The organism is Cellulosimicrobium sp. I38E (genome assembly GCF_001647255.1).
In the GTDB taxonomy this organism is placed as follows: Bacteria; Actinomycetota; Actinomycetes; order Actinomycetales; family Cellulomonadaceae; genus Cellulosimicrobium; species Cellulosimicrobium cellulans_E.
The window spans coordinates 57,672-104,562 of record NZ_LUAZ01000009.1; the positions used below are offsets into that span (position 1 = coordinate 57,672).

Sequence of the window (46,891 nt, forward strand, 5' to 3'; positions counted from 1 at the left end):
GGCCGAAGTTCACCGCGGGGACGCCCAGCTCGGCGAAGCGCGCGACGTCGGTCCAGCCGTACTTCGGCGCCGGCGCGCCGCCCGTGACGCCCAGCACCGCGGCGGCGAAGTCCGCGGCGAGCGGGTCGTCGAGCCCCGGTCGCGCGCCCGCTGCGACGTCGGTGAGGACGACCTCGAAGCCGGCGAAGAGCTCGCGCACGTGCTGCTCCGCCTCGACGACCGTGCGCGAGGGCGCGAACCGGAAGTTCACCGTGACGACGCACTCGTCCGGCACGACGTTGCCCGCGATCCCCCCGGCGATGCCGACCGCGTTCATGCCCTCGCGGTAGACCAGACCGTCGACCTCGATCTGCTGCGGGACGTACGCGGCCAGGCGGTCGAGCACCTCGTGCGCCGCGTGGATCGCGTTGGCGCCCGTCCAGGAGCGCGCGGAGTGCGCCGCGACCCCGGGGACGCGCACGTCGACCCGCAGCGTGCCGTTGCACCCGCCCTCGAGACCGGCGGACGTCGGCTCGCCGAGGACCGCGAAGTCGGCCGCGAGCAGGTCGGGACGGTTGCGCGCGAGGCGCCCGAGCCCGTTGAGGTCGGACGCGACCTCCTCGTTGTCGTAGAACACCCACGTCACGTCCTGCGCCGGGGCGTCGAGCTCGGCCGCGAGCGCGAGCGCGACCGCGACGCCGCCCTTCATGTCGACCGTCCCACGGCCCCAGACCTCGGCGTGCGCACCCTCCCCCACGACTCGCGTGGGCAGGTTCGGCGGGTCCGTGAGGGGCACCGTGTCCAGGTGGCCCGCGACCACGACGCGCCGCTCCCGGCCGAGCGACGTGCGCGCGACCACCGTGTCGCCGTCGCGCACCACCTCCAGGTGCCGGTACGCACGCAGCGCCGTCTCGACCGCGTCCGCGAGCGTCCGCTCGTCGCCGCTCACCGACGGCGTGTCGCACACGGCGCGGAAGAGCGCGACGAGGTCGCCGCGGAGGTCGAGCACGGGCAGGGCGGCAGCGGTGGGAGAGGTCACGCCAGCACCCTACCGGCGGCGGATAGGGTGGGGCGCATGACTTCTGCGACCCCCGCGACCGCCCCCTCGGCGGCCGCGTCCGAGCCGCGTACGGCGTGGGGCTACGGCCTGGCGACCGTCACCGACGACGGCACGACCCTCGACGTCTGGTACCCGGCCCCGGCGCTCGGCGCCGCGCCGGCGGACACGACCGTGCCCGCCTCGCTCGACGCGCTCGCCGAGCGCGACGAGCTGCGGGGCGTGGACGTCGTCGTGGTCCGGACCGAGATCGACCTCGACGCCGCCCCCGCCGACACCGCCGACGCGTACCTGCGCCTCCACCTGCTCTCCCACCGCCTCGTCGCCCCGCACGGGCAGAACCTCGACGGGCTCTTCGGCGTGCTGACGAACGTCGTCTGGACCAACCACGGCGCGTGCGCGGTCGACGGCTTCGAGGAGACGCGACTGCGCCTGCGCGCGACCGGGCAGACCGTGACGGTGTACGGCGTGGACAAGTTCCCGCGCATGGTGGACTACGTCGTCCCCTCGGGCGTCCGCGTCGCCGACGCCGACCGGGTCCGGCTCGGGGCCCACCTCGCTCCCGGCACGACCGTCATGCACGAGGGCTTCGTCAACTTCAACGCCGGGACGCTCGGCACGTCGATGGTCGAGGGCCGCATCTCGGCCGGCGTCGTCGTCGGCGACGGCTCGGACGTCGGCGGCGGCGCGTCGATCATGGGCACCCTCTCCGGGGGCGGCCGCGAGGTCATCTCCGTCGGGCAGCGCTCGCTCCTCGGCGCCAACGCGGGCCTGGGCATCCCCCTGGGCGACGACTGCGTCGTCGAGTCCGGCCTGTACGTCACCGCCGGGACCAAGGTGACCGTCGTCGGTCAGACGGACGCCGCGGGCGGGCCCCTCGTCGTCAAGGCGCGCGAGCTCTCCGGCCGCTCCGGCATCCTGTTCCGGCGCAACTCGCTCACCGGCGGCGTCGAGGCCGTGTCCCGCACCGGCGCCGGCGTCGAGCTCAACGCCGCGCTGCACGCGAACTGACCCACCACCGACGAGCCCGACGGCGTCCCGCATGACCACGACCCGAGCCTCCCGTCCCCGGGACCTGCCGGACGTCGGCCGTGCGCGCTCCCGGCGCCGCCCGCTCCGCACCGTCGTCACCCTCCTCACGGTGGCCGCGGTCGGGGTGGGCGGCGTCGTCGTCGCGCTCAACCGGCTCGACGACGAGACGCCCGTCGCCGAGCGCTGCGCCGCGACCGCCGACGGCCGCACCTGGTACCTGTCCGTGACCCAGGCGGACAACGCGGCGCTCGTCGCGGGCACGGCCGTACGCCGCGGACTGCCCGCCCGCGCCGCGACGATCGGGCTCGCGACCGCGCTCCAGGAGTCCCGGCTCGTCAACATCGACTACGGCGACCGCGACTCCGTCGGCCTGTTCCAGCAGCGCCCGTCCCAGGGCTGGGGCAGCGTCGAGCAGATCATGGACCCCGTGTACTCGGCCAACGCGTTCTACGACGTGCTCGAGACCGTCGAGGGCTACGAGGGCATGGAGGTCACGGTCGCGGCGCAGACCGTCCAGCGCTCCGCGTTCCCCGACGCGTACGCGCAGCACGAGCCCCGGTCGCGCGCCTGGGCGTCCGCGCTCACGGGCTGGTCGCCCGCCTCGCTGACGTGCGACCTCGCCCCCGTGGCCGCGACCGAGGTTCCCTCCGACGGCGACCCTGCGCAGCCGTTCCGAGACCGCCTGGCCCGCGACCTCGGCGACGGGGCCCAGGTGTCCCCGTCCGACGGCGGAGACGGGGGCACCGTGCAGGTCGACGCCTCGGGCCTGCCCGCCGCGGGCGAGGACGGCGGTCCGGACCGCGCCGCGTGGGCCGTCGCCCAGTGGGCCGTCGCCACCGCGAACGCGGCGAACGTCGTCACCGTCGAGGTCGGTGACCGCCGCTGGTCCCGCGAGGACTCGACGTGGAGCCCGATCGACCCCGACGAGCTCGCCCCGCTCGACGCGGGCCTCCTCCGCGTCCACGTCGCCGTCCCCGACGAGGCGTGACCGGCGGCTACCGGAGACGACGGACGCCGCGCCACTCACCCCGTGGGGTGAGTGACGCGGCGTCCGGAGGAGCGGGCGTCAGCGGTCGGAGACCGGGACGTAGTCGCGCTCGGTCTCGCCGACGTAGACCTGGCGCGGGCGGCCGATCTTGGTCTGCGGGTCCTTCATCATCTCGCGCCACTGCGCGATCCAGCCGGGCATGCGGCCGAGCGCGAAGAGCGGCGTGAACATCGCGGGCGAGAAGCCCATGGCCTTGTAGATGAGGCCCGTGTAGAAGTCGACGTTCGGGTAGAGCTTGCGCTCGATGAAGTAGTCGTCGTTGAGCGCGATCTCCTCGAGGCCCATGGCGATGTCGAGGAGCTGGTCCTTCTTGCCGAGGGTCGAGAGCACGGCGTCGGCGGACTTCTTGACGATCGCCGCGCGCGGGTCGTAGTTCTTGTAGACCCGGTGGCCGAAGCCCATGAGGCGGACGCCGTCCTCCTTGTTCTTCACCTTCTTCATGAAGGTGTCGACGTCGTACTCTGCGCCGGCGATCTTGTCGAGCATCGTCAGCACGGACTCGTTGGCGCCACCGTGCAGCGGGCCGGAGAGCGCGTTGACGCCCGCCGCGACGGAGGCGTAGAGGTTGGCGTGCGACGAGCCGACGACGCGGACGGTCGACGTCGAGCAGTTCTGCTCGTGGTCGGCGTGCAGGATGAGCAGCTTGTCGAGCGCGTCGACGACGACCGGGTCGGCCTCGTACTGCTGGTACGGCGTCGCGAACGTCATGCGCAGGAAGTCGTCGACGTAGCCGCGCGAGTAGTCGGGGTACAGCAGCGGCTCACCGACGCGGCGGCGGTGCAGGTAGGAGGTGATGGTGCGCGACTTCGCGAGGAGCAGGACCGTCGCGAGCTCGACCGTCTCGTCGTCGAACGGGTCGAGCGACTCGGGGTAGAACGTCGACAGCGCGTTGATCGCGGACGAGAGCACGGCCATCGGGTGGGCGCCCCGCGGGAACGTCCCCATGAAGGTGCGGAAGTCCTCGTGCACCAGCGTGTGGCGGTTGACGCGCTCGACGAAGGCCTCGAGCGTCGCGGTGTCGGGCAGCTCGCCGTGGATGAGGAGGTACGCGACCTCGAGGAAGCTCGACTGCTCCGCGAGCTGCTCGATGGGGTACCCGCGGTACCGCAGGATGCCGGCGTCACCGTCGATGTAGGTGATGCTCGACTCGCACGACGCCGTGTTCATGAAGCCCGGGTCGACGGTCACGAGACCGGTCGACTTGAGCAAGGAGGACACGACGATGCCGTCGTTGCCGTCGGTCGCCGCGACCACGGGCAGGTCCTGCGCCTGGTCGTCGACGAGGAGGCGGACCTTCGCCTGCTGAGTGGTGGTCATGGTTCCCTTCCTGCTGCTGCTCGCGCCGTTGCCGCGCGGTCGACCGTACCCCGCTTCACCCGCACGTGACCAATCCTGAACCGTCACGAGAACACCACACCTCTGTGAGGCAGGTCACGTCAGCGATCAGGCTCCGGAGAGTCGAGCCGCGGCCTCGTGGACGCGCTCGTCGGTCGCGGTGAGCGCGACCCTGACGTGCCCCGCGCCCTCCGGTCCGTAGAACGCCCCCGGCCCCACCAGTATGCCGAGGTCGGCCAGGTCGGACACGGTCCGCCAGCAGTCGCCGCCGTCGTCCCCCGCCGGTCGTGACCACAGGTAGAGGCCCGCCTCGGAGTGGTCGACCTGGAGCCCGGCGTCGCCGAGCGCCGCGACGAGCACCTCGCGCCGGCGCGCGTACACGGCGCGCTGCGCGGCGACGTGCGCGTCGTCGGACAGGGCGGCGACCATCGCCGCCTGGACGGGCGCGGGCACGATCATGCCGAGGTGCTTGCGGGTCGCGAGCAGGTCGGCGACGAAGGCCGGGTCGCCGGCGACGAACGCGGCCCGGTAGCCGGCCATGCTCGACTGCTTCGAGAGGGAGTAGGTGACGAGGAGCCCGTCGTGCGACCCGCCGGAGACGGCCGGGTCGAGGAGGCTCGGCACGCCCTGCGACGCGTACGGCTCCGCCCACGCGAGCTCCGCGTAGCACTCGTCGCTCGCGACGACCGCGCCGATCTCGCGCGCCGCGGCGACGACCCGCGCGAGGTGGGCCGCGTCGAGCACGCGGCCGGTCGGGTTGCTCGGGGAGTTCACCCAGACGAGGCGCGCGTCCGCCCGCCCCGCCCACTCGTCGACGTCGTCGGTCGCGAGCGGCGTCGCGCCGGCGAGGCGCGCGCCGACGTCGTACGTCGGGTAGGCGGTGCGCGGGTGCACGACGACGTCGCCTGGCCCGAGGCGCAGGAGCGACGGCAGCAGCCCGACGAGCTCCTTGCTGCCGACGGTCGGCAGGACGGCGTCGGGGTCAAGGGCCGGGACGCCGCGCCGGCGGGCGAACCAGCCGGAGACGGCTTCGCGCAGCGCCGGGGTCCCGTGCGTGGTCGGGTAGCCGTGCGCGTCGGACGCCGCGGCGAGCGCGTCGCGCACGACGGCGGGCGTCGGGTCGACGGGCGTCCCGATCGAGAGGTCGACGACGCCGCGCGGGTGCGCGCGGGCGCGCTCCGCGTACGGGGTCAGCGTGTCCCAGGGATAGGCGAGACCGGAGAGGTCGGCGAGCCCCACGTGCGGCGGTGCGTGGTGCTCAGGCCTGCGGCGGCAGGGCGGCGATCATCGGGTCGTCCTTCTCGATGAGACCCATCTTCGCGGCGCCGCCGGGCGAGCCGAGGTCGTCGAAGAACTCGACGTTGGCGCGGTAGTAGTCGCTCCACTCCGTCGGGACGTCGTCCTCGTAGTAGATGGCCTCGACCGGGCAGACCGGCTCGCACGCACCGCAGTCGACGCACTCGTCGGGGTGGATGTAGAGCGACCGCTTGCCCTCGTAGATGCAGTCGACAGGACACTCCTCGATGCACGCCTTGTCCTTGACGTCCACGCACGGCTGGGCGATCACGTAAGTCACGACCGAGTACCTTTCTGGATTCGTCCGGACCCCGACCCGGCGAGGGGCGAGGTCACGACAGGGAGACGCAGGACTAGTATCGCTCAGGTCGGGCGGTGCCCGACCCTCCCTGACCAGCCCGTGGACGAACGTCACAGACCCGAGGAGCGCCTGCCGTGCCCGACGCGCCCTGGACCGCGTGGGCCCCGGGCACCCGGGTGGTCGTCCGCCGTCGCCTCACCGCGGACGAGGCGGCCGCCGCGGGGAAGCCCCTCACGGACGTCATCGGGGTCGTCGTGCGGACGACCGCCACCGAGCTCGTGCTGCGCGAGGACGCGGGCGGGAGCGCCGCCCCGCCGCACCGCGGCCACGGCGCGCACGACGCCGTCCCGCCCCTCGTCGTCGTCCCGCTCGACGCGATCGTGGCCGGCAAGCCCGTCCCGCCGCGCCCGCCACGTCGACCCGCCTGACCCGGCGGCCGGGAGCGAGTCAGGCGACGACGACCGCGTCGTCCTCGACGGCCACGACGACGGCTCCGCGGGCCCCCGCCGCGGTGACCTCCGCGCGCCAGGCCCCCGCGTCGTCGAGGACGACGCGCAGCCGCTCTCCGGTCCCCGGCGCGTCGGCCGGGCCGCGCACCGGGTCGGGCCGGTCGAAGAACTCCCCGACGGGCGCGTTCGACTCGAGCGCCGCGACGAGCTGCTCGAGGTCGCGCACGACCACGCGCAGCGCCGACGCCACCCAGGCGGCGTTGTCGGTGACCATCGCCTCGGTGCGCCGCGGGTCGGTGCGCCCCACCCGCGTCGCGTCCCGGAAGCTGCCCGCCGCCAGCCCGCGCGCGACGTCGCGCACCGGGGCGTCCGCGACGACGCCGAGGAGCTCGGTGGCGAGCACGTGCGGGACGTGGCTGACGAGCGCCGTCGACTCGTCGTGCACGTCGTCGGTGAGGACGTGCACCGTCCCGCCGAGCGGTCCGGTCACGAGCCGCAGCACCGTGACGAACGCCTCGCGGCGCGTCGTCCCGTCGACCGTGACGGCCCAGCGTGCGCCGTCGAGCATCGACGGGTCGGACGCGTCGAACCCCGAGTGCTCGGTGCCCGCCATGGGGTGCGCCCCGACGTAGCGCGCGTCGAGCCCCGCCGACCGGACGGCGTCGCGCACCGCGCCCTTCACGCTGCCGACGTCGGTGACGACGGTCGTGCCGCGCACGTGGCGCGCGACCTCGGTCGCGACCGCCCGCATGGCCCGCAGCGGGACCGCGAGCACGAGGACGTCGGGCTCGGCCGCGCACACGTCGGCCACGTCGCCGACGACCCGCAGGCCCGCGGCGCGCGCGGCGGCACGTGTGGAGGCGGTCGCGTCGTGGGCGGTCACCTCGACGCCCTGCTCGTGCAGGAGCCGCGCGACCGAGCCGCCGACCAGCCCGAGCCCGACGACCCCGACCCGCGGCTCCGTCCCCGCGGCCGGCGCGGCGTCGGGCGTCACCACAGCAGCCCCGTCGCGAGCGCGGCCGGGTCCGCCGAGGAGTCGACGCTGCCCACCGGGACGTGCGCGACGTCCACGTCGGCGTGCACCGACTCGTCCAGCTCGCCGCGCGCGGGCACGACCCCGAGGGTCTTGAGCGAGTCGCCCGCCCGGACCAGGTCGTCGAGCACGGCACGGACCGGGGCGTCCCACGGGGCACCGTCGACGGTCAGGACGAACACGTACGTGCCGGCCACCGCCTTGAGCGGGCGCGTGATGAGGCTCGACAGGTTGACGCCGCGCTCGCCGAAGGACCGCGTGATGCGGGCGAGCACGCCCGGCCCCGTGACGACGGGGGTCACCGCGAGCATCGTGCGCCACGGGCCGTCGCCCCGGGCCCGCGCCGCCTCCAGGGCCGTCGTCGCCTCAGTCCGCGGCGCGAGGACGAGGAACCGCGTCCGGGCGCCGGCGAAGTCCTCGACGGCGCGCTCGAACGTCTCGAGGCCGTAGAGCTCGCCGCAGATCGTCGGCCCCAGCGCGACCTGGTGCGGACCGGCGTCCCGGCACGCCGCCGCGTTCGACGACGCGGCGAGCGGGGCGAGACCGGTCCGGCGGACGAACTCCTGGCACTGCGCGAGGCCGTGCGGGTGGGCGGTGACCTCCGTCAGCTCGCCATGGCCCGGCCGCACGAACGCGTCGAACGAGATGTCGAGCACGACCTCGTCGACCGCGACGACCGTCGCGCTCCCGACGATCGCGTCGAGCGACGGCACCACGTAGCCCTCGACCGTGTTCTCGATCGCGACGACGCCGCGCGCGAGCTCTCCGGCGGCGACCCCGGCGAACACGTCCGCCACCGTCGTGCGCGCGGCGAGGTCGGCGGACCGGTCGGCCCGGCCGTCCGCGTGGTCGGCGCACCACACGGCTGCCGCCTGGTGCGTGAACGACCCCTCCGGGCCGAGGTAGCCGACGACGCTCACGCGCGCACGGGGTCCGGCGCCGACGCCCAGCGCGGCGCGAGCGCGTCCGGGCCGGGCACGAACTCCTGCCCGGGGAGGACGGCCAGCAGGCGGTGCGCGACACCCCGCTCCGCGAAGCCTGCGAGGAGACCGTCGAGCGTCCCCGCGTCGGGGCAGGAGAACGCGCAGAAGAAGATGTGGGGTCCGGCCTGGGAGCGGTGGCTGCGCAGGTGCTGGAGGTCGATGCCGGCCTGGGCCACGAGCGCGAGCGTCTCCTGGAGCGAGCCGCGGTGGTCGTCCCGCGGCCCGAACGCGAGCCAGACCTGGGCGACGCCCTCGGCCCGCGGTACGGCGCCCCGGCTCTCCAGGAGGCCGTACCAGACGGGCGCGCCGTCGCCGAGGACCTCGCTCCCGGCGAGCTCGGCGTACCCGAGCGCGGCGAGCGGTCCCGCGGCGACGGAACGCTCGACGACGAGGCTGCCGTCGGGGCCGGCGAGCGCGATGCGCTCCTCCAGGCTCGTCCGCGTCGGGACGAGGGACGGGCTCACGCCCATCGTGCGCAGCACGTGGCGGCGGTCGCGCATGCCCGCCTCGTCCACGACGACGTGCCCCGTCAGGTCCCGCGCGGCGCCTGAGCGCCCGACCCAGACCCACTGCGCCGGCACGGCCGACGCCCCCGTGAGCACGAGCGAGGGCGGCGCGGCGAGCAGCGCCCGCTCCAGCTCGTGCGACGGCTGCGCCGGGTGCCCCAGGTGCACGACGGCGGACAGGCCGTCGATGCTCGCGACGGTCGACAGCGTCGCGGTCGTCGACCCGAGGTCGAGCAGCGCGTCCGCCTCGGCGGGGTCGCCCTCGACCCAGCCCGCCGCCGTGGCCGCGAGGAGCGCCTGCGCGCCCGACTCCCGTTCGCTCCGTCCGAGCATGGGACCTCCGTGTGTGTGGTGGACCGGTCGCCTACTCGCAGACGACCGCGTTGTCCGGCTTGTACGTCCACCGGTAGGACTCGTCCTTGACGAGCTCGCCCTCGTGGTAGACCTTGCGGTAGTTGGTGATGGAGAAGCCCGGGCTGCCCGCGGGGGTGGGGGCGCAGTCGGCGCCCGAGTGCGTGACCGTCGTCGGCTGGACCACGTTCGACTTGCCGCTCGACGACGTCTCCACGTCGTAGTACTTGGTGCTCCAGATCGCGACGTGCAGCTCGCCCCCGCCGACCCAGGACTGCATGAGGACGCCGTACGGGGTGTCGTTCTTGAACTTCATGTCGATCGACCCGACGAAGATCGTCGCCTCGCGCCCCGCGGGGTACCGCTCGAACCAGTAGCTGTGGGGCCGGTGCTCGACGTCCTCGAGGCCGGCGAAGAACCCGGCGTTGTACGTGGTCGTCGCCATCTGCGACAGACCGCCGCCGACGCCCTCCGTGTGCCGCCCGCTCTCGACGATGCCCGCCGCGAAGTAACCGCCCTCGAGCGTGATGGGCGACAGCGTGTCGACGAGCGAGAACGTCTCGCCCGGCTTCACGAGGGTCCCCGTCACCTTCTCCGCGCCGCGGCGCAGGTTCGCGGTGCGGACCGGGACGTTCGGCACGGGGGTGGAGAACTCCGAGACCTTCTCCTTGATCCCGAGCGCCTCGAGCGCCGCGACCGACTGCTCGGGGTCCGACTCGACGAGCTCGACCGTCGCGGTCCGCTCGTCGCCCGACGCCGCCGTCGTGACGGCCGCCGCGATGGCCGCCGGGTCGATCGTCGTACCGGGTTCCCCGCCCTCGATCACCGGGGCGCCGTCCTGGAAGACGAAGTGCGCGTCGTCGGCGGCGGTGAGCAGGTCGCTCGTCCGGTCGACCACCGAGTCCACGAGCGTCGCGCCGTCGAAGGTGAGGGTGAGCACCCCGTCCGTCGCCGGGAACGACGCGGCCGCCGCGAGGGCCTCCGGCGGGAGCTCGGGGTTCTGCCCCCCGACCGACACGACGACGGGCGCGGACACGACCTTCTCCGCCTGCGCGAGCGCGGCGTCCGTCTCCTCCTGCGTGATCGCGGGCTCCACGGGCTCGGTCGGCAGCGCGACCGGGCCGTCCGTGACGAGCCAGCTCGACGTGATGGCCGCCGGGACCTCGTCCGTCACGAGGGCCGAGCCGTCGGCCGCCGGCGTGCTCGTCGGGGCACCGTCCACGAACTGCACCGTGCCGTCGACCGGCTCGATCTCGAGGCTCCCACGCAGCGCCTCGACCTGGGCGTCGAGCGCCGCGTCGTCCACGGAGACCACCGGGGCCTCGTCCTCGCCGCCGAACAGGTGCTGCCACAGCCGGGCCGGGCTCATGGAGAACGCCGTGAGCTCTTCCGCGGTGGCCGCGGCGTCGAAGGTCAGGCCCGCGGCCGCCGGGTCGAGCGTCGTGCTCGCCTCGCCCGCCGTGAGCGCCACCGGCTCGGCCGCACGCGGGCCGAGCTCGGACTCGAGCCTGTCCTGCGCCGCCGTCCGGGTGAGTCCCCCGACGTCCACGCCGGCGACGCTCGTCCCGCTCGGCACCTTGTCGGAGAAGAACCACTGCGCGCCCGTGTAGAGGCCGCCGAGGACGAGGACGCCGATGCCCGTCCACATCAGCCCGCGCACCCAGCCGCGCCGGGGCGCGTCCTCCTCGAAACCGTCGAAGGGCGACGCCTGCCGGGACTCGTCGGGCGGGACCGGGCCGAAGGCGCTTCCCAGGCCCGCCGCCGCCGGTGCGGCCGCGGGCGTCGCGCCCGGGGTCGCCGTCGGGTCCGCCGCGGGGGTCGTGGCCGGAGCACCCGGTCGGACGGAGGTCCGGACGACCGGGGCGGGGCGGGACCACGGGTCGACGGGCGGGATGACCTGGGTGGCGTCCGCGGCCGGCGCGGGGGTCGGGTCCGCAGCCGCGGGGTCCGGGGCGGTCGGCGACGGCGCGGGTGCCTGCGGCGGCACCACGGGCACGACGGCGGTCCGCTCGGCCTCGGGCTCCTCCACCGTGGGCGTCACGGCGGTCTGCTCGGCCGGAGGGTCGTCCACCGCGACGTCCGGACCGTCCGAGGGCGTCGCCGCCTGCTCCTCGGTCCCGGGCGCCGGGACGAGCACGGCCGGGACGCTGGGGTCGAACGCGAAGACGCGGGGCACGTACGGCTCCTCCTCGTCCTCCTCGCCTTCGTCCTCCGCGTCCGGGGACGACGGCGGGTCGACCGTCCCGGCGGGCGCGGTCGACGACGGATCGGTCTCCGCCACGGGGGCCGAGCCGGCGGACCGCGCCTCGGGCGCGGGTGCGGCGCTCGACGCCTCGTCCGCGGCCGGAGCCTCCACGGCACCGTCCGCGACCGGGTCCGTCGTGGCGCCTGCCGCCTCCGTCGCGGCCGCGTCCGGTGCGGAGCCGTCCTCGGTCCCGACGGCCGTCCCGGCCGCAGCCGCCGCGGGCTCGCCGGGCGGCGCCGGTACCTGCGCCGCGTCGTCGGGAGCGTCGTCCGCGGCGGTCGAGGCGGCGTCGGCCGCCTGAGCGCTCGGGACGGCGTCGGCCTGCGGCACGACGCCCTCCGAGCCCTCCGACAGGTCCGGCCGGGCCTCGGCCACCTCGATGACCGCCGTCTCGTCCGGATCGACCGGGGCGTCGGCCCGCTCGTGCGGGGCTGCCGGCTCGGCAGCCGCGACCGGCTCGGCGGCCGCCACCGGCTCGGCGGGCGTCGCCGGCTCAGCAGGCGCCGCCGGCTCGGCGGGCGCCGTCGGCTCGGCGGGCGCCTCCGGCTCGGCCGCCCCGCTGCCGGCGGCCGGGGTGTCCTGGTCGACCGGCGTCACGGGCTCGCTGACCTCGTCCGCAGCGGCGACCTCGGCCGTGCCGACCCGTGGTGCGTCGTCGTCCACCGCGGGCGCGGAGTCGGCGGGGACACGGGCCTCGTCGGCGACGTCACCGTCGTCCGTGCCGGGCCGCTCGGAGACGTCGGCCGTCCCGGACGCCTCGGCGCTCTCGTCGACGGGGGCGGGCTCGGGGCGGGGACCGGGGGTCCCGGTCCCGGGGACGGCGTCCTGAGGGGAGTCGAGATCGGCGTCTCGGTCGGTCGGCTGACCCATCCACTGTCTCCGTGACGAAAGGCGCGCGGCTGTCCGCGCGACGACGAGGGGTGTGCGGGGATCCGCACCGCGAATTCTAGCGGGACGCGAGGGTGTCCTCAGGTCCGTCGTGCCTGGTGGGACGGCCGTGGAGCGCCGGGCGGACGGGCCGGTCGCTGAACCACGAGCGCGGCAGGAACGCGACCGCCGCGACGACGAGCAGGCCCCCGTAGATCCAGACGTACCCGACGGGCTCGCTGGGCACCAGGACGTCGCCGCCGGGGCCCTCGAGCGAGAGCAGCTGGACCACCACGACCCATCCGATGCCGTAGCCGAGCAGGCCGGCCATGCCGCCCCAGGCGCGCGCGAGGGTGCCGGCCGCGAAGACGGTCACGAGTGCGAGCACGATGCCCAGCCCGACGCCTCCGGGGAGGTCGACACCGAGCAGGTGCGCCCGGTGCGCGACGGTGCCGACGAGCCCGACGATCGCACCGACGAGCGCGCACGCCACCCCGCGGCCGACGAGCCGCCCCATACCGGTCTCCACGGGCCCCAGGTTAACGTGTGGGCCCGGGCCGGACCTGGTCGCCGAGGAGAGCGCCGCCGGAGGGAGCGTAGAACTCGTGTGAAGGGACGGGGGCCAGCACGTCGTTGCTGAGCGCGTACCAGCCCAGCACGCCCTCGGGGCCCTCCCCCGTGACCGAGCCCGCTTCGGCGACCGCGGCGGTGACGCGCTGGACCTGCGTCGCGTGCTCCCGCATCGCGGCGAGGAGCTCGTCGAGGACGGGCGCCACCGGCACGGTCACGAGCGGGGGCAGCGACGCGTCGGGGCGTGCGAACGGCGGCAGGTCCTCGTCCGGGTCGGGCAGGACGAGGTCGGCGTCGTCCGCGAGGAGGGCTCGGACCGCGGGATGCGCCGCGAGGGCGCGCCGCGCGGCGCGCACGGTGCTCGCGGGGGCCACCGCCAGCCAGAGCGCGGGCACGGGCTCGCCCGCGGCGTCGAGCAGCTCGAGCGCCCGGACGGTCACGTCGTGCGCGCGCACGTGGTCGGGGTGCCCGTAGCCGCCCCCGGGCTCGTACGTCGCGACGACCGCGGGGCCGCGGTCGCGCACGACCGCGGCCAGCAGCGCGGCGGCCTCGTCGAGCGGGACGCCGACGAACGCCCGGGGCGGGAGGTCCGCCGCGGCGCTCGCGACGCCCGGGGCGACCCAGGCCATGCCGGAGTCCTCGAACCGGGGTGGCGCACCGCCGTCGGGCATCGCGCCCGGCCCGGGGAGCGCGACCGCGTCGAGGAAGACGTGGTCCGCGACGCCGAGGGCGGCGAGCGCGCGAGCGAGCTCGCCCTCGCGGTGCGTGGCGAGGGCGGGACCGTCGCCCTCGAGGTGCCCGACGCCCGTCGGGTGCGCGGGCGTGTCGATCACCTCGCCGCGCTCGCCGCGCGTGCACGTCACGACGGTGACGCGCTTCCCCGACCCGGCCCACGTCGCGAGGAGCGCGCCCGTGGCGAGCGTCTCGTCGTCGGGGTGGGCGTGCACGGCCAGCAGGCCGCCGTCGGGCACGACGGCGGCCTGCCGGGAGGTCGGGACGGTCACCCGTGAGGCGACGTCAGGCGCGCTTGGCGCGCGAGACCGCGCGGGCGCGCTCGGTCTGGTCGAGCAGCACCTTGCGGATCCGCACGACCTCGGGCGTGACCTCGACGCACTCGTCCTCGCGGGCGAACTCGAGCGACTCCTCGAGCGTGAGGTGGCGCGGCGGGATGAGGTTCTCGAAGTTGTCGGCCGTCGAGGACCGCATGTTCGTGAGCTTCTTCTCCTTGGTGATGTTCACGTCCATGTCCTCGTTGCGCGAGTTCTCGCCCACGATCATGCCCTCGTAGACCTCCTGGGTGGGGTCGACGAAGAACGAGCCGCGCTCCTGGAGGTTGATCATCGCGAACGGCGTCACCTTGCCGGCACGGTCGGCCACGAGCGAGCCCGTCGTGCGGGTCTCGATGTGCCCGGCCCACGGCTCGTAGCCCTCGGAGATCGAGGCCGCGATGCCCGTGCCGCGCGTCTCCGTGAGGAAGCGCGTGCGGAAGCCGATGAGCCCACGCGCCGGGACCATGAACTCCATGCGGATCCAGCCGGTGCCGTGGTTGGACATGGTCTCCATGCGGCCCTTGCGCTGCGCGAGGAGCTGCGTGACGTTGCCGAGGTACTCCTCGGGGACGTCGATGGTCATGCGCTCCATCGGCTCGTGCGTCTTGCCGTCGATCGTGCGCGTGACGACCTGCGGCTTGCCGACCGTGAGCTCGAAGCCCTCGCGGCGCATCTGCTCGACGAGGATCGCGAGGGCGAGCTCCCCGCGGCCCTGGACCTCCCACGCGTCGGGGCGCTCGGTCGGGAGCACGCGCAGCGACACGTTGCCGACGAGCTCGGAGTCGAGGCGGTCCTTGACCTGGCGCGCCGTGACCTTGTGGCCCTTGCCGCCCTTGCCCGCGAGCGGGGACGTGTTGATCCCGATGGTCATGGAGATCGCCGGGTCGTCGACCGTGATGAGCGGGAGGGGACGCGGGTCCTCGGGGTCGGTGAGCGTCTCGCCGATCGTGATGTCCGCGATGCCCGCGACGGCGACGATGTCGCCGGGCGCGGCCGACTCCGTGGGGACGCGGTCGAGCGCCTTGGTCTCGAGGAGCTCGGTGATCTTGACGTTCTGGAGCGTGCCGTCGTGCCGGGCCCACGCGACGACCTGGCCCTTGCGGAGCTCGCCGTTGAAGATGCGCAGCAGCGCGAGGCGACCGAGGAACGGCGACGCGTCGAGGTTCGTGACGTGCGCCTGGAGCGGCGCGCCCTCGTCGTACGTCGGCGCGGGGATCTTCTCGAGGATGGTCGTGAAGAGCGGCTCGAGGTCCTCGTTCGAGGGGAGCTGGCCGTCCACGGGCTGGTCGAGCGACGCGCGACCGGCCTTGGCCGACGCGTAGACGACCGGGACGTCGAGGATGGCGTCGAGGTCGAGGTCGGGCACCTCGTCCGCGAGGTCGGAGGCGAGACCCAGCAGCAGGTCCGTCGCCTCGGCGACGACCTCGGTGATGCGCGAGTCCGGACGGTCGACCTTGTTGACGACGATGATGACCGGGAGCTTCGCGGCGAGCGCCTTGCGCAGCACGAACCGGGTCTGCGGGAGCGGGCCCTCGCTCGCGTCGACGAGGAGGACGACGCCGTCGACCATCGACAGGCCGCGCTCGACCTCGCCGCCGAAGTCGGCGTGGCCGGGGGTGTCGATCACGTTGATCGTGATGCCGTCGGGCTCCCCCACCGCGGCGGCGGCCGGGCCGGCGTAGCGGACCGCGGTGTTCTTCGCGAGGATGGTGATGCCCTTCTCGCGCTCGAGGTCGCCGGAGTCCATGACGCGGTCGTCCACGTGCTGGTGCGCGGAGAAGGCGCCGGACTGGCGCAGCATCGCGTCGACGAGCGTGGTCTTGCCGTGGTCGACGTGGGCGACGATCGCCACGTTGCGCAGGTCGGAGCGCACAGACATCTACGGTTCTCATTTCGTGGGGTTCGAGGGGCGACGACGGCCGGCCACCTCTGCGCGCACGGCGCGGGAGCAGCCCGCCGCGGCATCACGGAGCACGGGCCGTCACCCGGGCGCGGCTATCCTACCGGGTCGCGCTTCCCGCCACCATGACCCGCGTCACTCCCCCGCCGCGCTCGCCGCACCCGGCCCCCGCGTCGGTCCCGCCGCGGCGCCGACGACGTCAGGTCGGCGAGCCCTTGCGCGGGCGCCGGGCCAGCGCGCGCCACCGGTCCGGGCGGTCCGGGTAGAGCTCCTCCCACTGCTCCGAGATGCTCTCCGACACGCGGGTCGTCACGTGCTCCGTCAGCGCCGTGCGCGCAGCCCTGCGCTCGGCGCGCAGGATCGCGGCATGCTCCGCGCGCAGGGCGCGCACGGTGGAGACGGCCATCCCGATCATGACGACGGAGAACGGCAGCGCGATGAGGATCGCCGCGGTCTGGAGCGCCTGGAGCCCGCCGGCGAGCAGGAGCGCGATCGCGAGCAGCCCCGACACGCCCGCCCAGAAGATGCGGCTCCACGTAGGCGGGTTCGGGTTGCCCCCGCTCGCGAGCATGTCCACGACGAGCGAGCCCGAGTCCGACGACGTCACGAAGAACACGACGATCAGCAGGATCCCCACGACCGAGAGGACGTTGCCGAGCGGCAGGCCGTCGAAGAGCTGGAACAGCGTCGTGTCGGTGTCGACCGCTCCGTCGACGAGCATGCTCCCCGGCTCGGTCAGCTCGCGGTAGAGGGCCGACCCGCCGAAGACCGAGAACCACAGGGTCGTGACGACCGTCGGGACGAGGAGCGTCCCGAGGACGAACTCGCGCACCGTGCGCCCGCGCGAGATCCGCGCGATGAAGACGCCGACGAAGGGCGCCCAGGAGATCCACCAGCCCCAGTAGAAGATCGTCCACGACGACTGCCACTCGAGCCCGGCCTCGCCCTGGAACGCGGTCGTGTCGAAGGACAGCCGCACGATGTTCTGGACGTAGTACCCGAGCGACTGGACCCACTCCCGCAGGAGGAAGAGAGTCGGTCCCAGGGCCAGCACGAGGACCAGGACGACCCCGGCCAGGATCATGTTGCCGTTGGACAGCCACTTGATCCCCTTGCCCAGCCCCGACACGACCGAGATCGTCGCGAGCGCGGAGATCGCCGCGATGAGCCCGATCTCGAGGGCCGTGCTCGGCTGCACCACGTCGAGGTAGCCGAGGCCCGCGGCGATCTGGAGGACGCCGAAGCCGAGCGACGTCGCCACCCCGAACACCGTGCCGATGATCGCGACGACGTCGATGACGTCCCCGAGCCGGCCCCGGACCCGGTCCCCGAACAGCGGCTCGAGCGCCCACCGGATCGACACCGGCCGGCCCTTGCGGTGGATCGCGTAGGCGAGCGCGAGACCCGCGACGACGTAGATCGCCCACGCGTGGACGCCCCAGTGGAGGTAGCTCTGCCCCATCGCGGCCTGGGCGAGCGCCGGGTCGCTCCCCTCGACGCCCGGCTTGGGGCTCACGTAGTGCGACAGCGGCTCCGCCACGCCCCAGTACACGAGCCCGATCCCCATGCCCGTCGCGAAGAGCATCGCGAACCAGACGGGCAGCCGGAACAGCGGCTCGTCCTCGTCCTTGCCGAGCACGATGTCGCCGAAGCGGCTCAGGCCCATCCACAGGGAGAAGACCACGAACCCTGCCACGACGATCACGTAGTACCAGCCGAAGACGCCGATGACGTCCCGCTGGAGCGTGTCCATGAGCGCCGTCACCGTGTCGGTGAAGAAGATGGTCGCGAGCACGAAGAGCAGGATGATCCCGGCCGCCGGGTAGAAGACCCGAGGGTCCGGGCGTCCGGTGCGAGGGCTGTCGAGGTCGTCGGCTGCCGTGGTCCCGCGGGCGGGAGGGCCCGCGTCCGCCGACCCGGCATGGTCCGGGCCGGGCTTCCCCGGCACGTCGTCCTCGGCTCGTGTCATGCCTCCCAGGCTTGCCGCGCAGCCGATCTCCGGCAACCGGAACGCCCCGGCGGGGGCCACGATCGTGGCCCCCGCCGGGGCGTCAGGTCAAGGGCCGAGGGCGGTACCCGCCCTCCCCGGTGGGGTCCCGGGACTCAGAACCCCGCGCCCGCCGTGGGAGGCGCGCTCCGCTCGTGGTCGATGTCGTCGCGCTGCTCCGCGAGCGAGCGCTCCTCGTCCACGAGCGACGACAGCTCGTCGTTCGCGATGTCGCGCGCCGCGGCCTCGAGCAGCGCGTCGCGCGCGGCACGGCGCTCGCGCTGCGCCGCCGGGTCCGGCACCGGCACCGCGGCGAGGAGACGCTGCGTGTACGGGTGCTGGGGGGCGTGCACGATCTGCGACGTCGCGCCCACCTCGACCAGCTTGCCTTTGTGCATCACGGCGATGCGGTCGGACAACATCTCGACGACCGCGAGGTCGTGGGAGATGAACAGGCACGCGAAACCGTGCTCGCGCTGGAGGTCCGTGAACAGGTCGAGGACCTTGGCCTGCACGGACACGTCGAGCGCCGACGTCGGTTCGTCCGCCACGAGCAGCTTGGGCTCGAGCGAGAGCGCACGGGCGATGCCGACGCGCTGGCGCTGGCCACCCGAGAGCTCGTGCGGGTAGCGGTTGCGCATCGCGCGCGGCAGCTCGACCTGGTCGAGCAGGCGCTCGACCTCGCGGCTGAGCTCCTTGCCCTTCACGCCCTTGTGCAGCATGAGCGGCTCGCCGATGGACTCGCCGATCGGCAGGCGCGGGTTGAGCGACGACCCCGGGTCCTGGAACACGATGCCCACCTCGGTGCGCAGCGGCTTGAGGTCCTTGACCGTGGCGCCCACCATGTTCCTGCCGACGATCTCGAGCGAGCCCCCGGTGACCGGCAGGAGGCCGACGGCCGCGCGGCCGATCGTCGTCTTGCCCGATCCCGACTCGCCGACGAGCCCGAGGACCTCGCCCTGGCGGATCTGCATCGACACCTCGTCGACGGCGCGGAACGCGGCCTGGCGGCGCCGACCCGGGTACTCGATGACCATGTCCTGCGCGTCGAGCACGAGCGGGCGCTCCTGCGCCGCAGCCGCCGGGACGCGGTCCGTGGTCGTGGTCGCCTCGCGCGTGGAGCCGAGGTGCGGCACCGCCTCGAGCAGGCGGACCGTGTACGGGTGCTTCGGCGCGCCGAAGATCTCGGCCGACGTGCCGCGCTCGACGACCTGGCCGTCCTTCATGACCATGATCGAGTCGGCCATGTCGGCCACCACGCCCATGTCGTGCGTGATGAGGATGATCGCCGCGTCGACCCGGTAGCGCAGGTCGCGGAGCAGCTTGAGGATCTCGGCCTGGACCGTGACGTCGAGCGCCGTGGTCGGCTCGTCGGCGACGAGGAGCTTGGGGTCGCACGCGAGGGCCTGGGCGATCATGGCGCGCTGGCGCTGACCGCCGGAGAGCTGGTGCGGGTACGCGTCGAAGCGGCGCTCCGGCTCCGGGATCTCGACGAGCCGCAGGAGCTCGATCGCGCGCTTCTTCGCGTCGGCGGGACCGACGTTGAAGTGCGTCCGGATGGTCTCGACGATCTGGAAGCCCACCGTGTACACGGGGTTCAGCGCCGTCATCGGCTCCTGGAAGATCATGGAGATCTCCTTGCCGCGGACGTGCCGCAGCGAGCCGTGCGACATGCCGATGAGCTCGCGGTCGCCGAGCTTGGCGGAGCCGCGCGCACGACCGTTCGGCGGGAGCAGGCCCAGCAGCGCGAGCGACGACTGGGACTTGCCCGAGCCGGACTCGCCGACGATCGCGAGGACCTCACCGGAGTGGAGGTCGTAGCTCACGTCCGTGGCCGCGGGGTACCAGGCCTTGTCGACGTAGAAGTCCACGCCGAGGTTGCGCACGGTCAGCACGGGGCTGCCCTGGCGCGCGGCCGGGGCCGCGGGAGACGTCTCGATGGCCACGCTGATCAGTGTCCTTCCTGCTGGAGCCGGCGCTCGTGGCGCCTCGACTCTGCGAGCATGGGCGCATGGGTCCCACGCTGGTCTTCCGTTCGACGTACGGCCGAGTCCTCACGGTGGCGACGGGCGCCGTCGCCGTCGCCCTGGTCGTGGTCACGGCCGTGACGGGGGACGTCGTCGCGGTCCTGGGGGCTCTGCTCCCCGCCGCGCTCGTGACGTACCTCGTCTGGATGCTGTTCTGGCGTCCCGCCGTCGAGGTGTCCGACGGCGGGATCGAGGTCCGCAACGTCGCCCGCACCGTCCACGTGCCGTGGACCGTGTACGAGGGCGTCGAGACCCGGTACTCGCTCGAGGTGCGCTACCAGGGCGGCAGAGTGACCGCCTGGGCGGCGCCCCGGTCGAGCGGATCGGCTCGCTGGCTGCGCAGCTCCCGCAGGAACCCCGTCGACCGCGAGCGCGTGGTGAACGGCGCGAACGCCGAGGCCGTCGCCGAGGCCGTCACGCAGCGGCACGGCCTGCTCGCGGCCGCCGGCCACCTCGATCGTGCGGTTCCGGGGGCTCCCGGTGCCCGCACGACGTGGCACGTCGTGCAGCTCGCCGTGCTGGGCGCGCTCGTCGTGGGGACGGTCGTAGCGCTCACCGCCTGACCTCGTCGGCGCACCGCGCCGCCCGAGAGGTCCACGACCTCCCGGGCGGGCGGCGACGACGGCGGTCATCAGCTCGCCCCGGCCTCACCGGTGGCGCCGGGCGTGGCGGCGGCCGTGGGACGCGCGACGCGCTGAGCGCGCGCCATCTTGCGCTCCGACGGGATCCGCTTCTGGCGCGGGTCGAACGCGTCGCGCAGGCCGTCACCGATGAAGTTGACGCACAGCGCGATCGCGACGATGAACAGACCCGGCCACCAGAACAGCCACGGACGCGTCGCGAACGCCTCCTGGTAGTCGCTGATGAGCTTGCCGAGCGAGGTCGCCGGCGCCTGGATCCCGACGCCGAGGTAGCTCAGCGCCGTCTCGAGCAGGATCGCCGAGCTCATGAGCAGCGTGACGTTGACGATGATCACGCCCACCGCGTTGGGCAGCATGTGCTTGAAGATGATCCGCCGGTCGCTCGCGCCGGCGACGCGGGCGGCGTCGACGAACTCCCGCTCGCGCAGCGAGAGGAACTCACCGCGCACGAGGCGCGCGAGCGGCGGCCACAGGACGAGCCCGAGGAACGCACCCAGGATGAGCGCGTTGCTGCCACCGGAAAGGAGCGCGAGCACCGCGCCGATGACGATGACCGGCATCGTGATGACGAGGTCCGTGAAGCGCATGAGCCACGAGTCGACCCGACCGCGGTAGTACCCGGACAGCGCGCCGAAGAGGACGCCGGCCACCGTCGCGATGACGCCGACGGACAGCACCACGAGGAGCGAGGTCTGCGTGCCCTGCATGACGCGCGCGAACACGTCGCGGCCGGCCTCGTCCTGACCGAAGATGTGCTCGGGCGAGGGCGCTCCCCCGTTGACGAGCGGGTAGGTCGAGCCCTGACCGGACGCCTTGTAGGCGTACCAGCCGTCCCAGCCGCCGATCCCGATGGACGTGATCGCGAGCGCGACGATGCCCACGAGGAAGACGAGCGCGACGACCGCGCCCTTGTGGTGGAAGAAGCGCCGTCGGACGATCTGCCCCTGGGACAGTCCTTCGACCTCGAGGAGCTCGATCTGGTTCTCGGTCGCGCCGCTCTGCGACGCGTCGTTCGGTGTGTTGCTCATGCGTTCACCCGGATCCGCGGGTCGAGGGCTGCGTAGATGAGGTCAGCCACGATGTTGGCGATGATGGCGAGGGCCGCGACGATGACGAGGTACGCCATGACGGGGTCGATCTCGCCTCGTTGCAGCGAGTTGAGGAAGAGCAGGCCCATGCCTGGTCGGGCGAAGACCTTCTCGGTGATGATGGCGCCGCCCAGGAGGGTGATGACGTCGATGGGGACGATCGTCGCGAGCGGGATCAGCGTGTTGCGGAAGCCGTGGCGCATGACGACGGTCCGCTCCGGCAGGCCTTTGGCGCGCGCCGTGCGGATGTAGTCCTGGCTCATCACCTCGAGCATGCTGGCGCGCGAGTAGCGCGTGTATCCGGCGAACTGGATGAGCACGAGCGCGATGGTCGGCAGGAGCAGGTGCGTGTACTGGTCGAGGACCTGCACCCAGAAGTTTCCGCCGAGGTTCGGCGTGCTGTTGCCGATCGTCGGGATGGGCCGGCCGTTGATCGCCGTCGCGTTGAAGTACGCGGGCCAGACGCCCATCACCTTGTCGACGAAGATCATCGAGGCCACGAGGAACGCCGTGATGCCGGAGGCGCGCGCGGACACGCCCTTGTCGGGGCCGCCCCACGCGTACCCGATCCCGATGCCGACGCCGACGGCGACGACCCCGAGGACGAGCACGAGCCACCAGTTGTCCACCTGCTTGAGGACGGACTGGATGGGGAAGTAGATGACGACGCCGACCAGGACCGTGGTCAGGGACGCGTAGAGCGCGCGGCGGTTCTTCAGCCCGGACACCAGCGCGGTGATAGCGAAGGCGAGGGCCGTGCCCGTGACGATGATGATGACCGGACCGAGGTTCGGCTCGGCCCACCACCCGGAGAGCTGGAGGTACAGCAGCGCGAGCACGCTGGCGGCGAAGCCCATCGCGAACACGGTGAGCCGGCGCCTGAGCGTCCCGCCGAAGGCGAGCGACCAGAACAGGCCGATCACGACGCCGACCACGGCGATCACGAGGATCGAGAGGTTCGGGTCCCGGAGGAAGTCGTTGAAGCCGATCGCGCCCCACTGCTTGAGCAGGACGGCGACCCAGAAGGCCGGGAGCGAGTAGAGCACGAACGAGACGAAGATCGTCAGGTAGTCGAAGGTGCTGTACTGGCGCAGCGCGCTGACGATGCCGACCATGACGCCGAAGACGACGGCGAGGACGGTCGCCGCGGCGACGAGCTGGATGGTCGAGATCACCGCGCCCTGGAGCAGGGTGGTGACGGACTGGCCACTCTGCCAGGCCGTCCCGAGGTCACCGGTGACGAAGTCGCCGAGCCACTTGAAGTAGCGGATCACCGAGGGCGTGTCGAGATCGAGCTCGGCGGTGCGCTGGGCGATGAGCTGCGCCTTGTTGGGCTTCGTGCTCGACTCGAGATCCATGAAGATGTACGGCCGGATCGCGGCGTCGACGAGCAGGAACATCGCGAACGTGGACACGAGGAGGGTCGCCAACCCTGCCAGCACACGCCGCGAGATGAAGGAGAACATCGGAGGTCTTACCTCGCTGGTCGGTAGGGACCCCGGGTCTGGGGCCGGTCGATTCTACGCGCGGGTCTCGCGCGATCGTGAACCGAGGGGCACGGGACGCCGTGGTGAGGACGTCGGGGTTCGGGAGCACGCGAGGACCGGGGGTCCCGACGGACGGGCCGTCGGAGACCCCCGGTCTCCTGCGTCCGGACAGGCCCGCCGCCGTCCTCGCGGACGGCGACGGGCCTCGTCAGGCGGTGTTCAGGACTCTCAGCCCTCGAACGTCCAGTTCCAGAAACCGTGGAAGATCGTCGGGCTGATCGTGATCGACTCGACACCCTTCAGGTTCTCGTCCCAGCCCTGGATGGCCGGGAACTGGAAGATCGTCACACCGAAGCCGTCCGCCCACAGGTTCTTCTCGACCTCGAGCTGGAGCTGGAACTGCTCCTCGGGGTCGGTCGAGACCTGGAGCTTGTCCAGCGCGGCGTCGACGGCCGGGTTGTTGTACTGGCCGTAGTTGTTGACACCGGGGTTCGGCGTCCAGCGGAAGTTCGCGTCCGACTCGGTGACCGCGGTCGACGTGGACTGCCAGCCGAAGAGCGAGGCGTCGTACTGGTCCTGGCCGGTGGCGAGCAGGGTGCCCCACTCGGCGGCCGGGCGGCCCGTGTCGACGATCTCGAAGCCGGCCTGCGAGGCGGTGTCCGTGATGAGCGCGAGCTCGTTCACGCGGCGCGTGTTCTCGTTGTTGTACGCGAAGCGCACCTTGACCGGCGTGGCGACCCCGGCGTCGGCGAGCAGCTGCTTCGCCTTCTCGATGTTCTCGGCGGCCTTCGACGGGTCGTAGAAGTCCGAGCCGTTCTCGGCGACCATCTGGTCGTAGTTCGGCGAGCCCGGGATGAGGATGTTCGAGTTACGCACCTCGGCGTCCGGGTTGAGCGGCTTGATGAGGTTGTCGACGATCGTCTGGCGCGGGATCGTCAGCAGGAACGCCTGGCGGACGGCCTTGGCCTTCTCCGCGTCGCCGCCGTAGGTCTGCGGGTCGAACGGACCCTTGTTCTGGAAGACCAGGTCGACGTGCTCGTACGTGCCCTCGATGCCCGAGTGGGTCTCGACGCCGTCGAGCGCCTCGAGCGCGGTACGGACGTCGGCCGAGGCCTGCGGGCCGATGAGGTCGACCTCACCGTTCTCGAGAGCCTGGACCTGGGCCATCGGGTCCTCGATGTAGCGGACCGTGATGGTGTCGACCGCGCCCTTGTTCTTGCCCTTGAAGTCAGGGTTGGCCTTCAGGGTGAGGTACTGGTTCTCCTTGTAGTCCTCGAGCGTGTAGGCACCGTTCGAGACGTACAGCGCGGGGTCCTCGGGGAGCGAGGTGAACTGGAAGCCCTCGTTCCAGAACTTCGAGATCTTCGACAGCGCGGCGGTGTCGTTGTTGAGGATCGCGTCGCGGACGGCGGCCTTGGCCTCCTCCGCGTCCTCGATGCCGAGCGCCTTCTGGCCGACGACGTGGGCGGGGACGAACTCGTTCGTCCAGCTCAGCTCCCAGTCACCGAACGGCTTGTCGTAGACGACCGTGATGGACTTGTTGTCCTCGGAGATCTCAGGGTTCTGCGAGATCAGGGCGATGCCGGGGTCCGAGCCGTCGAAGTAGACACCGGCGTCCACCTCGGCCTGGTTCGTGACCTCGCCGGTCTCCGGGTCCGTCTCGGCCTCGACCGTGTTGAACTTGCCGGACTGGCCGGCCCAGTCGAGCAGCAGCTCCGTCGCGTCGACGGGCGTGCCGTCCGACCACTTGGTGTCGTCACCGAACGTGTACTTGATGGTCAGCGGGTCGTCCGAGACCTTCTCGTACGTACCGAACGACTCGTCCTGGACGAGGTTCAGGTCGGCGTCGTAGTAGCTGAAGCCGGAGTTCAGCACGTAGTTGATGATCGCGTTCTGCGTCGCGTTGCCGTTCGACGAGCTGAGGTTCAGCTCGTTGAGGGGGGCCTCCCACGCGACCGTGACGGCCGACTCGGTGTTGATGCCCGCGTCGTCGGTCTCGGTCTCGCCGTCACCCGACGTGCCGCTGCACGCGGAGAACAGCAGTGCCCCCGTGACCGTCACGGCGAGGGCGGCACTGGTGCGCCTGATCTTCAATGTTCCTCCTCCAAGGGATGGTGAGCGCGTACGAGGGAGCGTCGTTAGCCCCCCGGCCGCCCCGTCACCCGCGCGTCCGGATGGTGTCGGCGCGCGTGGACGGGTATGCCCACCACGGTTTGAGGCAACGCTACCCAGCAAGTTGCGTGGCTTCTCCCCCTTGCCCGGTTGCTGCGGTCGATCGTTACCGAGTTGATACTGGCCGGTACGGGTGCGTTTCCACCTCGCGACGGCAGCGAAACACGCGCGAAACGCCGCTGCCCCGACACGACAGCGCCCGCCGCATCTCACGATGCGGCGGGCCCCGTGCCTATGACCTGGACTCAGACGTTGAAGCGGAACTCCACGACGTCGCCGTCGGCCATGACGTAGTCCTTCCCCTCGACGCGCGCCTTGCCCGCGGCGCGCGCGGCCGCGACGGACCCCGTCGCGACGAGGTCCTCGAAGGAGACGACCTCGGCCTTGATGAAGCCGCGCTCGAAGTCGGTGTGGATGACCCCCGCGGCCTGCGGCGCGGTCCAGCCCTTGCGGATGGTCCAGGCGCGCGCCTCCTTGGGACCCGCGGTGAGGTAGGTCTGGAGCCCGAGGGTGTCGAACCCGACGCGCGCGAGCTGGTCCAGCCCGGCCTCGTCCTGCCCCGACTCGGCGAGCATCTCCTTCGCCTCGTCCGGCTCGAGCTCGACGAGCTCGGACTCGAACTTCGCGTCGAGGAAGATCGCCTGGGCCGGGGCGACGAGGGCGCGCAGTCGGTCCTGGAGGTCGTCGTCCACGAGGCCGGCGTCGTCGGTGTTGAACACGTAGATGAAGGGCTTGGCCGTGAGGAGCTGGAGGCTCGCGACGTCAGCGAGGTCGAGCCCGGCGGCGGCCGCGCCCTGGAAGAGCGTCGTCCCGGCCTCGAGGATCGCCTGCGCCTTCTGGGCGGCGTCGAGGAGGGCGGCGTCGCCCTTCTTGATCTTCACCTCCTTCTCGAGGCGAGGGACCGTCTTCTCGAGCGTCTGGAGGTCGGCGAGGATCAGCTCGGTGCTGATGGTCTCGATGTCGCCCTCGGCGTCCGTCGAGCCCTCGACGCGGACGACGTCCGGGTCGGCGAACGCGCGGGTCACCTGGCAGATCGCGTCGGCCTCGCGGATGTTCGCGAGGAACTTGTTGCCGAGCCCCTCCCCCTCGCTCGCGCCCTTGACGATCCCGGCGATGTCGACGAACGACACGGTCGCGGGCAGGATGCGCTGGCTGCCGAAGATCTCGGCGAGCTTGTCGAGCCGCGGGTCGGGGAGCGAGACGACGCCGACGTTCGGGTCGATCGTCGCGAACGGGTAGTTCGCCGCGAGGACCTGGTTGCGCGTCAGGGCGTTGAACAGGGTGGACTTGCCGACGTTGGGCAGGCCGACGATGCCGATAGTGAGTGCCACGTCGCCCGAGTCTACGGGCCGGGGCCGCGGTGCACGGACCCCGGCCCGGGGCTCAGGCCGCGGACATCACCTTCTGGAGCAGCTCGGGCGCACGCCGGTCGTACGCGCGGGCGCCCCAGCGGACGCCGAGGAGCAGGACGACCACCCCGACGGCGACACCGACGACCAGCGTCACCCAGCCCACGACCGGCAGGTCGGCCAGGATCGCGACGAGCCCGGGCACGAGGAACGGGAGCGACAGCGCGAGGACGAGCAGCATCGCGACCGACTGCGCGACGAGAGTCGCCATCGCGGCGCCCTGCGGCTGCTTGAACGGGCTGTCGCCGGGCTTGGGCACCGGGTACAGCAGCCGCGCCGACGTCGCGCTCGAGACGCCGGTCGCGACCAGGAGCGTCCCGACGGTCAGGCCGAGCAGCGCCGGCAGCGCGTCCCAGCGTCCCGCCACGGCGACGGAGACCACCGCGAAGACGAGCGTCACGACGCCCCCGGCGACCAGCACCGGGAGGGCGCGGCCCCACCGGTCCGCGCGCCCGGAGACCCCCGTCGACACGTGCAGCGCGAACGCCGTGTGGTCGTACGCGATGTCGGCCGAGATCGAGAACCCGAGGATCCACGCGGTGAACGGCGCGAGCGCGAGGAAGATCTCGGAGCCCGAACCGCCGCCCACCACGAGCAGCACGACCGGGATGAGCGGGACGACGGCGATGGACCCCGAGTAGCGCGGGTCGCGGAGCCAGTAGGTCGCGGTGCGCGCGGCGACCGCCCCGGTCGGCGTCGCCGGGAACCGGGAGAAGAAGCCCAGGCCCTTGGCCCGGCCCCCGGAGCCCGCCGCGGGCGGCGTCACGAGCGCGCGGGCGAGCGCCTTGTCCCACACGACCCACGCCAGCGCGAGGGTGACCAGCGCGACGACGAGCCGCGCGAGCGCGAGGCCCCACGCGCCGTCGTGCACCGCGGCGCCCAGGCCCCAGGGGGCTCCGAACGGGGTCCAGGCCGCGATCTCGGCGAGACGCGCCACCATGCCCCGCACCGCGTCACCGTCGACCGGGCCTTGGCCGAGCTGCGAGCCGACCCACGCGAAGGCCGGGCCGACCAGGACGAGCGGCACGAACGCGGCGATCGTCACGACCTCGCGGTAGCGGCGCGACTCGAGCAGCGGGGCGAGGGCCGTCGTCGTCGCCCGGGAGCCGACGACGCAGAGCGCCACCGCGAGGACCGCGCCGACGAGCGCGGCGAGCACCGCGAGGGGCGTGCGCCACCACGCGAAGGAGGCGCCGAGCGCGGCCAGCGCGGTGACGATCCCGGGGACCGACACGACGCCCGCGACGGCGAGCCCGGCGAGGAGTCGGCGCTGGGGGATGCCGAACAGGACGAAGCGCTGCGGGTCGAGGGTGGCGTCGACGCCGAACGCGAAGAGCGGGATCACCCACCACCCAAGCACGGCGAGCGCCCCGACGAGGATCATGATCGACCCCGCGAGCGCAGGGTCGTCCGTGCCGAGCACGACCATGCCGACGACGAGCATCCCGACGACGAAGAGCCCGTAGAGCGCCCCGACGAGGAACCCGATGGTCTGCCACACGCTCCGCCGGAACGTGTTGCCCATCAGGGTGAGCTTGAGCCTTACGAACTGCGCAACCACGCCAGGCCCTCCGTGCTCTGCCGGCCACCGACGAGGTCGACGAACCGGTCCTCCAGGCTCTGGTCGCCGCGCACCGCGTCGACCGTGCCCGCCGCGAGCACGTGCCCGCCCGCGACGACGGCGACGTGATCGCACATGCGCTGCACCAGGTCCATGACGTGCGAGGACACGACGACCGTGCCGCCGCTCGCCACGTAGCCCGCGAGGATGTCGCGGATGTTGGCGGCCGAGACCGGGTCGACGGCCTCGAACGGCTCGTCGAGGACGAGCGTGCGCGGGGCGTGGATGAGCGCGGTCGCGAGCGCGATCTTCTTGGTCATGCCCGCCGAGTAGTCGACGACGAACGTGTTCGCGTCCTTGGCGAGGTCGAGCGCCGCGAGCAGCTCTGCCGTGCGCTCGGCCACGGTGTCCCGGTCCATGCCGCGCAGCAGGCCCGCGTACGTGACGAGCTGCGCGCCGGTCAGCCGGTCGAACAGCCGGACGCCGTCGGGCAGGACGCCGAGCTGCCGCTTCCCCGTGACGGGGTCGGCCCAGAGGTCGGTGCCGTGCACGTGCGCGGAGCCCGCGTCGGGTCGCAGCAGCCCGGTCGCCATGGACAGGGTCGTCGTCTTGCCCGCGCCGTTGGGCCCGACGAGCCCGTAGAACGAGCCCGCCGGGACGTCCAGGTCGATGCCGGCGACGGCGATCTTCTCGCCGAACCGCTTCCACAGACCGCGCAGCGAGAGCGCGGCGGCGGGGTCGGGCGGCGTCGGGAGGCCGGGCTGCGTGCCGGGGAGCGGCTCTGGTGCGGCGCCGTGCGCCAGGCCCGGCGCAGGGGCGGGCGCGCCGGCCGGCGCGGCGGGTGGTACGGGGGTGGGATCGACCATGCGGCCAACGTAGCCGAGCCCTCCGACCTCGGCCGGTGCCTTTTGTCACGACCTGTCCACCAGGGCGCGCGCGACGTGTCGGGGGCCGTCGTGTCGGTCCCCCGTGGGAGGGTGCCGCCATGGACACCTCGGGATGGTTGCTCTTCGCGGTCGGCCTCGTGCTGGGGCTCGTCGGCGGTGCCGCGCTCGTCCTCACCGTACGGCGCGCGTCGCCCGACGCCGCCGCGGCGGAGGTCCGCCGGCTCACCCAGCTCCTGGGGCAGGCGCAGCAGGAGGCGGCGCGCGGCGCCGGTCTGGCCGAGCGGCTGGAGGCCGAGCGCGAGGGCTTCGTGCGCCAGCTCGGCGCGGCGCAGCGCAGCGCGGACGAGCGCCTCGACCTCGCGCGGGCGACGCACGAGCAGCAGCTCGCCGAGCTGCGGGCGGCGGCCGAGCGCCGCGTCGAGGAGGTCCAGGGCGACCACCGCCGGCTCGAGGCGCAGTTCGAGGCGCTCTCGCGCAAGGTGCTGGCCGCGGGCACGGAGCAGTTCCTCGTCCAGGCGGAGGAGCGTCTGCGCCGCAGCCAGGAGCAGGGCGCGGCGGAGCTCGAGCGCCGCGAGGAGGCGGTGCGCCACCTCGTGGAGCCGCTCGCGGGCGCGCTCGAGAAGGTGCGCGCCGAGGTCGCCGAGGCCGAGCGCGCGCGGCTCGCGGCACACGGCAGCCTCGCCGAGCAGGTGCGCGGGGTCCGCGACGCGTCGGAGCTGCTGCGCGCCGAGACGTCGCAGCTCGTCACCGCGTTGCGGTCGTCGCAGGTGCGCGGCGCGTGGGGCGAGCTCCAGCTCCGCCGCGTGGTCGAGGCGGCCGGGATGCTCCCCCACGTCGACTTCGTGGAGCAGGACCAGGTCGCGACGGACGACGGCGCGCTGCGCCCCGACATGGTGGTCCGCCTCGCCGGGGGCAAGCAGGTCGTCGTCGACGCCAAGGTCGCCTTCCTCGGCTATCTCGACGCGCAGGGTGCGACCGACCCCGCTGTGCGCGCCGACCGGCTCGCCGCGCACGCGCGCCACATGCGCAAGCACGTCGACGACCTCGGCGCCAAGCGGTACTGGGACCAGTTCGGGCCGGCGCCCGAGTTCGTCGTCATGTTCGTCCCGGCGGAGTCGTTCCTCTCGGCCGCCGTCGAGCAGGACCCGTCGCTGCTCGAGCACGCGGTGTCCAAGAACGTCGTCATCGCGACGCCCATGACGATGGTCGCGATGCTGCGGACGATCGCCTACGCGTGGCGGCAGGACGCCCTGGCCACGAACGCGCAGCAGGTGCTCACGCTCGGCAAGGAGCTGCACGGTCGCCTCGCGGTCATGGGCTCGCACCTCGCAAAGCTCGGTCGCCAGCTCCAGAGCGCCGCGGACTCCTACAACCGGACGGTCGGCTCGCTCGAGACGCGCGTGCTCGTCAGCGCGCGCCGGTTCGCGGACCTGCACGTCGTGGACGACGACCTCACGACGCCGCCGACGGTGAACCCGCAGCTCAGCGCCGTGAGCGCGCCCGAGCTGCTCGCGTCCGTGAACGAGTCCGTGGTCGCGATCGACGAGCGCCCCGAGGACCGTGAGGACTCCCGTCGGGAGCCGTCGGCCGGCGGGGCGAGCGCCTGACGGCCCGCCCGGAGCCGGCGGCTGCGGGCGACCCCGACCGTCAGACGGGCTGGACGGAGAGCGAGGTGCGGCCCCCGCGCGCCGGGCGACCGCCGTCGGACCCGGACGACTTGAGGTCCGCGCGCAGCTCGCGCGGCAGCGAGAACATGAGGTCCTCCGTCGCGGTGCGCACCTCCTCGACCTCGCCGAACCCGCGCTCCGCGAGGTAGGCGATCACGTCGTCCACGAGGATCTCGGGCACCGACGCGCCCGACGTCACCCCGACGGTCGTCGCGCCGTCGAGCCAGGCCGGGTCGATCTCCTTCGCGCGGTCGACCCGGTACGACGCCCCGGCACCCGCCTGGAGCGCGACCTCGACGAGGCGCACCGAGTTCGACGAGTTCGCCGAGCCGACGACGATGACGACGTCCGCGTCGGGCGCGAGCTTCTTCACCGCGACCTGGCGGTTCTGCGTCGCGTAGCAGATGTCGTCGCTCGGCGGGTCCTGGAGCGTCGGGAACTTCTCCCGCAGCCGACGGACGGTCTCCATGGTCTCGTCGACGGAGAGCGTGGTCTGCGAGATCCACACGACCTTGTCGGGGTCGCGGACCACGACGTCGTCGACGTGGTCGGGCGAGTCGACGACCTGGACGTGGTCGGGCGCCTCGCCCGCCGTGCCCTCGACCTCCTCGTGCCCCGTGTGGCCGATGAGGAGGATGTCGTAGTCGTCCTTCGCGAAGCGCACGGCCTCCTTGTGCACCTTGGTCACGAGCGGGCACGTGGCGTCGATCGTGTCGAGGTTGCGGGCGGCCGCGGCGGCCTTCACCGCGGGCGAGACGCCGTGCGCCGAGAACACGACGCGCGCGCCCTCCGGCACCTCGTCGGTCTCGTCGACGAACACCGCGCCGCGCTCGCTCAACGTCTCGACGACGAACTTGTTGTGGACGATCTCCTTGCGCACGTACACCGGCGCGCCGTAGTGCTCGAGCGCCTTCTCGACCGCGACGACGGCCCGGTCCACGCCCGCGCAGTAGCCGCGCGGCGCGGCCAGCAGGACGCGCTTGCGGGGTGCCGCGTTCTGCGGGGCCGCCTCCGACGGGACGGCGGGGCGGTCGGACGGGTGCGCGGACGAGCCGGCGGGGAGGTCGCTCACGCCACCGAGTCTAGGCGAGCGCCCGCGCGCCGACCCCGGTGAGGCCCGTCACCGCCGGCCGCACCCGTGCCCCTCCCGCCCTCCTCACAGCACCGACGCCGGTGCTCCACCGTCCCTCCGCGACTCGCTCGCACGAGGGGCACGGGCGGCCGACCGGGAGACGGATCTCACCCCGGCGGGACCGCGCCCCGGGTCGCCGGACGTCCGACCGCCCCGGAGGATCGAGTGATGGCCGACGACCTCGACCCGACCCACCCCGAGACCCCTGACGCGTCCGACCGGCACCCGTCCGGGGGGCCCGCCGACCCCGCCGAGCCGACACGACCACGGCGCCGCGTGTGGCCGTGGCTCGTGCCCGGGGTCGCCGTCGTGGTGGCGGGGGCGCTGGTCCTCACGGCGTCCGTGGAGCACGACCGGTGGGTCGGGTCCGTCGAGCGGTACCACGCCGACGTCACGGAGGCCGAGCGCGACGCCGTGACCGCCCGTGCCGAGGCGGAGGCGGCATACCTGCCCCGCCTCGCGACGCTCGCCGCGGCGGAGGTGGTCGGTGGCGCCGTGCTGGCGCAGAGCGAGGGCCAGGTCGAGGACCCCGCCGTGCGCGACCCGCTGGCAGCGGCGCTGCCGGAGGCCGCGACGCTCGTCGGCGCGCCCGTCGAGTACCCGGTCGAGGACCGCACGGTCGACGCGCTCACGCGCCCGAACCCCTTCTTCCCTCGCTCCCTGCCGGAGCGCCGGTTCGAGGTCGTCACGGGGTCCACGCCGTCGCCCGAGGCGCTCGACGACGCGACGGCGGCGGTCGTCGGGGCGACGCAGGACGTCGCGTCGGCGTGGCAGCAGTGGGCGTACGACGGGCTCGAGGACGCCGTCGCGGAGGGCCGCCCGGTGCTCACCGAGTCGGCGGGGCTCGTCTCCGACGAGGGGCACCGCACGTCGCTCGACGCCGCGCTCGCCGCCGCCGACCCCTCTCTCGACGCCGGCGTGGGGGGCGCCCCCGTTGCCGAGGTGGTCGCGCAGCGGGACGCCGTGCTCGGCGCCACCGAGGCGGTGTGGACCGACCGGCTGGAGCTGACGCTCCAGCAGCGCCGCGAGCTGGGGCGGGCGCAGGGGGTGGACTGCACGGTCGACCGGTGCGTCGCCCTGACGTTCGACGACGGGCCGGGCGCGGACACCGAGCGCCTGCTGAAGACGCTCGCGGAGAAGCACGTCACCGCGACGTTCTTCCTCGTCGGGACCAACGTCGAGAAGCGCCCCGACGTGGTGCGGGACACCGCCGCCGGGGGCCACCTGCTCGCGAACCACACGTGGGACCACCCGCAGCTCACGACGCTCGACGACGACGAGGTGCGCGCCGAGCTCGAGCGCACGCAGGAGGCGATCACGGAGGCCTCCGGCGAGACACCCACGTTCCTCCGTCCCCCGTACGGCGACGTCGACGACCGCGTCCGGTCGGTCGCGACGCGCACGGGGCTCCAGGTGATCCTGTGGAACCTCGACACGCTCGACTGGAAGACCAAGGACGCCGCGGAGACCCGACGGCGCGCCGTCGAGGGTGCCCGACCGGGCAGCGTCGTCCTCATGCACGACATCCACGCCACGACGGTCGACGCCGTTCCCGGCATCATCGACGACCTGCGCGCCGAGGGGTACACGCTCGTGACGGTCGACCTGCTCGCACCGTGAGCGGGCGCCCAGCGACGGCGGCGCCCGCTCCGCGCGGTGGGCGCGCCGGGTGGGCGTGGGTGGGGTGCGGCAGGCTGGTCCCGTGACCGCCTCGCTCCCCCTGCCCGACGACGTCCCCGGGCCGGCCACGCCGTCCGCGCGGCCTCCTCGGCCCGGGGACCGCGGCCCGCTGCCGACACGCGCGCTCGAGACGAGCGCGGACCACCCGTGGCCCGTGCGGCTCCTCGCCCGCAAGATCGAGCAGTACGTGGACCGGATGGCGCCGGTGTGGGTCGAGGGCCAGGTCGTCCAGCTCAACCGCCGCCCGGGCACGTCGACCGCGTTCCTCACGCTGCGCGACACCGACCTGGACATGTCCCTGCCCGTCTCCGCGGCCACGCGCGTGCTCGACGGCACGCCGCTGACGGAGGGCGCGCACGTCGTCGTGCACGCCAAGCCGGTCTTCTGGACGCGACGCGGCACGCTCCAGCTCCAGGCGCGCGAGATCCGGCCGGTGGGCGTGGGCGACCTGCTCGCGCGCATCGAGCACCTCAAGCGCGTGCTCGCGGCCGAGGGGCTGTTCGACGCCGCCCGCAAGCACCCGCTCCCGTTCCTGCCGAAGGTCGTCGGGCTCGTGTGCGGACGGGAGTCCAAGGCCGAGCACGACGTGGTGGTCAACGCACGCGCCCGCTGGCCCCAGGTGCGGTTCGAGATCCGGGAGGTCGCGGTCCAGGGCGCGCACGCGGTCCAGCAGGTCGGCGACGCGATCCGGGCGCTCGACGCCGACCCGGACGTCGAGGTGATCGTGGTCGCGCGCGGCGGCGGCGCGGTGGAGGACCTGCTGCCCTTCTCGAACGAGGCCCTCGTCCGGGTCGCGGCGGCGTGCCGCACCCCGCTCGTGAGCGCGATCGGGCACGAGACGGACAGCCCGCTCCTCGACCTCGTGGCGGACTACCGCGCCTCGACCCCGACGGCCGCGGCGAAGCGCGTCGTTCCGGACGTCGCGGAGGAACGGGCCCGGGTGGCGCAGGGCCGTCACCGGCTGCGGACGGCGGTCGCAGGGCGCGTGGCGCGGGAGCAGGCCCTGCTCGACGGCCTCCGGTCCCGCCCGGTCCTGGCCACTCCCCACACGATGCTCGCCGACCACGCCGAGCGCGTGACCGCGCTGCGCGACCGCGCACGACGCGCCCTCGACACGCGGCTCGTGCGCGCCTCGGGCGAGGTGGGCCGGTTGGAGGCCCAGGTCCGCGCCCTGTCGCCGGCGTCGACGCTGGAGCGGGGGTACGCCGTCGTGCAGCGGACGGACGGCCACGTGGTCCGCTCCCCCGACGACGTTGCGGCGGGAGACGTGGTCCACGTGCGGCTCGCACGCGGTGCGCTCGACGCGGCGGTCACCGCCACGCACGACGACGGGCCCGCGCCCGACGCTTCCCGGGACGCGTCGTGAGGCGCGTCCCGCAGCCCGAGGTGTCCGGCTCCCGGACGTCCGGTCCGACCACGATGCAGAGATGGGGTTGAATACTGCCGTGACTTCCTTTGACAACGCTGTCACGCCCGACGTCGCGACGCTCTCCTACGAGCAGGCGCGCGACGAGCTCGTGCAGGTCGTCGCGCGGCTCGAGGCCGGCGGCGAGCCGCTCGAGGCGTCGCTCGCGCTCTGGGAGCGCGGCGAGGCGCTGGCCGCGCGCTGCCAGGAGTGGCTCGACGGCGCGCGTGCCCGGCTCGATGCGGCACGCGCCCCGCAGGGACGCACGCACGACGAGCCCGACGAGACCCCCGACGACACCACCGGAGACGACCGATGAGCACCTCCCCCGCCGCCCCCTCGACCGACGGCGCCCCTGCGCAGGGCGAGCACGTGCTCGTCGTCGGAGAGGCGCTGATCGACGTCGTGCACCGCGCCGACGGCAGCGTCGACGAGCACCCCGGCGGCAGCCTGGCCAACGTCGCCCTCACCCTCGGGCGGCTCGGCCGCGACGCACGCCTGGCCACGTGGCTCGGCCCGGACGAGCGCGGCGACGCGATCCGGGCCTGGCTCGACGACTCCACCGTGACGCTCACCCCCGGCAGCACCGACGCCGAGAGGACCAGCGTCGCCACCGCCCACCTCGACGCCCACGGCGCCGCGACCTACGACTTCGACCTGGAGTGGCGCGTCCCGGCGGGCACCGCCCCGGACGCCGGGACGCTCGCCGTGCACACCGGCTCGATCGCCGCCGTCCTGGAGCCCGGCGCGTCGGACGTGCGCGCCCTGGTCGCCGCCGCCCGCGACACCGCCACGATCACGTACGACCCCAACGCCCGCCCCGCCCTCATGGGCGACCCCGCCGACGCCCGCACCCGGATCGAGGCGCTCGTCGCGCTCGCCGACGTCGTCAAGGTCAGCGACGAGGACCTCGCCTGGCTCGCACCCGGCACCGACCCCGTCGACCTCGCCCACCAGTGGCTCGCGCTCGGCCCCGCGCTCGTCGTCATCACCTACGGCGGCGAGGGCGCCCTCGCCCTCACCGCCACCGGCGAGCAGCGCATCACCGCCCCGCGCGTGGACGTCGTGGACACCGTCGGCGCGGGCGACTCCTTCATGGGCGCGCTCCTCGACGGGCTCTGGGACGCAGGCCTCCTCGGCGCGGACCGCCGCGACGCCCTGCACGCGATCGCCCCCGCCACGCTCACCGGCCTGCTCGAACGCTGCGCCGCCGTCGCCGCCGTCACCGTCTCCCGCGCCGGCGCCAACCCGCCCCGCCGCGAGGAGCTCGCGTCCGCCTGAACAGGTCCCCGGCGCACGTCGGCCGCCCGGGCAGGTCGCCCGGGCGGCCGACGTTCCTCAGACCTGGGCGTCCTGCTTCTGCGCGCGCTCCAGCGAACGCCGGCGGTCCTCGGTGTTCTCCTCCTCGATGCGGTCGGCCTCGGCGTCGTCGCGCGTGAGGTTCTCGCTCGTCTCGGGGTCGAAGATCATCATCTTCGTCGGGTCGAACCAGAGCTCCGTGGTGTCGCCGTCGCGCACGCGCGACGCGGAGTCCAGGGCGACGACGAACTGGCTGCGCAGGCCCTCGCCGTCGAGCTCGCGGTCCAGCTCCTCGAGCTGGCCCTTCACGGACTCGTGCATGTCGAACGGCACGTAGGCGTAGAGCTCCGCCCCGAGCCACTCGGTGACGTCGATCTGGATCTCGAACGTGTGGCCGCGGTCCTTCTTGGACGGGTCCACGAGCCGCGCGTCCTCGAAGTGCTCGGGACGCAGTCCCACGATGACGAGGCTCCGGTCGCCGACGACCGACGCGACGCTCTCCGGCATGTCGAACTCGCCGAACGGCAGCGTGATCCGCCCGCCCGACACCTCGCCCGGCAGGAAGTTCATGGGCGGCGTTCCGATGAACCCCGCGACGAACAGGTTGACCGGCTGCTCGTAGAGCCCGCGCGGGCTCGCGACCTGCTGGAGCACGCCGCGGCGCAGCACCGCGACGCGGTCGCCGAGCGTCATGGCCTCGGTCTGGTCGTGCGTGACGTAGACGGTCGTCGTGCCGAGGCGCCGCTGGAGGCGCGCGATCTCGGTGCGGGTCTGCCCGCGCAGCTTGGCGTCGAGGTTCGAGAGCGGCTCGTCGAAGAGGAACGCCTTCGCGTCGCGCACGATCGCGCGCCCCATCGCGACGCGCTGGCGCTGGCCGCCGGAGAGGTTCGCGGGCTTACGGTCCAGGTGCTCGCGCAGGTCGAGCATGTCGGCCGCACGCTCGACCTTCTCGCGGATCTCCTCCTCGCTGTGCTTGCCCTTGGCGAGGCGCAGCGGGAACGCGATGTTCTCGGCCACCGTGAGGTGCGGGTAGAGCGCGTAGTTCTGGAACACCATCGCGAGGTCGCGCTCGCGTGGTGCCTTCTCGTTGACGCGCGCGCCGTCGATGTCGAGCTCGCCGGACGTGATGTCCTCCAGCCCGACGATCATGCGCAGGACCGTGGACTTCCCCGAGCCGGACGGCCCGACGAGGATGACGAACTCGCCGTCGGCGATGTCGAGGTTCACGCGGTCGACCGCGAGGAACCCGTCGCCGTAGCGCTTGACGATGTCCTTGAGGGTGATCGACGCCATCAGCTCTCTCCTCGGGTTCGGCGTGCGGCACGGTGCCCGACGGCGCGGGCGGGGCGCGGCGGTGCCGCGGCGGGTAGCGGGGTGGCCGGCAGGGCGGTGGTGCTCATCCCTTCACCGCACCCTGGGTCAGGCCCGAGACGATCTGGCGCTGGAACAGCACGACGAGCACGACGACCGGGATCGTCACGACGACGGCCGCCGCGGAGATCGCGCCGGTCGGCTCCTCGAAGTACGACGCGCCGGTGAAGAACGCGAGCGCCGCCGGGACCGGACGGGCCGCGCTCGTCGACGTGAGCGAGATGCCGTAGACGAAGTCGTTCCACGCGATGAAGAACGCGATGAGCGCCGTCGTGAAGACGCCGGGCGCCGCGAGGGGGACGATCGCCTTGCGGAACGCCTGCCAGGGGGTCGCGCCGTCGACCTGCGCGGCCTGCTCGAGCTCCCACGGGATCTGCCGGAAGAACGCGGCGAGCGTCCAGATGGAGATCGGGAGCGTGAGCGACAGGTACGGGATGATGAGGCCGAGCCACGTGTCGTACAGGCCGATGTTGCGCCACAGGTTGAACAGCGGCGTGACGATCGAGACGACCGGGAAGATCGAGACGCCGAGCGCCGTCGTGAGGATGAGGCGCTTGCCCGGGAAGTTCAGGCGCGCGATCGCGTACGCGCACAGCGTCGCGAGCACGACGGCGATGACGGTCGCGATGAGCGAGATGCCGATCGAGTTGCGCAGCGCGGAGAGGAACAGCTCCTGCGCCGACCCGCCCGAGGCAAGGATCTGCTCGTAGTTCTCGGTGCTCCACTGCGGCGGCAGGAACGTCCCGGAGTTGATGTCGCTGGGCCCCTTGAAGCTCGTCATGAAGATCGACACCACGGGGAACAGCGACCCGACGAGGACGACGACCGTGATGACGGCCCACCAGACCTTGGCCCGGGTGCTGAGGACGCTGCCCATCACTTCTCCCCCCTCGCGCCGGCGAGATCCACCTTGAAGAGCTTGATCGCGATGAAGCAGATGAGCACGACGCACAGGAACAGCAGCACCGAGATGGCCGAGCCCATACCGATCTGGAGCTGACCGATCGAGGTGCGGTAGGCGAGCAGGGACAGCACCTCGGTGCCGTTCGCGCCGTTCGTCATGATGAAGACGTTGTCGAAGATCCGGAACGCGTCGAGCGCGCGGAACAGCACGGCGACCATGATCGCGGCCTTCATGTTCGGCACGATGACGCGCGTGAACCGCTGCCAGGCGGTCGCGCCGTCGACCTTCGCGGCCTCCTCGAGGTCGCCCGGCACCTGCGCCAGGCCGGCGAGGAGCAGGAGGGAGATGAACGGCGTCGTCTTCCAGACCTCGGACGCGATGATGACGAAGAGGCTCGTGCCCTGCTGCGCGAACCAGTTGAGGTCCGGTCCGATGCCGGGCACCCAGTCGAACCAGTGGTTGACGTACCCGGACGTGATGTCGAACGCGTAGAACCACGCGAACGCCGAGACGACGGTGATGATGCCGTACGGCACGAGGATTGCGGTGCGCAGGAGCCCGCGCAGGCGCTTGATCGCGCGGTGCATGACGAGCGCGAGCGCGAACCCGAGCACGAGTTCGATGAGCACGGTGACGACCGTGATGAAGAGCGTGACGCCGAGGTCGCGCCACCACACCGAGTCCGTGAGGATCACGACGTAGTTGTTCAGACCCACGAACGCGCGGTCGTCCGGGGCGGTGAGCTTGTAGTTGAAGAGCGAGTCGTAGACCGCCTGGAGGATCGGGTACAGCGTCACGGCGAGCATGACGACGAACGCCGGCCCGGCGAGGTACCACCCGAGGCGCGCCTCGGCGCGGGCCCGGTCGCTGCGCGCGGCCTTCGCCGCGGCGTCGGGCGCGCCGCGGGAGTCGTCCCGGGACTCACGACGGGACTCGCGACGGGACTCGGAGCCGCGACGGGTCGGCGCCTCGTCGGCGGTGGTCGACGGCGTGGCGTGCCGGCCGCGGGGTGCAGGCTCGGCGGGAGGTCCGGCGTTCACAGGAGTCGCTCCCCTCGCAGGACGGCGGTGATGAACTCGGTGGACTCCTGCGGCGTCGTGTCAGGGTCGACGGACGCCGGCGGGTACCACGTCTGCTGGAGGCCCGTGGAGACCTCGTTGTAGAACGGCGTCTGCGGCCGTGGGGCGGCCTGGTCGAGCGAGTCACGGATGACGTCGTACATGGGGAAGGCCTCCTGGACGTCGGGGTCGTCGTAGGCCTTGATGCTCGCGGCGGGGTTCCCGTTGGTCACGAAGTACTCGGCCTGGTTCTCCGGGCTGACGATGCACTGCGCCGCCTCGTACGCGAGGTCGGTGTGCTTGCCGAACGCGCCGATGCCGAGCGAGATGCCGCCGTAGGGCGGGCGGGCGTCGTCGCCCTCCGTGGTCTGCGGGTAGAGGGCCCAGCCGATGTCGTCGAGCAGGGACTGGTCGAGCGACCCCGCGTCGACCGCGCCCTGGGTGGAGGACCAGACGAACGGCCAGTTGACCATGAACGACCCGCGGTCGCCCTGGAACTTCGTCAGGGATGCCGGCTCGTCCTCGCTCGGGAGCCCCGGGCCGCCGACGCCGGACGTGCCGATCTCGCCGATGATGGTCGCGGCGGCCTTGCCCGCGTCGGTGTCGAGGCCGAGCTTCACCTCGTCCGCCGGCGCCTCCGGGTTCTCGAGGATGTGCCCGCCCGCGCCCTCGACGAGCGCGTTGATCCACACCGTCAACGACTCGGCCTTGGCGCCCTGGACCGCGAGGAGCTTGTCCTGGTCCTGTGCGGCCTGCATGATCTGGTCCCACGTGACGGGTTGCGACATGTCGAGCCCTGCGGCCTCGGCGACCGACTTGCGGTACCAGAGGAGCTGGGTGTTGGCCCAGAACGGGATGGCGACCAGCTCGTCCTTCCACGTCGACGCGTCGATCGCGCCCTGCACGACGTCTTGCGTCGTCGCGTCGGCGACGTCGCTGGGCACCGGGGCGAGGAAGTCGGCCTCCGCGAACTCGGCGATGAACACCGGGTCGAGGCTCATGATGTCGATCGACGAGTCCTTCGCCGCGAGGCGGCGGGCGAGCTGCTCGCGCTGCGACGCGGCGTCGCGCGGCAGGAGCTCGGTCTGGATCCGGTACGCGCCCCCGGCGGCCTCCGTGCAGGAGGCGGCGATGTCGGCCTGGCCGCCGTTGTCCGGGTTGATGTACCACGTGAGCACCGGCGTCCCGTCGTCGCCCGGGCCGCACGCGGCGAGCGGCGCCACGAGCCCCACGGCGACCAGGACGGCGAGCGCTCGGGTGCGTCGACGCACGTCAGCTCCCCTCGGTCGCGGCTTCCCCGTCTCCGGGGTGTCACCCCTCATGGATACCGCTCCCCGGCCCGGCCCGCCATGCGAACGGGCACGTCGGGCACGCCCCGACCTGCGCGATGATGGGAGCCATGACCTCTCCCGCCCCCGCACAGCCGGTCCGTTCGCTCACCCCCGCCGAGGCGTGGGCGACGCTGCGAGCCGGCAACGACCGCTTCGTCGCCGACGCCCCGCTGCACCCCTCGCAGGGCGCGGACCGCCGCCGCGAGACCTCGGCCGCGCAGCACCCGCACACGGTGCTGTTCGGGTGCTCGGACTCGCGCGTCGCGGCGGAGATCATCTTCGACCAGGGCCTCGGCGACATGTTCGTCGTGCGCACCGCGGGCCACGTCGTCGACACCACGGTGCTCGGCTCGATCGAGTACGGCGTGGACATCCTCTCCGCGCCGCTCGTCGTGGTGCTCGGGCACGACTCGTGCGGCGCCGTGGGCGCCGCGGTGGAGACGCTCACGACGGGTGCCCAGGCGGACGGGTTCGTCCGGGCCGTCGTCGACCGCGTCATCCCGTCGATCGCGAAGATCACGGGCGCCGGCAACGGCTCGCTCGAGAACCTCGACCCTGCCGTGCTGCGCCGCGAGCACGTGCGCAACACGGTCGACATGCTCCACTCGTACTCCGCGGGCCTGGCGGCCGCGGTCGCGGAGGGGCGCTGCGCGATCGTCGGCGTCGAGTACGACTTCGCCGAGGGCCGCGCCCACCTGGTCGACGTCGTGGGCGAGGTCGGCGAGGCGCCTCTCGCCGACGCCTGAGGCCGCGACGCCGACGCGCGACCGGCCCGGCCCGCGACCCGCGTGACCTCCGTCACGCGGGTTGCGGGTGCCCGCGCGCGGTGCGGCAGGATGGCCCCATGACTGCATCTCCCGAGGCCTCCGGCGCCGCCGCCGGCGAGGCCGCACCGACGACCGAGTACCGCATCGAGCACGACACGATGGGCGAGGTGCGCGTGCCCGCGCAGGCTCTCTACCGCGCGCAGACGCAGCGCGCCGTGGAGAACTTCCCGATCTCCGGCACCCCGCTCGAGCGCGGTCACATCGAGGCCCTCGCGCGCGTGAAGAAGGCCGCGGCCCGGGCGAACGCCGAGCTCGGCGTGCTCGACGAGGACGTCGCCGCCGCCATCGTCGCCGCGGCCGACGAGGTCGCCTCCGGCGCGCACGACGCGCACTTCCCGGTGGACGTCTACCAGACCGGGTCCGGGACGTCGTCGAACATGAACACGAACGAGGTCCTCGCGACGCTCGCCACGCGCTCGCTCGGGCGCGACGTGCACCCGAACGACCACGTCAACGCCTCGCAGTCCTCCAACGACGTCTTCCCCACGTCGGTGCACGTCGCGGCGACCGCCGGCGTCGTGCGCGACCTCGTGCCCGCGCTCGGCCACCTGGCCGAGGCGCTCGAGGCCAAGTCGGCGGAGTTCGCGACCGTCGTGAAGTCGGGCCGCACGCACCTCATGGACGCCACGCCCGTGACGCTCGGCCAGGAGTTCGGCGGGTACGCCGCCGCGATCCGGTACGGCGTCGAGCGGCTGGAGTCGGCGCTCCCCCGCGCCGCGGAGGTCCCGCTCGGCGGCACCGCCGTCGGCACCGGCATCAACACGCCCGCCGGGTTCCCCCAGCGCGTCATCGCGCTGCTCGTCGAGGACACGGGTCTGCCCCTCACGGAGGCGCGCGACCACTTCGAGGCGCAGTCCTCGCGCGACGGCCTCGTCGAGCTCTCGGGCGCGCTGCGCACGATCGCCGTCTCGCTCACCAAGATCTGCAACGACCTGCGCTGGATGGGCTCGGGCCCGAACACGGGTCTCGGCGAGATCTTCATCCCGGACCTGCAGCCGGGCAGCTCGATCATGCCGGGCAAGGTCAACCCCGTCGTGCCCGAGGCCGTGCTCATGGTCGCCGCGCGCGTGATCGGCAACGACGCGACCGTGGCGTGGGCCGGCGCGTCGGGCTCGTTCGAGCTCAACGTGCAGATCCCTGTGATCGCGCAGGGGGTCCTCGAGTCGATCCGCCTCCTCGCGAACGCGTCGCGCGTCCTCGCGGACAAGACCGTCGCGGGCATCACGGCGAACGTCGAGCGGGCCCTCGCGCTCGCCGAGTCCTCGCCGTCGATCGTCACGCCGCTCAACCGCGTGATCGGCTACGAGGCGGCGGCGAAGGTCGCGAAGCACTCCGTCAAGGAGGGCCTCACCGTCCGCCAGGCCGTGATCGACCTCGGCTTCGTCGAGCGCGGCGAGGTCACCGAGGCGCAGCTCGACGAGGCGCTCGACGTGCTGTCGATGACGCGCCCGCCGCAGGCCTGAGCCCTCGGACCGTCCGATCCGCCGTGGAGCCGGGTGGGGTGCGCGCGCACCCCGCCCGGCTCTCGGCGTCTCGGCGTGCGCTCAGTAGTCGACCGGGTCGAGGCGGCGCAACACCACGCCGAGGAGCCGCGCGAGCTCGGCGCGCTCGGCGTCGTCGAGGTCCGCGAGCGCCGCGCGCTCCCGGTCGAGCTGCTGCGGGAACACCTCGTCGACGAGCGCGACGCCGTCCTGCGTGAGGGCGACGAGGACGCCGCGGCGGTCCCGCTCGGCGACGGTCCGCTCGACGAGCCCCGCGCGCTCGAGCCGGTCGAGGCGCTTGGTGATCGACGCTCCGGGGGCGCCGGTCATCGTCGTGACCTCGCCCGCGCGCAGCGGGCGTCCCGCGCGCCGCAGGGCGGCAAGAACGTCGAACTCCGCGCGCGAGACGTCGTGGCGCGCCGCCGAGCGCTCGAGCGCGCCCTCGAGGAGACCAGCAGCACGGCGCAGCCGCGCCCCGACGGCGGAGGTCGAGGTGTCGAGGTCCGGCCGCTGCTCGGCCCATTCCGCTCGCACGCGGTCCACGTAGTCCACCGACCCAGGATAGGGCGGACCTCACAGTGTTTCACCGGTGAAACACCTTCGAATCACCGGTACGGTGGACCGGTCATGCCACTCCTCTCCTCGCTCCCCTCCCCCACGCTGCCCGGCCTCGCACCCGTGCGTGCCGCCGCCCAGGACGTCCTCGACCCCGCCCACCTGCGCGACGCGCTGCGCGTGAGCCCTGCGGACGCGACCCTCGCCGCCGCGCTGCGGTGCGGTGCGGCGGTCGCCCTCGCGATCGCCGTCCCGGGCCTGCTCGGCCGACCCGACCTCGCGGCGTTCGCCTCCCTCGGCGCGCTCACGTCGCTCTACGGCCGGTACGACCCCTACCGCCGCCGCGCCGCCCTCCTCGCCACCGTCGGCGTCCTCATGGCCGGCACGATCGCGGTCTTCACGCTCCTCGCCGCCGCCGGCGTGACCACGCTCGTGACCACGGCGGCCGTCGCGCTGCTCGCCGCGGGCGCGACGGCCTTCTGCCTCGTCGTCCGGACCGGCCCGCCAGGCGCGACGATCGTCGTCTTCGCCGCGGGTGCAGGGCTCGCGGGCTCGCCGGCGCTCGCCGACCTCGGCCCCCGCGTGCTCGCCGGCTCGTCCGGCGCGCTCCTCGCGTGGCTCGTCTGCATGGCCGGTGTACTCGTGCGGCCGACGGCGCCCGCGCGCCTCGCCGTCCGGCGTGCGGCCGACGCCGTCGCGGTCGTCGCGCGGGAGGCGTCGCGTGGCGGGGACGTCGCCCCCGGCGAGCGCCCGACCGACACGGCGCTGCCCGCGCCCTCCCCGCACGGGTCGCACGCCGCACGGGTCGCCGTCGCCCGGGCGCGCGAGGTGCTCGCCGACGACGCGTCGTGGCGGCGGCCCCGCGGCGCCGTCCCCGCGCTCTCCCGCGAGCTCGACGAGATCGAGCGGGCGCTCGACGCCCTGGGCACCCCGCGCGAGGACGCAGCGGCACCCGTGCGCACCTCGCTCACCACTCAGGCGCGGTCCGGCGTCCGTGGCCCGTGGCGGCTCGCGACGGCGCGCGTCGGGGTCGCCGGGCTCGTCGCGGGCGGGGTCGCCGCGGTCGCCGGCCTCGGGCACGGCGCCTGGGCGACCATGGGCTCGACCGCCGTGCTCCAGGGCGAGTCGGCGCGCCACGCCGTCGTGCGGGCGCTGCAGCGGGGAGCCGGCACCGTCGCGGGCGCGCTGCTCGCGTGGCCGCTCCTCGCCGCACCGCTCGGCTTCTGGGGGACGGCCGCGGTCGTCGTGGTGCTCCAGACCGTGACCGAGACCATCGTGAGCCGCCACTACGGGCTCGCGATGCTCACCATCACGCCCATGGCGCTCCTCATGACCTCGCTCGCGCACCCGGCCGACCCGGCCGCGCTCGCGCTCGACCGCGCGCTCGACACGGTCCTGGGCGCCGTCGTCGGCGTGCTCGCGGTGGTCCTCGTCCACCCGCGGACCCGCCCCCGCGCGAGCGAGATCCCCGGTCCGCCGAGGTAGAGGCCGGGTACCGCGAGGTAGAGGCCTGGTCATCGCCAGGCCTCTACCTCGCGGCGGGTCAGACCTCGATCGACTCCAGCATCTCCGTGACGAGCGCCGCGACGGGCGAGCGCTCGGAGCGCGTGAGCGTCACGTGCGCGAACAGCGGGTGGCCCTTGAGCGCCTCGATCACCGCGGCGACGCCGTCGTGCCGCCCCACTCGGAGGTTGTCCCGCTGCGCGACGTCGTGCGTGAGGACGACGCGCGACGACTGCCCGATGCGGGAGAGGACCGTGAGCAGCACGTTGCGCTCGAGCGACTGGGCCTCGTCGACGATGACGAACGCGTCGTGCAGCGAGCGCCCGCGGATGTGCGTGAGCGGCAGCACCTCGAGCATCTCGCGGTCGATCACCTCGTCCAGCACCTGCGGCGAGACGAGCGCGCCGAGCGTGTCGTAGACGGCCTGCGCCCACGGGTTCATCTTCTCGGCCTCGGAGCCGGGGAGGTACCCGAGCTCCTGGCCGCCCACCGCGTAGAGCGGGCGGAACACCATGACCTTGCGGTGCTGGCGGCGCTCCATCACCGCCTCGAGCCCCGCGCACAGCGCGAGCGCCGACTTGCCCGTCCCGGCCCTGCCGCCGAGCGACACGATGCCGACGGACTCGTCGAGCAGCAGGTCGATCGCGACGCGCTGCTCGGCCGAGCGGCCGTGCAGCCCGAACAGCTCGCGGTCGCCGCGCACGAGCTGGACGTGCTTGTCCGCGGTGACCCGGCCGAGGGCCGAGCCGCGCGGCGAGTGCACCACGAGGCCCGTGTGACAGTGCAGCGGCCCGGCGGCCTCGACGACCTCCGGGTCGAGGCTCGTCAGCTCGACGGACTCGTGCTCCCAGAGCGCCGCGGCCTCGGCGTCCGTGAAGGAGATCTCCCCCATGCCCGTCCAGCCCGAGTCCACGGCGAGCTCGTGGCGGTACTCCTCCGCGCGCAGCCCGACCGCCGACGCCTTGACCCGCATCGGCAGGTCCTTCGACACGACCGTCACGTCGTGCCCCTCCGCCGCGAGGTTCGCGGCGACGGACAGGATCCGGGTGTCGTTGTCGCCCAGCCGGAAGCCGGCGGGCAGGACGTCCGGGTCGGTGTGGTTGAGCTCGACGCGCAGGGTCCCGCCGACGTCACCGACGGGGATCGGGGCGTCGAGCCGACCGTGCTTGACGCGCAGGTCGTCGAGCATGCGCAGCGCGCTGCGGGCGAAGTACCCGAGCTCGGCGTGGTGGCGCTTGGCCTCCAGCTCGGTGATGACGACGACCGGGAGGACGACGTCGTGCTCGGCGAACCGCCCGATCGCGCGGGGGTCGCTCAGCAGGACGGAGGTGTCGACGACGAACGTGCGGCGCGCGTCGTCGCTCGCATCGTCCTGCAAGGTGGGTGAGGTACTGGGGGTGGGTGAGGTACCGGGGCGG

The 46,891-nt window shown here is 73.4% G+C and carries 38 protein-coding genes (1 of these 38 running past the window's edge); 12 read left to right on the plus strand and 26 right to left on the minus strand.

Annotated features, from left to right (window positions below; translation table 11 throughout):
* A protein-coding gene (dapE, locus tag A0J59_RS02280) for a succinyl-diaminopimelate desuccinylase (RefSeq protein ID WP_047233519.1) crosses the window boundary here: on the minus strand, positions 1 to 1,018 show its 5' portion. 110 nt of this gene lie to the left of the window's left edge; 1,018 of the gene's 1,128 nt are visible here — the first part of the coding sequence; the start codon lies at positions 1,016 to 1,018; its stop codon lies beyond the left edge, outside the window.
* A 36-nt stretch (positions 1,019 to 1,054) separates the two neighbouring features.
* Here dapE and dapD point away from each other — a divergent pair, with 36 nt between their 5' ends.
* Both dapD and A0J59_RS21920 read left to right on the plus strand, forming a co-directional pair.
* A complete protein-coding gene (gene dapD / locus A0J59_RS02285) occupies positions 1,055 to 2,047 on the plus strand; it encodes a 2,3,4,5-tetrahydropyridine-2,6-dicarboxylate N-succinyltransferase (RefSeq protein WP_047233520.1) in 993 nt (330 codons plus the stop codon).
* 31 nt (positions 2,048 to 2,078) lie between these two features.
* Complete coding sequence (locus A0J59_RS21920) at positions 2,079 to 3,056, plus strand: hypothetical protein (protein WP_064315096.1); 978 nt, start codon at positions 2,079 to 2,081, stop codon at positions 3,054 to 3,056.
* Positions 3,057 to 3,134: 78 nt separating this feature from the next.
* Here the strand turns inward: A0J59_RS21920 and A0J59_RS02295 are convergent, their stop codons facing one another.
* From A0J59_RS02295 to fdxA, 3 genes are all read right to left on the minus strand, one after another.
* Complete coding sequence (locus A0J59_RS02295; protein WP_047233522.1) at positions 3,135 to 4,433, minus strand: citrate synthase; 1,299 nt, start codon at positions 4,431 to 4,433, stop codon at positions 3,135 to 3,137.
* Between the two features lie 126 nt (positions 4,434 to 4,559).
* Entirely contained in the window at positions 4,560 to 5,690 is a 1,131-nt protein-coding gene (dapC, locus tag A0J59_RS02300) for a succinyldiaminopimelate transaminase (protein WP_064315097.1), read from the minus strand.
* Between the two features lie 19 nt (positions 5,691 to 5,709).
* A complete protein-coding gene (gene fdxA, locus A0J59_RS02305) occupies positions 5,710 to 6,027 on the minus strand; it encodes a ferredoxin (protein ID WP_024841122.1) in 318 nt (105 codons plus the stop codon).
* 155 nt (positions 6,028 to 6,182) lie between these two features.
* On the opposite strand from fdxA, the gene A0J59_RS02310 reads away from it, so the two are divergent.
* On the plus strand, positions 6,183 to 6,476 hold the full coding sequence (locus A0J59_RS02310) for a hypothetical protein (RefSeq protein WP_047233524.1): 294 nt from the start codon (positions 6,183 to 6,185) through the stop codon (positions 6,474 to 6,476).
* A gap of 19 nt (positions 6,477 to 6,495) precedes the next feature.
* Here the strand turns inward: A0J59_RS02310 and A0J59_RS02315 are convergent, their stop codons facing one another.
* From A0J59_RS02315 to A0J59_RS02355, 9 genes are all read right to left on the minus strand, one after another.
* Positions 6,496 to 7,491, minus strand: coding sequence for a prephenate dehydrogenase/arogenate dehydrogenase family protein (locus A0J59_RS02315; RefSeq protein WP_053371199.1), 996 nt, complete (start codon positions 7,489 to 7,491; stop codon positions 6,496 to 6,498).
* Positions 7,488 to 8,450, minus strand: a complete 963-nt coding sequence (locus A0J59_RS02320; RefSeq protein WP_255364898.1) for a prephenate dehydratase domain-containing protein — start codon at positions 8,448 to 8,450, stop codon at positions 7,488 to 7,490. Before A0J59_RS02320 ends, A0J59_RS02315 begins: the two co-directional genes overlap by 4 nt.
* The gene (locus A0J59_RS02325) at positions 8,447 to 9,352 is read right to left on the minus strand and encodes a hypothetical protein (RefSeq protein WP_047232780.1); all 906 of its coding nucleotides are present in this window, start codon (positions 9,350 to 9,352) and stop codon (positions 8,447 to 8,449) included. Before A0J59_RS02325 ends, A0J59_RS02320 begins: the two co-directional genes overlap by 4 nt.
* A 31-nt stretch (positions 9,353 to 9,383) precedes the next feature.
* Entirely contained in the window at positions 9,384 to 12,485 is a 3,102-nt protein-coding gene (locus A0J59_RS02330; RefSeq protein ID WP_255364899.1) for a VanW family protein, read from the minus strand.
* Positions 12,486 to 12,561: 76 nt separating this feature from the next.
* Complete coding sequence (locus A0J59_RS02335; RefSeq protein WP_181446398.1) at positions 12,562 to 13,011, minus strand: hypothetical protein; 450 nt, start codon at positions 13,009 to 13,011, stop codon at positions 12,562 to 12,564.
* Positions 13,012 to 13,021: 10 nt separating this feature from the next.
* A complete protein-coding gene (locus A0J59_RS02340; RefSeq protein ID WP_255364900.1) occupies positions 13,022 to 14,056 on the minus strand; it encodes a PIG-L family deacetylase in 1,035 nt (344 codons plus the stop codon).
* A gap of 13 nt (positions 14,057 to 14,069) precedes the next feature.
* The gene (typA, locus tag A0J59_RS02345) at positions 14,070 to 15,980 is read right to left on the minus strand and encodes a translational GTPase TypA (RefSeq protein ID WP_047232779.1); all 1,911 of its coding nucleotides are present in this window, start codon (positions 15,978 to 15,980) and stop codon (positions 14,070 to 14,072) included.
* A gap of 220 nt (positions 15,981 to 16,200) precedes the next feature.
* The gene (locus A0J59_RS02350; RefSeq protein ID WP_082918673.1) at positions 16,201 to 17,970 is read right to left on the minus strand and encodes a BCCT family transporter; all 1,770 of its coding nucleotides are present in this window, start codon (positions 17,968 to 17,970) and stop codon (positions 16,201 to 16,203) included.
* A gap of 134 nt (positions 17,971 to 18,104) precedes the next feature.
* Positions 18,105 to 19,934, minus strand: coding sequence for an ABC transporter ATP-binding protein (locus A0J59_RS02355; RefSeq protein WP_064315099.1), 1,830 nt, complete (start codon positions 19,932 to 19,934; stop codon positions 18,105 to 18,107).
* Positions 19,935 to 19,999: 65 nt separating this feature from the next.
* On the opposite strand from A0J59_RS02355, the gene A0J59_RS02360 reads away from it, so the two are divergent.
* Positions 20,000 to 20,578 (plus strand): PH domain-containing protein, encoded by a 579-nt coding sequence (locus A0J59_RS02360; protein WP_064315100.1) that lies wholly within the window; start codon positions 20,000 to 20,002, stop codon positions 20,576 to 20,578.
* A gap of 68 nt (positions 20,579 to 20,646) precedes the next feature.
* On the opposite strand, the gene A0J59_RS02365 is transcribed toward A0J59_RS02360, so the two are convergent.
* The 6 genes from A0J59_RS02365 to A0J59_RS02390 all read right to left on the minus strand — a co-directional run bounded on the left by A0J59_RS02365 (position 20,647) and on the right by A0J59_RS02390 (position 29,239).
* A complete protein-coding gene (locus A0J59_RS02365) occupies positions 20,647 to 21,684 on the minus strand; it encodes an ABC transporter permease (RefSeq protein WP_053371173.1) in 1,038 nt (345 codons plus the stop codon).
* A complete protein-coding gene (locus A0J59_RS02370; protein ID WP_047232776.1) occupies positions 21,681 to 23,210 on the minus strand; it encodes an ABC transporter permease in 1,530 nt (509 codons plus the stop codon). Before A0J59_RS02370 ends, A0J59_RS02365 begins: the two co-directional genes overlap by 4 nt.
* Positions 23,211 to 23,459: 249 nt before the next feature.
* Entirely contained in the window at positions 23,460 to 25,325 is a 1,866-nt protein-coding gene (locus tag A0J59_RS02375) for an ABC transporter family substrate-binding protein (protein WP_064315101.1), read from the minus strand.
* Positions 25,326 to 25,648: 323 nt separating this feature from the next.
* Positions 25,649 to 26,734: a redox-regulated ATPase YchF gene (gene ychF / locus A0J59_RS02380; RefSeq protein WP_047232774.1), complete on the minus strand. Its 1,086-nt coding sequence runs from the start codon at positions 26,732 to 26,734 to the stop codon at positions 25,649 to 25,651.
* A 52-nt stretch (positions 26,735 to 26,786) separates the two neighbouring features.
* Positions 26,787 to 28,373, minus strand: coding sequence for a hypothetical protein (locus A0J59_RS02385; protein WP_064315102.1), 1,587 nt, complete (start codon positions 28,371 to 28,373; stop codon positions 26,787 to 26,789).
* Positions 28,355 to 29,239, minus strand: coding sequence for an ABC transporter ATP-binding protein (locus tag A0J59_RS02390; RefSeq protein WP_082918674.1), 885 nt, complete (start codon positions 29,237 to 29,239; stop codon positions 28,355 to 28,357). The genes A0J59_RS02385 and A0J59_RS02390 overlap by 19 nt, the downstream gene beginning before the upstream one ends.
* A gap of 119 nt (positions 29,240 to 29,358) precedes the next feature.
* On the opposite strand from A0J59_RS02390, the gene rmuC reads away from it, so the two are divergent.
* On the plus strand, positions 29,359 to 30,867 hold the full coding sequence (gene rmuC, locus A0J59_RS02395; RefSeq protein WP_047232772.1) for a DNA recombination protein RmuC: 1,509 nt from the start codon (positions 29,359 to 29,361) through the stop codon (positions 30,865 to 30,867).
* A 40-nt stretch (positions 30,868 to 30,907) separates the two neighbouring features.
* On the opposite strand, the gene A0J59_RS02400 is transcribed toward rmuC, so the two are convergent.
* On the minus strand, positions 30,908 to 31,999 hold the full coding sequence (locus tag A0J59_RS02400) for a 4-hydroxy-3-methylbut-2-enyl diphosphate reductase (RefSeq protein WP_082379975.1): 1,092 nt from the start codon (positions 31,997 to 31,999) through the stop codon (positions 30,908 to 30,910).
* Between the two features lie 228 nt (positions 32,000 to 32,227).
* On the opposite strand from A0J59_RS02400, the gene A0J59_RS21070 reads away from it, so the two are divergent.
* The 4 genes from A0J59_RS21070 (at position 32,228) to A0J59_RS02420 (ending at position 36,425) form a co-directional block, all read left to right on the plus strand.
* A complete protein-coding gene (locus A0J59_RS21070; RefSeq protein WP_082379976.1) occupies positions 32,228 to 33,679 on the plus strand; it encodes a polysaccharide deacetylase family protein in 1,452 nt (483 codons plus the stop codon).
* Between the two features lie 82 nt (positions 33,680 to 33,761).
* On the plus strand, positions 33,762 to 35,105 hold the full coding sequence (gene xseA / locus A0J59_RS02410) for an exodeoxyribonuclease VII large subunit (protein ID WP_082918675.1): 1,344 nt from the start codon (positions 33,762 to 33,764) through the stop codon (positions 35,103 to 35,105).
* A gap of 61 nt (positions 35,106 to 35,166) precedes the next feature.
* Entirely contained in the window at positions 35,167 to 35,463 is a 297-nt protein-coding gene (locus A0J59_RS02415; RefSeq protein WP_064315103.1) for an exodeoxyribonuclease VII small subunit, read from the plus strand.
* A complete protein-coding gene (locus A0J59_RS02420; RefSeq protein ID WP_064315104.1) occupies positions 35,460 to 36,425 on the plus strand; it encodes a carbohydrate kinase in 966 nt (321 codons plus the stop codon). Before A0J59_RS02415 ends, A0J59_RS02420 begins: the two co-directional genes overlap by 4 nt.
* A 57-nt stretch (positions 36,426 to 36,482) precedes the next feature.
* On the opposite strand, the gene A0J59_RS02425 is transcribed toward A0J59_RS02420, so the two are convergent.
* The 4 genes from A0J59_RS02425 to A0J59_RS02440 form a co-directional block, all read right to left on the minus strand.
* The gene (locus tag A0J59_RS02425; RefSeq protein ID WP_064315105.1) at positions 36,483 to 37,736 is read right to left on the minus strand and encodes an ABC transporter ATP-binding protein; all 1,254 of its coding nucleotides are present in this window, start codon (positions 37,734 to 37,736) and stop codon (positions 36,483 to 36,485) included.
* A gap of 103 nt (positions 37,737 to 37,839) precedes the next feature.
* Positions 37,840 to 38,691: a carbohydrate ABC transporter permease gene (locus tag A0J59_RS02430; protein WP_064315106.1), complete on the minus strand. Its 852-nt coding sequence runs from the start codon at positions 38,689 to 38,691 to the stop codon at positions 37,840 to 37,842.
* Positions 38,691 to 39,758 (minus strand): carbohydrate ABC transporter permease, encoded by a 1,068-nt coding sequence (locus tag A0J59_RS02435; protein ID WP_082141189.1) that lies wholly within the window; start codon positions 39,756 to 39,758, stop codon positions 38,691 to 38,693. Before A0J59_RS02435 ends, A0J59_RS02430 begins: the two co-directional genes overlap by 1 nt.
* Positions 39,755 to 41,047, minus strand: a complete 1,293-nt coding sequence (locus A0J59_RS02440) for an extracellular solute-binding protein (RefSeq protein WP_053369762.1) — start codon at positions 41,045 to 41,047, stop codon at positions 39,755 to 39,757. The genes A0J59_RS02435 and A0J59_RS02440 overlap by 4 nt, the downstream gene beginning before the upstream one ends.
* A gap of 128 nt (positions 41,048 to 41,175) precedes the next feature.
* Here A0J59_RS02440 and A0J59_RS02445 point away from each other — a divergent pair, with 128 nt between their 5' ends.
* Entirely contained in the window at positions 41,176 to 41,853 is a 678-nt protein-coding gene (locus tag A0J59_RS02445; RefSeq protein WP_047232765.1) for a carbonic anhydrase, read from the plus strand.
* A gap of 98 nt (positions 41,854 to 41,951) precedes the next feature.
* Positions 41,952 to 43,397: a class II fumarate hydratase gene (locus tag A0J59_RS02450; RefSeq protein WP_047232764.1), complete on the plus strand. Its 1,446-nt coding sequence runs from the start codon at positions 41,952 to 41,954 to the stop codon at positions 43,395 to 43,397.
* Positions 43,398 to 43,478: 81 nt separating this feature from the next.
* Here the strand turns inward: A0J59_RS02450 and A0J59_RS02455 are convergent, their stop codons facing one another.
* Positions 43,479 to 43,967 carry a MarR family winged helix-turn-helix transcriptional regulator gene (locus A0J59_RS02455; RefSeq protein ID WP_064315107.1) on the minus strand — a complete coding sequence of 163 codons (489 nt, stop codon included), beginning with the start codon at positions 43,965 to 43,967 and terminating at the stop codon, positions 43,479 to 43,481.
* A 75-nt stretch (positions 43,968 to 44,042) separates the two neighbouring features.
* On the opposite strand from A0J59_RS02455, the gene A0J59_RS02460 reads away from it, so the two are divergent.
* Positions 44,043 to 45,455: an FUSC family protein gene (locus tag A0J59_RS02460; protein ID WP_064315108.1), complete on the plus strand. Its 1,413-nt coding sequence runs from the start codon at positions 44,043 to 44,045 to the stop codon at positions 45,453 to 45,455.
* A 58-nt stretch (positions 45,456 to 45,513) separates the two neighbouring features.
* Here A0J59_RS02460 and A0J59_RS02465 read toward each other — a convergent pair whose 3' ends face one another.
* Positions 45,514 to 46,851, minus strand: a complete 1,338-nt coding sequence (locus A0J59_RS02465; protein WP_047232762.1) for a PhoH family protein — start codon at positions 46,849 to 46,851, stop codon at positions 45,514 to 45,516.
* Positions 46,852 to 46,891 lie beyond the last annotated feature (40 nt).

Coding starts and splice junctions, on each gene's coding strand:
- A0J59_RS02360 (WP_064315100.1), top strand. CDS start 20,000: ATGGGTCCCACGCTGGTCTTCCGTTCGACGTACGGCCGAGTCCTCACG.
- typA (WP_047232779.1), bottom strand. CDS start 15,980: ATGTCTGTGCGCTCCGACCTGCGCAACGTGGCGATCGTCGCCCACGTC.
- A0J59_RS02350 (WP_082918673.1), bottom strand. CDS start 17,970: ATGACACGAGCCGAGGACGACGTGCCGGGGAAGCCCGGCCCGGACCAT.
- dapD (WP_047233520.1), top strand. CDS start 1,055: ATGACTTCTGCGACCCCCGCGACCGCCCCCTCGGCGGCCGCGTCCGAG.
- A0J59_RS02460 (WP_064315108.1), top strand. CDS start 44,043: ATGCCACTCCTCTCCTCGCTCCCCTCCCCCACGCTGCCCGGCCTCGCA.
- A0J59_RS02370 (WP_047232776.1), bottom strand. CDS start 23,210: ATGTTCTCCTTCATCTCGCGGCGTGTGCTGGCAGGGTTGGCGACCCTC.
- rmuC (WP_047232772.1), top strand. CDS start 29,359: ATGGACACCTCGGGATGGTTGCTCTTCGCGGTCGGCCTCGTGCTGGGG.
- A0J59_RS21920 (WP_064315096.1), top strand. CDS start 2,079: ATGACCACGACCCGAGCCTCCCGTCCCCGGGACCTGCCGGACGTCGGC.
- A0J59_RS02390 (WP_082918674.1), bottom strand. CDS start 29,239: ATGGTCGATCCCACCCCCGTACCACCCGCCGCGCCGGCCGGCGCGCCC.
- A0J59_RS02425 (WP_064315105.1), bottom strand. CDS start 37,736: ATGGCGTCGATCACCCTCAAGGACATCGTCAAGCGCTACGGCGACGGG.
- A0J59_RS21070 (WP_082379976.1), top strand. CDS start 32,228: ATGGCCGACGACCTCGACCCGACCCACCCCGAGACCCCTGACGCGTCC.
- A0J59_RS02330 (WP_255364899.1), bottom strand. CDS start 12,485: ATGGGTCAGCCGACCGACCGAGACGCCGATCTCGACTCCCCTCAGGAC.
- A0J59_RS02445 (WP_047232765.1), top strand. CDS start 41,176: ATGACCTCTCCCGCCCCCGCACAGCCGGTCCGTTCGCTCACCCCCGCC.
- A0J59_RS02325 (WP_047232780.1), bottom strand. CDS start 9,352: ATGCTCGGACGGAGCGAACGGGAGTCGGGCGCGCAGGCGCTCCTCGCG.
- A0J59_RS02430 (WP_064315106.1), bottom strand. CDS start 38,691: ATGGGCAGCGTCCTCAGCACCCGGGCCAAGGTCTGGTGGGCCGTCATC.
- A0J59_RS02295 (WP_047233522.1), bottom strand. CDS start 4,433: ATGACCACCACTCAGCAGGCGAAGGTCCGCCTCCTCGTCGACGACCAG.
- A0J59_RS02450 (WP_047232764.1), top strand. CDS start 41,952: ATGACTGCATCTCCCGAGGCCTCCGGCGCCGCCGCCGGCGAGGCCGCA.
- A0J59_RS02365 (WP_053371173.1), bottom strand. CDS start 21,684: ATGAGCAACACACCGAACGACGCGTCGCAGAGCGGCGCGACCGAGAAC.
- A0J59_RS02420 (WP_064315104.1), top strand. CDS start 35,460: ATGAGCACCTCCCCCGCCGCCCCCTCGACCGACGGCGCCCCTGCGCAG.
- A0J59_RS02415 (WP_064315103.1), top strand. CDS start 35,167: ATGGGGTTGAATACTGCCGTGACTTCCTTTGACAACGCTGTCACGCCC.